Origin of the sequence: Desulfofustis glycolicus DSM 9705, assembly GCF_900130015.1 — a bacterium.
GTDB lineage: Bacteria > Desulfobacterota > Desulfobulbia > Desulfobulbales > Desulfocapsaceae > Desulfofustis > Desulfofustis glycolicus.
In genome coordinates this window covers 115,344-173,014 of record NZ_FQXS01000009.1, presented here as the reverse complement: position 1 = coordinate 173,014, position 57,671 = coordinate 115,344, and the positions used below count along the sequence as shown (strand labels likewise).

Annotated in this window: 48 protein-coding genes and 1 tRNA gene (2 of these 49 cut by a window edge); 29 read left to right on the top strand and 20 right to left on the bottom strand. The window is 59.1% G+C overall.

Annotated elements, in window-relative coordinates:
* The 3 genes from aceE to lpdA all read left to right on the top strand — a co-directional run.
* Positions 1-1,326: the end of a pyruvate dehydrogenase (acetyl-transferring), homodimeric type gene (gene aceE, locus BUC26_RS09680; protein ID WP_073375576.1), read on the top strand. The gene continues 1,335 nt to the left of window position 1, outside the view; only the last 1,326 of its 2,661 coding nucleotides appear in the window; the start codon falls outside the window, past its left edge; it ends in the stop codon at positions 1,324-1,326.
* 14 nt (positions 1,327-1,340) lie between these two features.
* A complete protein-coding gene (locus BUC26_RS09675; protein ID WP_073375574.1) occupies positions 1,341-2,657 on the top strand; it encodes a 2-oxo acid dehydrogenase subunit E2 in 1,317 nt (438 codons plus the stop codon).
* Positions 2,658-3,050: 393 nt separating this feature from the next.
* The gene (gene lpdA, locus BUC26_RS09670; RefSeq protein WP_073375573.1) at positions 3,051-4,469 is read left to right on the top strand and encodes a dihydrolipoyl dehydrogenase; all 1,419 of its coding nucleotides are present in this window, start codon (positions 3,051-3,053) and stop codon (positions 4,467-4,469) included.
* Positions 4,470-4,484: 15 nt separating this feature from the next.
* On the opposite strand, the gene BUC26_RS09665 is transcribed toward lpdA, so the two are convergent.
* Positions 4,485-5,609, bottom strand: a complete 1,125-nt coding sequence (locus BUC26_RS09665) for a PQQ-dependent sugar dehydrogenase (protein ID WP_073375571.1) — start codon at positions 5,607-5,609, stop codon at positions 4,485-4,487.
* Between the two features lie 236 nt (positions 5,610-5,845).
* Between BUC26_RS09665 and BUC26_RS09660 the strand changes: the two genes are divergently transcribed.
* Both BUC26_RS09660 and BUC26_RS09655 read left to right on the top strand, forming a co-directional pair.
* A complete protein-coding gene (locus BUC26_RS09660) occupies positions 5,846-6,319 on the top strand; it encodes an Lrp/AsnC family transcriptional regulator (protein WP_084540577.1) in 474 nt (157 codons plus the stop codon).
* A gap of 4 nt (positions 6,320-6,323) precedes the next feature.
* Positions 6,324-7,583, top strand: a complete 1,260-nt coding sequence (locus tag BUC26_RS09655) for a diaminopimelate decarboxylase (protein WP_073375569.1) — start codon at positions 6,324-6,326, stop codon at positions 7,581-7,583.
* A gap of 61 nt (positions 7,584-7,644) precedes the next feature.
* On the opposite strand, the gene BUC26_RS09650 is transcribed toward BUC26_RS09655, so the two are convergent.
* Entirely contained in the window at positions 7,645-8,709 is a 1,065-nt protein-coding gene (locus BUC26_RS09650; RefSeq protein ID WP_073375567.1) for an iron-containing alcohol dehydrogenase family protein, read from the bottom strand.
* A gap of 214 nt (positions 8,710-8,923) precedes the next feature.
* Between BUC26_RS09650 and BUC26_RS09645 the strand changes: the two genes are divergently transcribed.
* Together BUC26_RS09645 and BUC26_RS09640 are read left to right on the top strand one after the other, a co-directional pair.
* On the top strand, positions 8,924-10,240 hold the full coding sequence (locus BUC26_RS09645) for a hypothetical protein (RefSeq protein ID WP_073375565.1): 1,317 nt from the start codon (positions 8,924-8,926) through the stop codon (positions 10,238-10,240).
* A gap of 200 nt (positions 10,241-10,440) precedes the next feature.
* Positions 10,441-12,489 carry a hybrid sensor histidine kinase/response regulator gene (locus BUC26_RS09640; protein ID WP_161949831.1) on the top strand — a complete coding sequence of 683 codons (2,049 nt, stop codon included), beginning with the start codon at positions 10,441-10,443 and terminating at the stop codon, positions 12,487-12,489.
* On the opposite strand, the gene BUC26_RS09635 is transcribed toward BUC26_RS09640, so the two are convergent.
* The 5 genes from BUC26_RS09635 to BUC26_RS09615 form a co-directional block, all read right to left on the bottom strand.
* Positions 12,474-13,253 carry an inositol monophosphatase family protein gene (locus BUC26_RS09635; protein WP_073375561.1) on the bottom strand — a complete coding sequence of 260 codons (780 nt, stop codon included), beginning with the start codon at positions 13,251-13,253 and terminating at the stop codon, positions 12,474-12,476. The two genes, BUC26_RS09640 and BUC26_RS09635, sit on opposite strands and share 16 nt — an antisense overlap.
* A 351-nt stretch (positions 13,254-13,604) precedes the next feature.
* Positions 13,605-15,236 carry an exodeoxyribonuclease V subunit alpha gene (gene recD, locus BUC26_RS09630; RefSeq protein WP_073375559.1) on the bottom strand — a complete coding sequence of 544 codons (1,632 nt, stop codon included), beginning with the start codon at positions 15,234-15,236 and terminating at the stop codon, positions 13,605-13,607.
* Positions 15,233-18,781, bottom strand: a complete 3,549-nt coding sequence (gene recB, locus BUC26_RS09625; protein ID WP_073375557.1) for an exodeoxyribonuclease V subunit beta — start codon at positions 18,779-18,781, stop codon at positions 15,233-15,235. Before recB ends, recD begins: the two co-directional genes overlap by 4 nt.
* A complete protein-coding gene (recC, locus tag BUC26_RS09620; protein ID WP_073375555.1) occupies positions 18,778-21,981 on the bottom strand; it encodes an exodeoxyribonuclease V subunit gamma in 3,204 nt (1,067 codons plus the stop codon). The genes recB and recC overlap by 4 nt, the downstream gene beginning before the upstream one ends.
* An 18-nt stretch (positions 21,982-21,999) precedes the next feature.
* Positions 22,000-22,299, bottom strand: a complete 300-nt coding sequence (locus BUC26_RS09615) for a hypothetical protein (protein ID WP_073375553.1) — start codon at positions 22,297-22,299, stop codon at positions 22,000-22,002.
* Between BUC26_RS09615 and BUC26_RS09610 the strand changes: the two genes are divergently transcribed.
* Complete coding sequence (locus tag BUC26_RS09610) at positions 22,300-23,421, top strand: hypothetical protein (RefSeq protein WP_073375551.1); 1,122 nt, start codon at positions 22,300-22,302, stop codon at positions 23,419-23,421.
* A 65-nt stretch (positions 23,422-23,486) separates the two neighbouring features.
* On the opposite strand, the gene BUC26_RS09605 is transcribed toward BUC26_RS09610, so the two are convergent.
* From BUC26_RS09605 to hisB, 8 genes are all read right to left on the bottom strand, one after another.
* Positions 23,487-24,374 carry a universal stress protein gene (locus BUC26_RS09605; RefSeq protein WP_073375549.1) on the bottom strand — a complete coding sequence of 296 codons (888 nt, stop codon included), beginning with the start codon at positions 24,372-24,374 and terminating at the stop codon, positions 23,487-23,489.
* A gap of 25 nt (positions 24,375-24,399) precedes the next feature.
* Complete coding sequence (locus tag BUC26_RS09600) at positions 24,400-24,948, bottom strand: ferritin (protein ID WP_073375547.1); 549 nt, start codon at positions 24,946-24,948, stop codon at positions 24,400-24,402.
* 384 nt (positions 24,949-25,332) lie between these two features.
* Entirely contained in the window at positions 25,333-25,821 is a 489-nt protein-coding gene (locus BUC26_RS09595) for a universal stress protein (RefSeq protein ID WP_084540576.1), read from the bottom strand.
* Positions 25,822-25,954: 133 nt separating this feature from the next.
* A complete protein-coding gene (gene ubiE / locus BUC26_RS09590) occupies positions 25,955-26,656 on the bottom strand; it encodes a bifunctional demethylmenaquinone methyltransferase/2-methoxy-6-polyprenyl-1,4-benzoquinol methylase UbiE (RefSeq protein ID WP_073375545.1) in 702 nt (233 codons plus the stop codon).
* A gap of 434 nt (positions 26,657-27,090) precedes the next feature.
* Positions 27,091-28,473 (bottom strand): asparagine--tRNA ligase, encoded by a 1,383-nt coding sequence (gene asnS, locus BUC26_RS09585; RefSeq protein ID WP_073375543.1) that lies wholly within the window; start codon positions 28,471-28,473, stop codon positions 27,091-27,093.
* Positions 28,470-29,324: a tRNA lysidine(34) synthetase gene (locus BUC26_RS09580; RefSeq protein ID WP_073375542.1), complete on the bottom strand. Its 855-nt coding sequence runs from the start codon at positions 29,322-29,324 to the stop codon at positions 28,470-28,472. Before BUC26_RS09580 ends, asnS begins: the two co-directional genes overlap by 4 nt.
* A 94-nt stretch (positions 29,325-29,418) precedes the next feature.
* Positions 29,419-30,060: a hypothetical protein gene (locus tag BUC26_RS09575; protein WP_143165969.1), complete on the bottom strand. Its 642-nt coding sequence runs from the start codon at positions 30,058-30,060 to the stop codon at positions 29,419-29,421.
* A gap of 39 nt (positions 30,061-30,099) precedes the next feature.
* Complete coding sequence (gene hisB, locus BUC26_RS09570; RefSeq protein ID WP_073375538.1) at positions 30,100-30,702, bottom strand: imidazoleglycerol-phosphate dehydratase HisB; 603 nt, start codon at positions 30,700-30,702, stop codon at positions 30,100-30,102.
* A 237-nt stretch (positions 30,703-30,939) separates the two neighbouring features.
* Between hisB and BUC26_RS09565 the strand changes: the two genes are divergently transcribed.
* The 5 genes from BUC26_RS09565 to truA all read left to right on the top strand — a co-directional run bounded on the left by BUC26_RS09565 (position 30,940) and on the right by truA (position 33,913).
* Positions 30,940-31,014, top strand: a tRNA-Gly gene (locus tag BUC26_RS09565).
* Positions 31,015-31,093: 79 nt separating this feature from the next.
* Positions 31,094-31,522, top strand: coding sequence for a 50S ribosomal protein L13 (gene rplM / locus BUC26_RS09560; RefSeq protein ID WP_073375536.1), 429 nt, complete (start codon positions 31,094-31,096; stop codon positions 31,520-31,522).
* Positions 31,523-31,541: 19 nt separating this feature from the next.
* On the top strand, positions 31,542-31,931 hold the full coding sequence (gene rpsI, locus BUC26_RS09555) for a 30S ribosomal protein S9 (RefSeq protein WP_073375534.1): 390 nt from the start codon (positions 31,542-31,544) through the stop codon (positions 31,929-31,931).
* Positions 31,932-32,075: 144 nt separating this feature from the next.
* On the top strand, positions 32,076-33,116 hold the full coding sequence (argC, locus tag BUC26_RS09550) for an N-acetyl-gamma-glutamyl-phosphate reductase (protein WP_073375597.1): 1,041 nt from the start codon (positions 32,076-32,078) through the stop codon (positions 33,114-33,116).
* A gap of 29 nt (positions 33,117-33,145) precedes the next feature.
* Positions 33,146-33,913 (top strand): tRNA pseudouridine(38-40) synthase TruA, encoded by a 768-nt coding sequence (gene truA, locus BUC26_RS09545; protein WP_073375532.1) that lies wholly within the window; start codon positions 33,146-33,148, stop codon positions 33,911-33,913.
* Between the two features lie 81 nt (positions 33,914-33,994).
* On the opposite strand, the gene BUC26_RS09540 is transcribed toward truA, so the two are convergent.
* Complete coding sequence (locus BUC26_RS09540) at positions 33,995-34,969, bottom strand: LysR substrate-binding domain-containing protein (protein WP_073375530.1); 975 nt, start codon at positions 34,967-34,969, stop codon at positions 33,995-33,997.
* 636 nt (positions 34,970-35,605) lie between these two features.
* Here BUC26_RS09540 and BUC26_RS09535 point away from each other — a divergent pair.
* From BUC26_RS09535 to BUC26_RS09465, 15 genes are all read left to right on the top strand, one after another.
* The gene (locus BUC26_RS09535) at positions 35,606-36,019 is read left to right on the top strand and encodes an NADH-quinone oxidoreductase subunit A (RefSeq protein WP_073375528.1); all 414 of its coding nucleotides are present in this window, start codon (positions 35,606-35,608) and stop codon (positions 36,017-36,019) included.
* Entirely contained in the window at positions 35,989-36,519 is a 531-nt protein-coding gene (locus BUC26_RS09530; protein WP_073375526.1) for an NADH-quinone oxidoreductase subunit B, read from the top strand. The genes BUC26_RS09535 and BUC26_RS09530 overlap by 31 nt, the downstream gene beginning before the upstream one ends.
* A 34-nt stretch (positions 36,520-36,553) precedes the next feature.
* Positions 36,554-37,072 carry an NADH-quinone oxidoreductase subunit C gene (locus BUC26_RS09525; protein WP_073375524.1) on the top strand — a complete coding sequence of 173 codons (519 nt, stop codon included), beginning with the start codon at positions 36,554-36,556 and terminating at the stop codon, positions 37,070-37,072.
* On the top strand, positions 37,069-38,187 hold the full coding sequence (locus BUC26_RS09520) for an NADH-quinone oxidoreductase subunit D (RefSeq protein ID WP_073375522.1): 1,119 nt from the start codon (positions 37,069-37,071) through the stop codon (positions 38,185-38,187). Before BUC26_RS09525 ends, BUC26_RS09520 begins: the two co-directional genes overlap by 4 nt.
* A 12-nt stretch (positions 38,188-38,199) precedes the next feature.
* Positions 38,200-39,216: a complex I subunit 1/NuoH family protein gene (locus BUC26_RS09515; RefSeq protein ID WP_073375595.1), complete on the top strand. Its 1,017-nt coding sequence runs from the start codon at positions 38,200-38,202 to the stop codon at positions 39,214-39,216.
* Positions 39,217-39,218: 2 nt separating this feature from the next.
* Positions 39,219-39,659 (top strand): NuoI/complex I 23 kDa subunit family protein, encoded by a 441-nt coding sequence (locus tag BUC26_RS09510; RefSeq protein ID WP_073375520.1) that lies wholly within the window; start codon positions 39,219-39,221, stop codon positions 39,657-39,659.
* Entirely contained in the window at positions 39,656-40,207 is a 552-nt protein-coding gene (locus BUC26_RS09505) for an NADH-quinone oxidoreductase subunit J family protein (RefSeq protein ID WP_073375518.1), read from the top strand. Before BUC26_RS09510 ends, BUC26_RS09505 begins: the two co-directional genes overlap by 4 nt.
* Entirely contained in the window at positions 40,204-40,530 is a 327-nt protein-coding gene (gene nuoK, locus BUC26_RS09500; RefSeq protein ID WP_073375516.1) for an NADH-quinone oxidoreductase subunit NuoK, read from the top strand. Before BUC26_RS09505 ends, nuoK begins: the two co-directional genes overlap by 4 nt.
* Before the next feature lie 7 nt (positions 40,531-40,537).
* On the top strand, positions 40,538-42,019 hold the full coding sequence (locus BUC26_RS09495; RefSeq protein WP_073375514.1) for a monovalent cation/H+ antiporter subunit D family protein: 1,482 nt from the start codon (positions 40,538-40,540) through the stop codon (positions 42,017-42,019).
* Positions 42,016-42,264: a hypothetical protein gene (locus BUC26_RS09490; RefSeq protein WP_073375512.1), complete on the top strand. Its 249-nt coding sequence runs from the start codon at positions 42,016-42,018 to the stop codon at positions 42,262-42,264. Before BUC26_RS09495 ends, BUC26_RS09490 begins: the two co-directional genes overlap by 4 nt.
* Positions 42,254-44,053 (top strand): Na(+)/H(+) antiporter subunit D, encoded by a 1,800-nt coding sequence (locus BUC26_RS09485; protein WP_073375510.1) that lies wholly within the window; start codon positions 42,254-42,256, stop codon positions 44,051-44,053. Before BUC26_RS09490 ends, BUC26_RS09485 begins: the two co-directional genes overlap by 11 nt.
* A 60-nt stretch (positions 44,054-44,113) precedes the next feature.
* A complete protein-coding gene (locus BUC26_RS09480; protein ID WP_073375508.1) occupies positions 44,114-45,637 on the top strand; it encodes an NADH-quinone oxidoreductase subunit M in 1,524 nt (507 codons plus the stop codon).
* Between the two features lie 41 nt (positions 45,638-45,678).
* Positions 45,679-47,094 carry an NADH-quinone oxidoreductase subunit N gene (locus BUC26_RS09475; RefSeq protein ID WP_073375506.1) on the top strand — a complete coding sequence of 472 codons (1,416 nt, stop codon included), beginning with the start codon at positions 45,679-45,681 and terminating at the stop codon, positions 47,092-47,094.
* Positions 47,095-47,177: 83 nt separating this feature from the next.
* Positions 47,178-48,434, top strand: coding sequence for a M48 family metallopeptidase (locus BUC26_RS09470; protein ID WP_073375504.1), 1,257 nt, complete (start codon positions 47,178-47,180; stop codon positions 48,432-48,434).
* A gap of 230 nt (positions 48,435-48,664) precedes the next feature.
* Positions 48,665-49,570: a hypothetical protein gene (locus tag BUC26_RS09465; protein WP_073375502.1), complete on the top strand. Its 906-nt coding sequence runs from the start codon at positions 48,665-48,667 to the stop codon at positions 49,568-49,570.
* 23 nt (positions 49,571-49,593) lie between these two features.
* Here the strand turns inward: BUC26_RS09465 and BUC26_RS09460 are convergent, their stop codons facing one another.
* The 4 genes from BUC26_RS09460 to leuA form a co-directional block, all read right to left on the bottom strand.
* The gene (locus tag BUC26_RS09460; RefSeq protein WP_073375500.1) at positions 49,594-51,297 is read right to left on the bottom strand and encodes a bifunctional sulfate adenylyltransferase/adenylylsulfate kinase; all 1,704 of its coding nucleotides are present in this window, start codon (positions 51,295-51,297) and stop codon (positions 49,594-49,596) included.
* A 57-nt stretch (positions 51,298-51,354) separates the two neighbouring features.
* A complete protein-coding gene (locus tag BUC26_RS09455; protein WP_073375499.1) occupies positions 51,355-52,476 on the bottom strand; it encodes a GDP-L-fucose synthase family protein in 1,122 nt (373 codons plus the stop codon).
* A 49-nt stretch (positions 52,477-52,525) separates the two neighbouring features.
* Positions 52,526-53,647 (bottom strand): GDP-mannose 4,6-dehydratase, encoded by a 1,122-nt coding sequence (gmd, locus tag BUC26_RS09450; protein ID WP_073375497.1) that lies wholly within the window; start codon positions 53,645-53,647, stop codon positions 52,526-52,528.
* A gap of 165 nt (positions 53,648-53,812) precedes the next feature.
* The gene (leuA, locus tag BUC26_RS09445; protein WP_073375495.1) at positions 53,813-55,522 is read right to left on the bottom strand and encodes a 2-isopropylmalate synthase; all 1,710 of its coding nucleotides are present in this window, start codon (positions 55,520-55,522) and stop codon (positions 53,813-53,815) included.
* Between the two features lie 555 nt (positions 55,523-56,077).
* On the opposite strand from leuA, the gene ilvB reads away from it, so the two are divergent.
* A protein-coding gene (gene ilvB / locus BUC26_RS09440; protein ID WP_073375492.1) for a biosynthetic-type acetolactate synthase large subunit crosses the window boundary here: on the top strand, positions 56,078-57,671 show its 5' portion. The gene runs 113 nt beyond the window's last position; 1,594 of the gene's 1,707 nt are visible here — the first part of the coding sequence; the start codon lies at positions 56,078-56,080; the stop codon falls past the right edge of the window.

Sequence of the window (57,671 nt, the reverse complement as noted above, 5' to 3'; positions counted from 1 at the left end):
CCAGAAGCCCGTTTTCTGCAAAAACAGCGGGACGCCCTCGGCGGGCCGGTGCCGCTGCGCCGCACCGAGTACGAAAAACTGACCACCCCGTCGCTCAACGCTTTTTCCGGCCTGCTCGAATCATCGAAACAGCGTGAGATTTCGACAACGATGGCCTTTGTCCGAATGCTCAGCACCCTGGTCAAGGACAAGGAAATCGGCAAGCGGATCGTCCCGATCATCCCCGACGAGGCCCGGACGTTCGGCATGGAGGGGTTGTTCCGCCAACTCGGTATCTATGCACCGACCGGGCAGCTCTACGAACCGCAGGACTCGGAAACCATCGCCTGGTATCGTGAAGACCCGACCGGCCAGATCCTCGAAGAGGGCATCACCGAGGCCGGTTCCATCTCATCCTGGACCGCAGCCGGCACAGCCCATGTCAATTACAACCTGGCGATGATCCCGTTCTATATCTTCTACTCGATCTTCGGCTTCCAGCGTATCGGCGACCAGCTGTGGGCGGCCGGCGATGCGAGAACGCGCGGTTTTCTGCTCGGCGCCACATCGGGTCGCACCACGTTGAACGGGGAAGGGCTCCAGCACCAGGACGGCCATGCCCTGCTCTTTGCCTCCACCTATCCGTCCTGTCGGGCCTACGACCCGACCTTCGGATACGAGGTGGCGGTCCTCATCCAGAAGGGCATCGAGCGTATGTACCGCGACGGGGAGGATGTCTTCTACTACATCACCCTGCTCAACGAAAATTACCCGCATCCCGAGATGCCCGAGGGGGTCGAAGAAGGGATCGAGCGCGGCATCTATCTGTTTCAAAAAGCGCCCTCAGGAAAAGCTGCCGTGCAACTGATGGGCAGCGGCTCGATTCTGAGGGAAGTTATCGCCGCCGCCGAACTGTTGCGCGAGGATTTTTCCATCGACAGCACTATCTGGAGCGTGCTCGGCATCAATCAGCTGCACCGAGACGGGCTGCTCGTCGAAAACTGGAATCGACTCCATCCCGACCAGTCGCAAAAACGGAGTCATCTGGAAGAGGCGCTCGCCGATCACCAGGGACCGGCGATCATCGCCACCGATTACGTTACCGCCTACGCCGAACAGATCAGGCGACTGATCCCGAATCCGTTGACCATCCTCGGTACCGACGGCTATGGCCGCAGCGATACACGAGAACGGCTGCGCCGATTTTTCCGGGTCGATCGGTACCATATCGTCATCGCCGCCCTGGCCGCCCTGGCCCGGCAGGGTGAGGTGGACGAGGCGACGGTACAGCAAACCATTACGCGCTACTCCATAGACCCGGAAACCGACCATCCCATTACCCGATAACAGGAGAGACAGGCATGGCAATCGAGAAAATCACCGTCCCGGACTTCGGCGATGTTCAGGAAATCACCGTTCTCGAGATCTACGTCGCCGCCGGCGACCGGATCGATGTGGAAGACCCGCTCGTTGCGCTGGAGAGCGAAAAAGCGGTGATGGATATCCCCAGTCCGCTGGCCGGCGTAATCAACGAAATCAAGATCAAGGCCGGCGACACGGTGGCCAGCGGCGACCTGATTGCCCTGCTGGAGACAGCGGATCAGAACGGACAGGAAGACACAGACGAAAAATCGGCTGAACAAGCGGATGATTCAGCGGACAACACGGAAGAGGAGACGAAAAGACAACCCGCACAATCGACTGATTCACCGGACAAAACAAAGGGTGACGCGGAAAAACCGGCGGCGCGGCCGGAAAAAATCGGCGGGCAGGATCAAGAAGCGAAGGCCGCCGGGACCGTTCATGCCTCTCCCTCGGTGCGTGCCCATGCCCGGGAGGCCGGAGTCGATCTGGCCGATGTTACCGGTAGCGGGCCGAAGGGCCGCATTCTAAAAGAAGATATCGATAGAGTCGCCGGCGGCGATAAGCCGGCAGCCGCCCGGCCGGACAAGACTGCACAAACGGAAGACTTCAGCAAATTCGGTGCCATCGAACAGCAGCAGCTCGGACGCATTCAGCGCATCTCCGGTCCACATCTGCAGCAGAGCTGGCAAACCATTCCACACGTCACTCAGTTCGACGAAGCGGACATCACCGATCTGGAGGCTTTTCGTAAAGAGCTCAACGAGGGAGCCGAGACCGGGGCGGTCAAGCTCAGCCCGCTGGTGTTTATCATCAAGGCCGTGGTGGCGGCCCTGAAGAATTATCCGCAGTTCAACGCCTCGCTCGGCGCCGACGGCGACACGTTGATTGTCAAACACTATTACCACGTGGGCATTGCCGTCGATACCCCGGGCGGTCTGGTCGTACCGGTGGTCAAGGACGCCGATCACCTCGGGATCCGTGCTATCGCCGAAGAACTGGCCCGTCTCAGTTCCCAGGCCCGCGACGGCAAACTGGCCATCCCCGACATCCAGGGGGCCTCGTTTACCATCTCCAGCCTCGGCGGCATCGGCGGTACCGGCTTCACGCCGATCGTCAACGCGCCGCAGGTCGCCATTCTCGGCCTGTCGCGCAGCTATATGAAGCCGGTCTGGAATGGAGAGAGCTTTGTGCCGCGGCTGACCCTGCCGTTCTCGCTCTCCTACGACCATCGGGTCATCGACGGTGCGGCGGCGGCTCGTTTCTGCCGCTCCCTGGCCACGATCATCGAGGACTTGCGTCAGGCCTTGCTCTAATCATCATTTCGGGAACTTAGAAGCAGACAGAGAATCTACAGCAACGGTTGGTAAATTTGGTTTTCCGATAGTTATCTGGAAATCAGTCCCCCGGGCTGGCCGGTTCTGCCGGAGGCTGCATCGCGAAGGCCCGGCAGGCCGGAGAATCAGGCCCGAAGGGCGGTGGACAGGACGTCCGCCGCCGGCGGCAAGGCCATGAATGGACTGTCTGCCGGCCTCGGAGGCAAGCCGATCAGGCCGCAGCGCAGCAGCCGGAGGCAGGGCCGGCCAGCCCTTCCGACCACGACGCCGATTTTCACTGTTCGTTGTGACTTCCAATCGAGGAGGTGGCAAGGGGCAACCGGCCAATTCGGCAAAACATAGTCTCAAAGAAAACGACAAGGAGCAGCGATTATGGCAAATACACTATCCGTTGACGTGGCGGTCCTCGGAGCGGGACCGGGCGGTTATACCGCGGCGTTTCGGGCCGCCGACCTCGGCCTGTCCGTCTGTCTGATCGAGCGGCAGCAGCTGCTCGGCGGCGTCTGCCTCAATGTCGGCTGCATCCCGTCCAAAACCCTGCTCCACGCCGCTTCGATCATCGAGGAGGCACGGGAAATCAAGGATTTCGGCATCACCTTTGCTGAGCCGCAGGTCGACCTGGCCGCGCTGCGCGCCAAGAAAGAATCGGTAATCGGCCAGCTGACAAAAGGCCTGGACGGTCTCTGCACGGCCCGGGGTGTCACCCGGCTAACCGGCAACGGCCATTTTGTCGACAGTTCATCGCTGTCGGTCGTCTCCGGTGAGGATGAAACAACGGTCAGCTTCGGTCAGGCGATCATCGCCACCGGTTCGCAGCCGGTCCGGCTGCCGTTTGCCCCCGACGATCCAAGGATCTGGGACTCGACTGCGGCCCTTGCGCTGGACGCAGTGCCGAACCGGCTACTGATCATCGGCGGCGGCATCATCGGGCTGGAAATGGCCCAGATATACCACGCCCTCGGTACCGAAATCACCATTATCGAGATGCTCGACCAGCTGATCCCACCGGCCGATAAAGACCTGGTACAGCCGCTCTTCCTCAAGTTGAAAAAGCGCTACCGCATCCACACCAAAACGAGCGTCACCGCTATCGAGGCGAACAAGGGCGAGATTAGCGTTCGCTGGAACGGCGAAGACGAAAAGGAGCAGAGCACTGCCTGCGACGCGGTACTGGTCGCCGTCGGGCGCCGGCCCAACAGCGGTGATCTTGGCCTGGAGCAGATCGGTGTCACACTGAGCGAACGCGGCTTTATCACCGTCAACGAGCAGATGCAGACCAGCGTGCCGACCATCTATGCTATCGGTGATGTGGTCGGTGAGCCGATGCTCGCCCACAAGGCCACCCACCAGGCCAAGGTCGCCGCCGAGGTGATCGCCGGACGCAACGTCGCTTTTTCGCCGCTGACCATCCCGTCGGTCGCCTACACCAGCCCGGAGGTGGCCTGGATGGGCGTTACCGAAAAGCAGGCCAAAGAAGAGGGACTCGACTATGACAAAGGCAAGTTCTCCTGGGGGGCCAGCGGACGGGCATTGAGTGCCGGCGCCGCCACCGGGGCGAGCAAGGTCCTCTTCGAAACGGGCGGCGGTAGAATCATCGGCGCCGGTATCTGCGGGGCCAACGCCGGCGAGCTGATCCACGAAGCGGTGCTCGCCCTGGAGATGGGCGCCGATGCCGAGGATATCAGTAAGACCGTGCATGCCCACCCGACCTTGGCCGAGACCTTTGCCTTTGCCGCGGAAATGGTGGATGGCTCGATTACCGACGCACTACCGCCGAAGAAAAAGGGTTGAACCGGACTATCCTGCTCAGTCGGCCGGCACCAGCCGCAGCACCGAACCGCTGTCCGTTGCCAGGTAGACGAAACCCTCCGGACTCTGAGCCAACGCCCTGATGCGTTCATCGAGGTCGGTCAACAACCGTTCTTCGCCGATCGCCTCGCCGCTCTCATCCAGCACGATCCGATTCAGGTGGCGCAGGACCAGCGACCCGGCCAGCAGATTGCCCCGCCAGGCAGGAATCGCCTCACCGGTATAGAGCAGTAGACTGCCCGGAGCGATGGACGGAATATAGACCTTAACCGGCGACTCGACCCCTTCCCGCTCGCGGGCCTCACCGACCCGGATCGGCCCCCAATACTCCATGCCATGCGACACCTCCGGCCAGCCGTAATTACGGCCCGGACGAATCAGATTCAATTCGTCACCGCCGCGAGGTCCATGCTCGATGGCCCAGAGCCGGTCGGCCTGCTGGTCATAGGCGATTCCCTGGATGTTGCGATGGCCCCAGCTCCAGATCTCCGGCAAGGCCCCGTCGACACCGACCAGCGGATTGTCCGGCGGCACACTGCCGTCGAGGCGGAGCCGCAGCACGCTGCCGTTATGGGAGGAACGGTCCTGAGCCGTCTCGCGCACGCCGCGATCACCGACGGAAAAAAAGAGGTGGCCGGCACCATCAAAGGCAATCCGACTGCCGAAATGACGCGTCGTCGCGGTCCGTGATCGGGTCTCCAGCAGATCTTGCCAGTCCTGCAGTCTCTCGCCGGCCAGTCTGGCCCGCGCCAGCGTCGTTGCACCCTGGCCGTCGGGCCCCGGCTTGACATAGGTCAGGTAGAGATAATCGCCGGCCCGGTAATCCGGCGGGACCGCAACGTCAAGCAGCCCGCCCTGCCCTGCGGCAAGAATCTCCGGCAGGCCTCCAAGCGGGCGATGGCTGCCGTCGGCAACAGCGATCAGGCCGATCCGTCCCTGACGCTCGGTAACAAGCATGGTGTCGGCGTCGACAAAGGCCATGCCCCAGACCACGCCGAGCCCCCGGGTCACCGTTTCCAACTGCAGGTTCCGGCCATCCGGCAATTGGTAAAGCTGCCGAGCGACGACCTCGGTCGCCGGGACCAACGCCATCAACAACATCGTCACAACAAAGGTTTTCATAGTTTCTCCCGGAAAAACATCACCCACTCTCTCACCGATCCGCTCTTCGCTTTTGGTGAAAATCTTCTTTACTTTATAGGCACGACAGGGCGAGAAGACAAACGGCAAGCGGATCGGTACCGGTGGCAAGACCGACGAGAACTCAGAAAATTCGATGATAACCAGAATTATATTCTTGACATGTTACGTTATGGAGAATATCGTTCGCTACAGAAAACATTTAAAAGAACAGAAAAATGCAGACCATCGACCAAACCAATATTGAAATACTGAAGATTCTTCAGGAAAAAGCACGGATTCCAAATGTCGAAGTGTCCCGCTTGATTAATCTGGCACCATCGGCAGTCCTGGAGCGCATTCGCAAAATGGAGAACCAGGGGATCATCGACGGCTATGAGGTGCGGCTCAATGCCGAACAATTCAATTGCGCCCTGATCTCCTTTGTCCAACTTTTTCTCTCAGCCCAGGCCGACCTGTCGGCCATCGAAACCGCACTCGGCCGTCTCGAACAGGTCCAGGAGGTACACCGCATCTCCGGTGACGACTGCTACCTGATAAAGGTGCGCTGCAGTGACATGGCGGCGCTCGATCGGATGCTGCGCGAGTCTATTCTGACCATCGCCGGGATTCGCTCAACCAGGACCCTGCCGGTCCTGGCCACCAGCAAAGAGACCGCCCGCATCCCCATCTCCTCACACGAACAAGGATAGTGATATGCCGTTGTCAGACAGTTTCAAGGAACGACTATACCCACTTGCGCCGGCGCTTGCCGATCACTTCGGGACGCCGTTTCATATCTACGACGAGGCCGGCATCAGTCAGACCTGCCGGGAAATTAACGAGGCCTTTGCCGGCATCGACGGTTTTCGCGAATATTACGCCGTCAAGGCCCTGCCCAATCCGGCCATCCTGGCAATCACCCGGGACGCCGGTTTCGGTTTCGACTGCAGTTCCATCCCGGAGCTGCTGCTGGCTCGGCAGGTCGGTGGTCGGGGTGACGACCTGATGTTCACCTCTAACAACACGAGCCCCGAGGAATTCGAGATGGCCGCCGCCGACGGCGGCAGTATCCTCAACCTCGACGATATCACCCTGCTCGACAAAGTGGTGAATCTGCCTGAAACGATTTGCTTCCGCTACAATCCCGGTCCGGAACGGGCCGGCAATGCGATTATCGGCAACCCGGTAGAAGCCAAGTACGGAGTCAGCCGCGAGCAGATCGTCGACGCCTATCGCCTGGCCCGGCAACGCGGCGCCAAACGCTTCGGCCTGCACACGATGCTCGCCTCCAACGAACTGGATTATCGCTACATGGTGGCCACCGCCGACATGCTGCTGGCGCTGGCCGAGACGATCCAGCGGCAGCTCGGCATCACCTTCGCTTTCATCAATATCGGCGGCGGCCTCGGCATTCCGTACCGACCGGACCAGAACGCCCTCGACCTGCCCGTCATGGCACGGGAGATCACGGCTCTGTTTCAGGGATTTCGCGACCGGACCGGATTCATGCCGGCCCTCTATATGGAGAGCGGCCGCTACGTGACCGGACCGCACGGCGCCCTGGTCACCAGGGCCATCAACCGCAAGGAGATCTATCGCACCTACGTCGGCGTCGACGCCTCCATGTCGGCACTGATGCGTCCGGGCATGTACGACGCCTATCATCACATCGAGGTGATTGGCAAGACGGGCACCGGCCCGACCGAAACAGTGGACGTAGTCGGTTCATTGTGCGAGAACAATGATAAGTTCGCGGTCCAGCGGCAGCTGCCGCAGATCGCCGACGGCGATCTGCTGGTCATCCACGACACCGGGGCGCACGGGCATGCGATGGGTTTCAACTACAACGGCAAGCTGCGACCGCAGGAACTGCTGCTCGGCAGCGACAAGACAACCCGGCTGATCCGCCGGGCCGAAACGGTGGACGACTATTTCGCCACCCTGCGCTTTGCCGAGAACGTCTTCCGCCCCTAAAGGCGCAGGGCACCGGTAGAGGTGGCTACCACCGCCTCACGGCAGCGGTAGCCACCGCCTGCTACATCCGCTGCAGCAGTCCGCGGGCCCGCTCACGGGTCATCAACCGCTGCCAGTCAGGGCCCAGGCAATTCTCCCAGAGCGGGGCGAGGCCGAGAGCCACCGTGACCATACGCTCCATCTCGTCATCGCTGAGGCCGACGGTAACCTGGCGGGGCAGCGCGATATCGTGACGAGCCATCATCTGTCGAAATTCGGCAACGCCGTCGGGGTAGAATTCGTCGAGCTGATCAAAAGCGATGCAGCAGCCGATGCCGTGATGGATACCGAGAATGAAGGAGAGCCCATAGGACAGGGCGTGACAAGCGCCGACCTGGGAATAGGCGATGCTCATGCCGCCGAAATAGGAGGCCATCATCAACTTGTCGTCTTTGTCGGGATGATCCTCGAGAAATACCTGCCGACACAGATCGATGGACTTTTCCCCGTAGGACTTGCTGAACTCGTTGATATAGGTACCCTGCAGCGATTCGACATCATGGATATAGCAATCCATACCGGTATAGAACCACTGGTCCTTCGGCACCCCGGCGAGCAGCTCCGGGTCGAGGACGATCTGGTCGAAGAGGGTGAAGTCGGAATTGATGCCGAGTTTCTTCTGCGGACCGGTGAGCACGGTGGTCCTCGATATCTCCGCCCCGGTACCCGACAAAGTCGGAATGCCGACCTTGTAGACGGCTGGCGTCTTGATCAAATCCCACCCCTGGTAGTCGGCCGCCGAGCCCGGGTTGGTCAGCAGCAAGGCCACCGCCTTGGCGATATCGAGCGTGGCTCCGCCACCGATGCCGACAATACCGTCCGGCAATCGGGGAAGCATCTCCCTGATTTGCGCGACCAGGGCGTCGATGTATGACGTTTTCGGTTCGTCGTTAACGTTGACGTGCAGGATGGCGTCATCGCCGCGTAGCGGGATGCGCCCTTCCAGCGGGCGGCCACGATGCACGTCATCGAGGATGAAAACCATCGAACCGCCGTCCGAGCGGCGCTCGGCCAGGATATCATCGACTTGAGCAAAACACCCCCGGCCGAAAATTATCCGGGGAACAATGGCAAAATTACGATACATATGATTACGACTCCGGTTGAATTCAGCGGTGTAGGAGTACCGTGTGCCAGTGGCACCGGTCACTCCTTCTGCTCAGTCTGCTTAGCAGATGGCCGGAGAAATCTCAAGGTATTTGCCCAACACGTTGCGCTTTGCAGGATCACAAACGGGCAACGACAGTCACCGGCAATCGATATTCAACCGGCCGGCAAATAGTAGCAGGAGCTATACGACCATGTCGCTTCTTGATGAACATTCCGTTTTTACCTCGCTCAACCAGCAGGGACCGCTCGCCGTCAGTGACGCTATCGATATCAGCCGTCCGTTTCGCCGGGAAAACCGCGCCTGGGTAAGCCGTATCTCCGCCCATGAAATTACCGTCACCAAATACCGGGCGCTGCGCAGCCAGATCTTCGAGTTTCTCAACGTCCACTCCTTCAGGCAGATCGACGCCCTGCTCGACGACCAGTCGGCCCGCAGCGAGTGCAGCAACCGGGCCTGTCTGCTGCTCAGCAATATGTTCGGTATCCGCGGGACACCGGAAGAGATCCGGACACGAGTCAGCGAGTACGCCCGAACCGCCGACGCGGTCATCAATTCCTTGAAGAGCAAGATCTTCGCCCCGTATGCGTCACACGTCGCCATCACCAACGAGGTAGAGATCACCGCCGACCCGGTTGATCTGCTGCTGATGGCCTTCGATGACCGTTACCACAAGAAGGCCCGTTTCGAGGCGCAGCGCAAGCTGTCGCTGATGAGCCTGGCCGGCAGCATCGACCAGCGCGAGCGCGAAACCGACATTGAAGAGAATTTCTCACTTTTTCTCGATTTTCTCAACAGATACGTCTGGAGCACCTCGCTCAAGATCGGCGAGCACGACATCGTCTATCTGCTCTCCCACCACCGCGACCCGGATTTTTCTTGTGACGAGGTCAGCGTCATCCGCCGGGAAGACGTTGCCGCCGTGATGCCGGAAGCGGGACGCAAGCTCACCCTGCTGAAGCGGCGCCGTTTTACCGCAGCCGGCCGGGACATACCGATCTATGTGTCGATTCGCAAAAAGCCGCCGGAGGCAAAAGTACTCAAATTGCTTCGGAAAAACGAGAAGAATCCGGCCGTCGCCGTCGACGACGAACTCGGCCTGATGGCCGTGCTCGACTCCGCCGCCGACGTCAAGATCTTCCAGAAACATCTGACCCGTAGCGCCACCCGGGCTGATTCCTTCATGATCCTCGAGGACATCACCGATTCCCTGACCGGCGGCCGGCACAAGGCGACCGCCAAAGGCTCGAGCAGCAAGACCCCGATGCTCAAGTTTTTTGCCCGTCTCGGCGGCATGCGGGTCGAATTTATCATTCATACCAATCGCTCATGGGTCAATTATCTCTACCAGCGTGACGTCGCCCACGACGAATATGAAGTCAAGCGAATCTTCGACTCCGGGGTAGCCGACCTGCTCTTCCCACCGGCCATCTATTTTCTCGACCACCATCGGGTTCGCGCGGCGATGATTAGTTTCTTTCGCCGACACATCGAAGAAACCTGGCGCTGAAGCAACACGACAGCGGTGGCTGAGGAATCGAACGCCTGACCATTTTTTGCTGGCGCTTGCTCTTTTTTACCAGTATTGTTGGCCAATTGTCGACAACCGCGAAGTTCGTAACCGCGTTTCTTCAACCGTGAGCTATTATGGTGCCATGCTCTCGCCGCCATTGCCGACCCCTGAACTGGCCGGTCCTCATCGGAGCGTTGTTGCTCTCGCTATTTCCGATATTGCTCGAATCGCTCTCGGCAGCGGACCGTCACGACGGCGGTTATAACGCCGCCGTCAACCCGGCGAACGCCCTCTCCTTTATCGGGCCGGCATCGTCGAGCCGTGTCGAGAGACAGCCGGGCCTCAGCAAGCCTCACCCCCCGGGTCTTGTCGTGCTGGGCGTCCTGGGCGGCATCGCCGCTCTCGTTTTTTACCTGTTGCGACTCAACCGTAAACTCAAGCAGCAGATCAGCGAGCGCAACCGCACCGAAGAGGCCTTGCGGCAAAGCCAGCTCACCGTCTCCGCCAACAACCGGCAACTCGAACAATTGGCGCTGGCCGCCGCGGCTGCCCTGGCCATCAAGGACCTGGAAGTCATCGGCAAAACCGTCAGCCGCGCTATCGCTCAACATTCCGACTATCAGCGGGTCATTATCTCCCTGTTCAAAGATGACTACCCGTTTCGCGACATTATCGGTTTCGCCGGCATCGACGAGGAGATCATCGTTCGGCTGCGCCATGTGGAGTTGCCCAAATCCTGGTATGACCGGGTCTTCGAACACGGCATCAGATTCGGGCAGTTCAGCTATTACATCCCGCACACCATGAAGCACATCCTCAACCAGGAAGCCACCATTTACGGCAACGGGGACGCACCGCCGGGGCTCAACCGCTGGCACCCCGACGACAACCTCTTTGTCCGAATGAACGACGACCAGGGCAATTTTATCGGCGTCATCTCGGTGGACAACGCCAAATCGGGCCGGCGGCCGAGTGATGAAACGGTCCGGCCATTGGAGATATTCAGCAGCCTGATCGCCCAGCTCATTGTTCTCAGGCGGGAACAAAACCGGCGTACCCATCTCGAGGAGCAATTACGGCACGCCCAGAAGATGGAGGCCATCGGCAACCTGACCGGCGGTATCGCTCACGATTTCAATAACATCCTCGGCGTGATCATCGGCCATACCGAACTGGCTCTATTAAACCGGACCTGCAGCGACCACTGCCGCAGACACTTCGAGGAAATCACCACCGCCGCAATCCGGGCCAGAGACATCGTCCGGCAGCTGCTCAGCTTCAACCGGACATCGCTGCCGCAGGCAAAGCCGATCGTCCTGCAGCCGATCGTCGAAGATGCCCTGACCATTCTCCGCTCGACAATCCCGGCGACCGTCGACATCCGCTGCGATCTCGCCGCCGAAGATGCAATCATCTTCGCCGATGCGACCCAGATGTACCAGGTCGTCATCAATCTCTGCACCAACAGCGCCCAGGCCATGGCTGACGGCGGCGTGCTGAGCGTCACCGTGGATCATGTCGCCGCCGCGGAAACGATGGTTGGTACTGACCTTCACCCGTCTTCGGGACTCTTCGTCAGGCTCGTTGTCGACGATACCGGCAGCGGCATCGCCCAGGAGGTTCTCCCGCACATCTTCGATCCCTATTTCACCACCAAAGACATCGGCAAGGGAACCGGCATCGGACTGGCAGTTGTCCAGGGAATCGTCGCCAGTCATAACGGCCATTTGTTCGTCAGCAGCGAAGTGAAGGTCGGGACCCGCTTCACTATCCTGCTTCCCGCCTTCGATCAGGGGCAGCCGGAACAGATCGGCGACGAGGCGAGTCCCGACCAGGCAAGCGGTTCCGGCCGGATCCTCTTTGTCGACGACGAACCGTCGCTGCCGGCGGTGGCCAAGCAGATCCTCGAGCGATTCGGCTACCAGGTCGAAACCTGCACGGATTCGGTCCGGGCCCTGACCTCCTGCCAACAACAGCCGGGCTACTACGACCTGGTAATCACCGACTTTACGATGCCGGGTATGACCGGTGACGTGCTGGCCGGCAAGTTACTGGCCAACGCCCCCGATCTGCCGATCATTCTCTGCAGCGGCTTCACCGAACGGATCGACGAGCACCAGGCGCGAGCCATTGGCATCAGGGCCTTTCTGAAAAAACCGATCGCGATGCGCACCCTGCTCGGTACGGTGCGCGAGGTGCTCGGCGACGCTCGACACCCGGCCGACACCGATCACGGCTCACCATAACGGCCGGTATAGTCGAGCAGTTGCCTGTCGATGAGGCCGTTGGTCGCGACGATTCCCCGCGCCGGAAAAGCATTGCCGCCATAAAAGTCGGTGACGGTGCCGCCGGCCTCGGTAACGAGCAATATGCCGGCGGCGATATCGTAAAGATTGAGATTGAGTTCCCAGAACCCATCGAGTTTGCCGGCCGCCACATAGGCGAGATCGAGCGCCGCCGAACCGCAGCGGCGGATATCGCGAATGGCGGGCAGCAGTTCGACCAGGTAGACCAGGTTGTTGTGCTGCAGACCGGAGCGCAGACAGGCAAAGCCGGTGGCCAGCACGGCCTCGTCGAACCGGGCACAGGACGTAACCTTGAGCCGCTCATCATTTAGGAAGGCGCCACCGCCGCGCTCTGCAAGAAAGAGCTGCTCCAGGGCCGGGGCATAGATGCCGGCGGCGACCATCTCGGTGCCCCGGCGCAGCCCGATGCTGACGGCATAGAAGGGTTGCTTGTAGCAAAAAGACGTGGTCCCGTCGATCGGGTCGATGATCCAGCAATACTCGCTGCCGGAGAGACGTTCACCCTCTTCCTCGCCGATGATATCGTGGTCCGGAAACCGCTCGCCGATTCGCTCGACCAGATAGCGCTCGACCGCCTGGTCAAACCGGGTGACCAGATCCTTCCGACTCTCTTTAAAATCGACTTCGTCGATCGACAGACTGCGCTGGCCGCGGCGACAGATATCGCCGGCGACGCGGATATGCTCCCTGATGAAATCAAGCATCTGTGCTCCTCTCTTATCTGCTGATTATTATATACAAAACCGAACAATTTCATGGGTCGTTGTGACTCCCAGTCATGGGGGGATATGAAAATCAATTCCCCGGGGCTGGCCGGTTCTACCGGAGGCGGCATCGTGAAGGCCCGGCGGGCTGGAGAATCAGGCCCGTAGGGCTGCGGACAGGACGTCCGCAGCCGGCGGTCAGGCCATGGATGGCCTGTCTGCCGGCCTCGGAAGCCAGCCGATCAGGCCGCAGCGCAGCCGCCGAAGGTAGGACCGGTCAGCCCTTCCGACCACGCCGCCGATTTTCTTTATAGTTCGCGGAGGACTGGTTGAAACCTGTCGCGCCCTGAGTCATTGGGCCAACAAGCGCTCCGCCAGCCCGCTGCAACGAACGGTCGGCCGGTCGATCGCCGCCGTCAGCGCCTCGTCGTCGGCCAGTAGAATCACCCGCTTTCTGGCCCTGGTGACCGCCGTATAAAGCAGCTCCCGACTGAGAATCCGGTTGGGCGCCTCAGGCAGGACGATGACGACCTGATCGAATTCCGAGCCCTGGCTCTTATGGACGGTCATTGCCCAGGCCGTCTCCAAGGCAGGCAATTGCACCGGCAGCAATGAGCGCGGCAGCTCCCCGCGCCGCTCGAACCAGACCGCCGCCTCCCCGCCGCGCTGCGGGTCGGGCAGGCACAGGCCGATATCTCCGTTGTAAAGCCCCAGCGCATAATCGTTGCGGGTGATGATCACCGGCCGCCCGGGGTACCACCCGTGCCCTGCCGGGATCATGCCGCTGCCGGCCAGAAGGCGCTCGATCCGCTCGTTGAAACCGGCCGCGCCGCGTGGACCGTGGCGCAGGGCGCACAAAACGCGAAAACGGGCAAACAGGGCAAACAACTCCGGGTAGGCGGCAATGGACGTGGCTGTGGCAACGGCGGTCAGGTAACGGCCATACGCCGTTTCCAGCAACAGCTGCCAGTTTTCGTCACCGCGGCTCACCGGCGATTCGGGCCGATCGATCAATTCCACGGCCTGCGCCGCCGCCCCGTCGTTGACGGCCGCGGCAAAATCGGCAAGCCGTCGCTGAAAACGGTAGCTCCGCTGCAGCGCCACCACCCGTTGCGGCAGCGAGCGGACACAATCGCCGAGCACCGCGCCCGACTCGACGGAGCTCAGCTGGTCCTTGTCACCGAGCAGGATCAGCCGCGACCCGTCACGGAGCGCTTCGACCAATTTACACATCAGGGCCAGATCGACCATCGACGCCTCGTCGACAATCACCACGTCCCAGGGTAACGGGTTATCCCCGGTATGAACGAAGCGTGTCGCGTGGCGGCGCACGCCGAGCAGCCGGTGCACGGTCTGGGCCCGGTCGGGAAAGGCCTCTTTCAGTTCCTTGGATAGCGGCAGTCCGGGGAGATGCTGCTGCAGGGACTCTTGCAGGCGAACCGCCGCCTTGCCGGTCGGGGCGGCCAGCGTGATCTTCAGCGAGGCGCCGCAGCAGACGAGCAGCAGACCGACGATTCGGGCCACCGTTGTCGTCTTGCCGGTGCCCGGCCCCCCGGTAATGATGGTCAGTCGGCCGGACAGCGCCATTCTGGCCGCCTCTCGCTGCAGATCCGGTTGTGCGTCCGTTGCCGGAAACCACTCGTCAAGCAGGAGCGCCGGTTGCTCGGCGGCTGCGGATCGCTCGGCGAGGATCTGGAGGATGTCGGCCAGCCGCTTCTCGTAGTGATAAAACCGATGCAGGTAGAGACGGGCACCCGAGAGGACCAGCGGGGCCGGTGCGCCGCTGGAGACGATGCGAGAGGCGGCCAGCACGGCGCGATCCTCCTCAGCCACCGCAATACAGCTGTGCCCGCCGCGCACCGCAGTGAGCAGTGTCGCAACAAGAGCAGCAAAACGCACCCGCTGCGGCTGCGCAAGACCGCAACGCTCGGTCAGAAAAGTCGTCAGAACCGGTTCCAGCAGTGATTGCTCCGTGTCTCTCATCGGTTTCCCCCGGCAAAACAACGCTCCAATCGTACGACCCGGTCACCGTCGGGAACCGTAAAATAGACCGAGTCCCCCGGGCTGTCCGGATGCATGCCCCTCAAGAACGGATAGAAAACCCCGCCGAAATGTCTCTCATAGCGGTAATCGGGCAGCCAGCGGCGCAGTGAGCGATGCAGGACGACGGTGTAGAGCCAGTATTGCAGGCCGTAATGGTGAGACCGCATGGCCGCCAGCAACGATTCGGGACCATAGGCGTCATCGCCGCCGAGTTGGTTGGTCTTGTAGTCAATCAGGTAATAGCGGCCGTCATGACGGCAGAGCAAATCGATAAAGCCGGTCAGATAGCCGCCGATATCGCGGTGCGACAGTGGTGAACAGGCGGGATCGACGGTCAGCAGCTCGTTGATCTGTTGAGTTGAGCCGGACGCCAGCGACAGCGTAAAGGCCATCTCCTTGACCAGCCACCGGCCATCGAGATCGGCCAGTGAAAAGTTCGGGGCTCGCTCCCGGCCCGGCAGCAACGGGGTGGTCACGCAACGACGCAGCAACTCCCGAAGTGCCGGAATCGCGACGGCAAGACCGAAACTGCGGCACCGATCGGCCAGCAGCCGCTCATCGATGTCATCCCCGGCCAGTTCACCAAAATCGTACTCCTCGAGAATCTCGTGGACCACGCTGCCGAACCTGGCCCCGCTCGGCAGCGGGGTCTCCGCCTCGTCGCCGGATGTGGCGGTGCCCTCGTCGAAAGCGGCCACTGCCCGCTCCGCAGTATGTCGGCCGCCGAGCATGGCCAGGGCGGAAAAACTGGTCCTGGTGCGGACCGGTTGCAGCGAACGCACCCCTCTGGGCCGCGGACCGGCCAGCGACCCACCGATGGCGTGCGGTCGATACGATACCGGCGGCAGCGCCTCGATCAGTCGATAGCCGCACGACTCCCGGCTGCCGAGATTTTGCAATCGTGCGACCTGATCGGCATAATCGGCGGCCATGCCGGCAAACAAAAGCTGTCCGAGCGGCGAGGTAAAGGAGGACGGACGCTGTCCATGCCCGGCGATATCGGCCCAGAGCAGGTAGCAGCGCAGCGTCGCCCGGGTGATTGCCACATAGGCGAGGCGCAGGTTTTCTTCACGCTCTTCGTCAAGCTCGCGCTCACGGTGGGCGGCGAAGTGCTCCGAGCCAAGGTCACAGACCCGGCGGCCCGTCTCGTCATGGGCGAAGACCACCGACAAATCGCGATGCTGGTAACTCGGCGTCAGCAGAGACGGACAGAACACCACAGCAAATTCAAGACCTTTGGCACTGTGCATGGTGACAACCTGCAGTGCTCGACCGTCATCGGCCAAGCGCACCAGGGCATCCTCGACGACCTCGTTGCCTTCAGCCGCCCGCTGCAGCCAGGAGACGGTCTGATCACAGCTGAGATGACCGCGCCGCTGGTGCTGCTGAATCAACTCGGCCAGATGCTGGATATTGGTCAAGCGTCGCCTGGCGTCGGGCCGATGCGCAAGGGCGAGGTGGATCTGTTCATCGCGCAGCAGGCCCGTAAACATTGGCAGAAAGCCCTGCTCCCGCCACCTGGTGAGATAGAGGTGGAACCGCTGCTGGATTACCGACAGCGCCGCATCATCAGCACCGATTCGGTAGTGCTGGGCGCCGTCGAGACCAAACCAGTCGCAGCTCAGGGCGGTTTTCAACAGGTCGCGGTCGGTCGGACGGACGATGGCCGGCAACACCTGCAGCAACGACTCGCATTCGGACGTCTGGAAAACCGAGTGGCGGCCGGTTACCACCGCCGGGATCCCGAGACGTCGAAAGCGTTGCTGGTAGACAGCGGCCTCACCATTGCTCCTGACCAGCACGGCAATATCTTCCGGGTGCAGCGTTCGTCCCTTGCCACCGTCGCCGGCGACCTCGGCCAGGCACCGGGGACCGCCGTCGCCGAGCAGTCGAGCAACCTCACCAACCACCCAGGCGCCGATCGCCTCGCCGGCGGTCTCGCTCGACCAGTGCTTGTCGTTTAGTGCCGGACCAAGTTGACAATAGATCAGGCCCGCCTCGTCTCCTCCCGATTCGACCAGCCGGCCCTGGTCGGCGGTCTTCGCCGGCTGCACGGGCCGGTACAGCTGTCCGGCTATCGGCACATCGTGTAACAGCCGATTGACCGCCGTCATCAGGCCGGGGTGGGCACGGTAATTGTATTGCAGGGTCAGGCGTCGATCGGCCTGTTGCCTGGCCCGAAAATATGAGTAGATATCGGCGCCGCGAAACCGGTAAATGGCCTGTTTCGGATCGCCGATCAGGTACAGGTAGTGCTTTCCGGTACCGAACAACCGGGAAAAGATCGACCATTGGCCGCTGTCGGTGTCCTGGAATTCATCGATCAAGGCCATCCGATACCGGGCACCGACTTGGTTACAGAGCGATGCGCCGGAAGGTTTGGACACGGCCTCGGCCAGACCGGTGATCAGATCATCGAAGCCGATCAAGCCGCGGTGGCGAACTCCCACACTCAGCCCGGAGCGCAGGAAGTGGGCCAGTTCGACTCGCAGCGCGCAGAGCAGCCCCGCCACCGCGGCCAGATAGGTATCGACGATACCGCCGGACAGCGGCGCCGTTGCGAGAATTTCGTTTTTCCGCTCCTGGCTGCGCAGTCGTTTACCGCTCAGTGATGCCAGCAGAGCGGCCTCGGTCATCCAGGCAACCGTCTCGGCCGTCGGCGCCAGGTCCTGCTCCAGACTGCCAACCAGCTCATCAGCCAGCCGGGGCAGGTCATCTGCGGCAGCAGCCAGCAGATAACCCCCGCGCCGCATCTCGACCAGCCAGTCGAGCAGCCCCCGGCCGCCGGCCGACCACCAGGTGCGCAGCGATGCCAGGCTCAGATCAATCTCGGAGCAGGCGTCATGAATCGATAACGGGGGCGGTAACACGTCGCAGAGCAGGTTTTCGGCACCGGCGATGCTTCGATAGAGCTGAGCCGGGCCGGCAAACGACGAACAGACCAACCGGGCGTAACGGGGTGCGAGGGGATACAGCCGGGTCCGCCAGAAGTCCTCAACCAGCCGGTCCCGAATCGCCGTTACGTCGGCGGTGACCTCGAGGTCGAACAACTGGCCGCTCTCCAAGGCCTGCTCCTGCAAAACAGTCTGGCAAAAGGCATGAATGGTCTGGATCGGCGCCCGATCGATGTCGAGCAGGGCCAGGTCCAACCGCTGCCGAACCCGGCCGTCCGGGCCGGCAGCCGCCAGCCAGTCAGCCAGCCGATCGTCCCCGCCGGCGTGTTTCCGCTGCTTAGTCGCATCCTCGGCCACCTGCTGCCGCGCCTCGAGCAGGCGCGCCCGGACCCGCTCCCGCAACTCGTCGGTGGCAGCGCTGGTATAGGTCACCACCTGGATCTCGTCGATCTTCAGTCCCAACTCGACGACGGCTCGCAGCACGAGCATCACGATGGAAAAGGTCTTACCGGTACCGGCACTGGCCTCGATCAGATTGATTCCCGGGAGGATTGGAGACCAAAAGGGATCGAAGTTATCTGGTCCACTCATCGCACGTGCTCCTCGCTGTCTGCCAGGATTGCATCCCAGAGCGGCACCATGAGATTCTCGCAGCAGGCAACGAAGTCGTCGCCAAGCACGTCTTCACTCGGCGTATCCCGAAAAAAGAAGCGATAGGCCGGCTCAAAACCCTGGCGCATGTCCTGTCGGAAGGTCTCGCGGGCCTTCTCGAGTGGGTCTTTGCGACCGCGACCACGGTTACTGACGACCTGACGGGCGTAGGCCAAGGCGGGCTCAAGCAGTAGACTGGATGGCACGCGACAGCCGCTGACATACAACTCGAGCAGGCCGGCAAGATCGTCCGGCCCGCCGCGCCACGCTCCGATCGTCAGCCGCGCATTGCGGCAGAGGATTCTGGTGGTCACCGGCTCCGCCAGCACCTGCGCGGCGACCAGGTGATAGAGCCAGGCGCCGAGAATGTCCCGGCCCCGCAGGTTGGCGTACCGGTAAAACAGCAGACCGTCGCCGCAGCGATTGGTCAGCTCGCCGGCCAGAACGCGCGCCCCTATCGTCAATTCTACCGGCACTGACGGCTGGGCTACAGCGCCCCCGGCAGCCGCGATCTCGTCGGCGAAGGGGCGAATCTCGTCGAGCCGCCGGGTAAACGCCAGCTCGCCCGGCGTCCCAAGCGGCCAGGCCTGCCGGTCTTGCAAGATGCGAAGGACGATCTCCGGCGGCTGCTTGCGCAGCAGCGCGTCGACGACGACGTGATCGGCCTGGTAACGATCCAGCCCGGTCAACTCGAACGGCTCGTGTTCGTCCGGCAGGGTCTGCAGCGCATCGAACCTGATGCCGAGCACGGAGCGGGCCAAATATCGTTGTGGTGCCCTGAAAAACCGGGCCAGTTCAGCCAGTTCGAGTCGCTGCGGCAATTCGACCGGTAACGGCTCGGTCAGCCATGGCGAACCTGCCCGATCGCCGCTTTCCTCCAGCGTTGCCGCCAGCCGGTACTGTTCGTCGTCATAACTGAACAGATCGCATTCGTCGGTGAAATAGCTCCGGTCGTAGGCGTGCAGCGGGTGGGCTCGGACCAGATCGGCGACGCCATAGCTGTGCTGCAGGACGTCGAGCAGTTCGGCCAGCACCACCGACGGCGGAACTGGCTTGTTGGTCCGGACTGACTGGCCGACATAGCTCAGGTAGAGAACCTCTCGGGCGGCCAGGATCGCCTCGAGAAACTGGTAACGATCATCTTCCCGGCGCACACGGTCGCCCTTTCGATAATCGTTTGTCATCAGATCAAACGAAATACGCTGGTCGGTTCGAGGGAAATCACCGTCGTTGAGACCGATCAGACAGATGATTTTAAAGGGCACCGACCGCATCGGCAACATCGAGCAGAAGGTCAGTCGGCCACTGATGAAACCGGCTGACGACCGACCGTCGGCCATGGCCTCCAGCCACTGCCGGACCACCGTCCCGACCACCGGCTGGTCGTGATGCGGCGCATATCGCTGCTCAAGCGCATCGATCAGCTGAAGCAGTTCAAGCAGGTCCGGCTGATCGGTGTCGACAAACAACTCGTCGCACCAGCCGCGCAAACGTTGTGCCCAACTCGCCAACGGCAACTCGGATTGAAAAACGTGCCGTCCTCTTTCGACCAGATCGACAAAACGGCAGAGGCCGCCAAGCAGCTCGGCCTGGCTCCCCTCGATATCACTATAGGGCAGGATACCGTCCACCGGCTCCTCGCCGGCGACGGTGACCCCCATCAGCAATCGTTCAAGTCCGGTCCGCCAGGCTGCCGGGGTAAACGGGTAAAGTCCGTCGTCCCGTCGCTGCTCGGCGGACAGCCCCCAGCGAATACCGCAGTCGACGACCCAGAAACGCAGCAGGTCGAGATCGCCGGCCGTCAGAAAAAAACGCGGATACACCTCGGGCCGCTCCAGCACGCCGAGCAACTCGCTCCAGCCGTAGTGCCCTCCAAACAACTGCAGGAACTGCAGAAATCCGTCGATAACGCGGTTTTCCCGGCGGATCCGACCGTCGCTGACATCATGGGCTAGATCGCCATAGACCGCCGGGATCAAATGGGCGTAGTCATCAATATCAGGAGCCATGACGACGATATCGTGCAGCTGCAGGTCGGGATCCCCATAGAGCCGGGACAACAGGAAATCTTTGAGAACGACGATCTCGCGCCAGCGCGAATGACAGGAGACGACCTGCAGTGAACCATCTTCAGCCACTTTGGGACAGTCGCCGGAAAGCGGCGCCTCGCGGCCATCGAGCAGGTCCGACTGGAGCCGGTGCAGCACTCCCCCACCGGCCGCCGGATCGACAAAATCATCGTCGTGATCCTGGTATCCTTCGACCATATCGAGCAGCAGTTCCTGGAAATGGGCACCCTGTCGGCCGAAACCGGCGAGCAGTGGATGATAGGTGGCGCCGCCAAACCCGCCGTCTCCCTCCGTCCCGATAAACTCCCCACCCCCATGCAGCACCCTGCTTCGCCGCGACTCGATATCACCCCAATACTGCCGGCACGGCGACAGCAGGAAAAAATGGACGTCTATCCGCCCGGCCAAGGCCTCGAGGACGCCGAGAAAAAGCGGCGGCAACGTATGCATACCGAAGACGAAGACCCGAGTCGGGCCGGCACCGTTCAGTTCACCGTCTCGGACTGTTTGCGCCAGGTTCAGCATGGTCTCGCCGCGGTGTTGTGCTGCCGGGTCGTCGCGGCGCAACACAGTCCAGAGCCGGCGCTGCCAGGCCTCCACGCTGCCGCCGAAGACCGACTCGCCGCGCTCCCAGGCGGCGAGCAGATCGGGGCGCATGATCTGATACTGATCGAACACGGCGGCTAGCCGGACCGCGAGCTGATACCGCTTCAACGGTACTCCGTCATCGTCGAGATAAACCCGAAGCGGGATCAGCGACTCGTCGTCGAGATCCCGGAGCAGCCGCTCCAGTCGCCAGACCAGCAAATCCCGGTCAAAACTCTGGTGCTCGGCCGGGCAGTCCCAGCGTCTGCACAGCTCATCGAAAAACTGGACCGGCAGCAGGAAACGACCATGGCACCAAACGCCGAAGGAGTCGGCCAGGGCATGGCAGAGCAGTCGTTCCATGCCTCGGTTCTGGACGAGGAACAACTCAGGCTGAAATAGTGACGGCGGGTCATGCTCGGCAATCACCGCAGCGAGGCGGTCGGCAAGACGCTCGGTTCGGTTGGACGTATAGAGATAGAACATGCCTCGCCGCCTCCGGTCTCACCCCTGCTGCAGATCGACTCCGGCGTATTCCCAGATGGCCAGGACCAGGCCGGCGATGATACCGATCGCAAAAAAGAGGCGAAATTTACGATCCCATGGTACCTTGCCACCATCTCCCATATACTGCAGTACGGAAACAATCAGATAGGTCAGCCCGGCAACGAAGGGGGCGGTCTGCAGGATCTGCCAGCCTGTCGCGGTCAGCGTCGTGGCAAAGCTCTCGCCGATGCGCAGATTGAACAACAGATAGAGCAGGGCTGACAGGGTAAAACGAACCTTTTCTTTAATATTGCGCATATGAACTCTCTAAAGACCTTTATTTTCCCGGATACCGATCCTTTCCGCGAAACCCGTTACCCGCTGCTGCTGCTCTGCGCGCCGCTGGTCTACCTGCAGCCGGTCGAAGCTAATCCCGACCGTCCGGGCGATGCAAACGAGCCTGATCTTTTCACGGAACGCGGACTCTGTCAAGCACATACTCCCGCCCCGCTCGGCGCGGACCGAGACCGCTTTCAACGCCTGATCAACGACATCAGAGAGCGCCGCGACGATTATGCGGCTCAACTCTCGGCCCTGACCGTGGCCTCCCTGTCGGCGCCGCCGGCCGAACGCAGCGAAGAAGCTCGTCATCAGATCGTATCCTCGCTGCTCGGCCAACACGGGCTGGCGGACGACATCGCCGCCAAAACCGCCACGCTGGAGCGTTGGCAGGCAAGGCTCGTGCTGGCCATTGCCGAAATGCTGGAAAAAGAGGAAGAAGCTCTGCGCGCCGATCTGGAACTGCTCAGCGAGCGGGAGATGGACATGTTGCGCTCCCTGCAGGGAGAAGACGGACCGGAGGAAGACAACCCGCTGGCCGAACTGGAAAAAATCAGAACCCGGCTGGCGACGCCGCGGCCCGGATCGTTCACCGCCCGGTTCAAGGCTTGGCTGAAACTGATGCGGGCCGCAGAACCGCCGCAGACCGAACTGTGGCTCGCCTCGTCGATGGATGCGGCCGACCAGGTTTTCGAAGCGCTTGACGAGGACCGATCGCCAGGCGCCGTCCCGGTTCTGACGCTGTCACTGCCGCAAGCGATAGCCGCCAGTCCCCGTTATGTCATAGAACAGATCGAGCAGTTCCACCACCAGGCAGCCGAGGTGCTTGCCGCAATAGCCACTGATCTGGCCTCGATCAGAGAGCGTGATTATCCGGCCGTGGCGCAACCGGAAGATCTGCTGCCCACCACGGGCGGCTCGGTCGAACGCTGGTCGGCTCTGCTTGATCAGCATTTCCCGGCCTCCTCGCATGGCAGATCGTCACTGACCTTCTACCTGCTTCCCGGCCACTCGATTCCGTCCCTGTTGTCGCTGGCCGGTGCATCGCCGGATGAGGAGCGCCACCCGCACCACGGCCTGCTGGCCGTACTGCACGACTGAGGGCAGGCCAAACAGACACCGGGCCGTGAAGCCGATAACCGGGCCGAAGTCTTCGTCACTCCGGTTTATGGGCAACACCAGAGAGAGGTGGACTCGTTTTTACAGATAAGGCGCGACGTCGTCCCGCCGAGCAACCGGAACGACGATGTCTCGCCGCCGGCGGCCCCGCTACCGCCGAAACCGACGGCGACGGCGGCATAGCCGCCTTTTTCCGCTTCACTGAGAATCGTGCCGGCCACGCTGAGCCCCCAGACCGCTCGCCGTTCGATCCGCTCGTTCTCGATACCGTGACGGTGCAGGATGCCGACCGCCCGATCGAACACCGCCTCGTCGCCACTGCCGAGTACAGAGGTCACCTGCAATAACGTAACCGGCTGATGAACCTGGCCGGCCAGGATATAGCCGACATGGTCGACGGCACGATAGGCGTGCTCGGAGCCGTCCAGGCAAACGAGCACACCGCGCCGCTGCGGGTCGATCCGGGGACAGATCCAGAGCGGCAGCGTGCAGGTATTATCCCTGATGAGCGCCTGGGCGATCTCATCGGCCGGCCGCTCGACCAGCCACTGCAGTGTATAGGAGGCACGGTGGCCAAGAACGATGGCGTCGTAGAGTCCGCGACTCCCCTCGGCGAGAATATCGCGCACTTTGCCACCGCGCTCGGCCACCGTCTTGGTGATCATCTGATCAACGTGCATCCTCCTGTCCTGCAAGAGCCGAGTTGCCTGGTCGAGTGAATTCCTGGCGCCGATGCTGACGTACCCCTCGATCCCATCACTCGGCCCATCCCACATCTTGAGCAGCTCCGCCTTCATATCCGGTGCGTCAAGGCGGCAGATGTGGAACAGGGTTACCTGGCACTGAGCCATTGCCTGGAAAAAAAGGCAGAGAAACTGGACTCCGAACAGGTTGTCGACATCGTTACTGATGGTGACCAGAAAATGTTTGGCCATGATGAACTGATACCTCCGCTCTCTATCAGGCCCCGGCGGACTGAGCCGCGTCTTCGATGCCTTTGCTGAAATCGGTAACGACAGTAGTTGCCCTGGTCGCCAATTCCCGGTCGAGCATCAACAGGGCATGGGGATTATCGCCTATCAGCTGCAACTGAGCGATGATATCGTTGTCGTTCTCTTCCTCTTCGACCTGCTCGATAATGTACCACTCGAGAAAAATCTGCGTGGCATGATCTTTCTTGCTGATGGCAAGCTCCATCAACTCGTTGATCGATTTGGTGATGTATTGCTCGTGGGCCAGCGTCTTGGTAAACATTTCCAGGGGCGACTCGAATTCGGCCGGCGGCTGAGAAACAGCCTGCAACACGACATCCTCGCCCTGGCGTTGCACGTATTCGTAGAGTTTCATCGCGTGATACATCTCTTCGTGATACTGCACCATAAACCAGTTGGCAAAGCCCTTCAGACCGACCTTCGCAGAGTGCGCGGACATGGCCATGTAGAGATAGGCTGAGTACATTTCGCGGTTGATCTGCTCGTTGAGGGCCTGGGTCATTTTCTTATGTAACATGGGGCGAACTCCTCTCGGTTGATAATTGAACATCATGCTGCCGGGTTGATGGCTTCTCTCGTTGACGGGATCGCAAAGATCTGAAAGCGAGCGGAAAATAGAAATCAGCGGGGCCGACATGAGCGGAGGACAGACATGAGTGGAGGACAGATATTAGCGGGGACAGATATTAGCGGAGGACAGGTTGAAACCTGTCCCGCCGTTGGTTGAGTTCTGTCCCGCCGTCGATTGAGCCCCGTGCCGCTCTTGGTTGAGATCTATTCCACCGGTTATCGAGATTTATTGCGATACCAGGAAATAAGGTAGGAAGCTCGGAGGGAAAGTCAAGCCGAGCGCCGCAGGCACCGCTCCGGTTGGAACGACGCCTGCGGTCCGCACAGCCCGTTACGGTTCGACGTTGCAGCAGGTATAGGGATTGATTGTGGTTACCGGACAAAAAGCCGCCCGAACCACCTTGTCGGCGACACTGCCGAACATGATTTTTTCCAAACCCTTGTAGCCATGGGTACCCATAATGATCAGATCGGCTTTGACCTCGGTGGCGTAATCAACGATCTGCTCGGCAACATCACCGAGCAGGACTTCGTGGTGCAACTCTTTGACCCCAAGATCCTCGGCATTGGGTCGCATTTCCTCAACGAAGCCGGCCATTCGTTCCTTGGCCCCAGTCATCAGTTCGTCCTCCAGGTTCGGCACGTGCATCTGCGGCACGAAAAATCCTGAATAATCTTCAAAATTCTGCACAATGAAGACAAGATAGAGGGCCGCTCCGAACTTGCCGGCCATGAACGCTGCCGAATCGGCAATGAGCCGGGAGTTATCGGAAAAATCGATGGGCGTGACAATTTTCTCAATTGAGCGAATCTGTTTCATGGTTGGTATCCCTCTTTGTAGTGCTTATCCGACATGTTACGGTTAGGTCCTGCTTCTCTTCCCTGCTGTAAATAATGTTCTCATATCGACCGGGTTGTTGCAAGTGATAACAGCAAGATCTGCAGTGGCAGAATCACAATCCGACAACCGGGTCTTTCTCACCCCAGTGAACACCGATCGTACCGAACATGAAACGGCGATAGCCGACGTTGGCGAAACCCGCCTGGCGAAACAGCGCCGCCAACACTTCCGCCTCGTAAAAGTCCATGGTCGAACCGGTCAGATAGGCATACGCCGCCTTGTCCCGAGCAATGCAGCGGCCGAGAGCGGGAACGACGACCTGCAGATAGAAACGAATAAACGGCCAGAGCGGCCCTTTGCGCGGTGGCGTCGTATCGAGACAGACGACCCTGCCGCCGGCCACCAGCACCCGCCGCACCTCTCTCAGCACGTGCAGCGCGTCATCGACATTGCGCAGCAGATAACCAAAGGTGACCGCCTCAAAGCTCTGCTCGCGAAACGGCAGCTGATTCGCGTCGCATGCCTGCCAGCAGATTGGCAGCTCCTGAAAGCGGTGCCGTGCCCGGGCCAGCATGTTCAGGGAAAAGTCGGCGGCCAGCACCCGGGCCTGCGGCGCGACCCGGCAAAACAGCGCGGCGATATCACCGGTGCCGCAGGCCAGATCGAGAACCGCTCCGCGACCGGGATCTCCGGCCCGCTGGACGACAAAACGCCGCCACCGCTGGTCCTGACCAAGCGTCATCAACCGGTTCATCAGGTCGTAACGGCCGGCAATGGCATCGAACATCGCCTGCACGCCTTCTGCTTTACCCATCAATTCTCCCTTTCTCCAGATACTGCAGTTGTATTTTTAGGGAACCTTGAAAATTGTCAATTCGCCCAATCTCATCGTTGCGCAATCAAATTTTATCCTCGGAATATCATTTATATGCCTGCGGAAAAATTTTCTTGCGCGCCTCGATCTTGAACTGAATTCCGAATTTTTCAATCTCCCATTTAGATGCAACTGCAAAGTTTCATGCTTCGTTGTAGCTTTCTGTCGTGGGGGCCATATGAAAATCAGTTCCCCGGGCTGGCCGGTTCTGCCGGAGGCTACATGATAGTGAGCGGAAGACAGGTTAAAACCTGTCCCGCCGTTGGTCGAGATTCAGCCGATCAGGCCGCAGCGCAGCAGCTGGAGGCAGGACCGGTCAGCCCTGCCGACCAATCCGCCGATTTTCATTATTCGTTGTGCCGCCCAGCCATGGGTCAGCATGGTGCATAGCCGGGGGTCCGGGGAAAGGGAATGACCTCGCGGATATTGGGCATACCGGTAACCAACTGGACAAGGCGCTCGAAGCCAAGGCCGAAACCGGAATGAGGCACCGTGCCATAGCGCCGCAGGTCGAGGTACCACTGGTAGTCTACATCATCGATACCCAGGTGCTGCATCCGGGCCAGCAAGACATCGTAACGTTCTTCCCGCTGACTGCCGCCGACGATCTCGCCAATGCCGGCGACGAGGATGTCCATCGCCGCCACCGTCGTTCCATCATCGCCGACCCGCATGTAGAACGGTTTGATTGCCGCCGGATAATCGGTAACGATCAGTGGCAGTCCATACACCTCTTCAGTCAGGAACCGCTCATGTTCCGACTGCAGGTCAACGCCCCAGCTGACCGGAAAATCGAAGGACTTCCCCGATGACAACAGACGGTCGACGGCCTCGGTATAGGTGATACGTATAAAATCGTTGTCGACGATGTGCTGCAACCGTTTGATCACTCCTTGGGCGACAAAGCGATCGAACAGCGCCATGTCTTCGGCACACTCCGCAAGCACGTCTGCCAGCAAAAACCTGAGCAGCGTTTCGGCAAGATCCATATTGCAGCTCAGATCGCAGAACGCCATCTCCGGTTCAAGCATCCAGAACTCGGCGAGATGCCGACTGGTGTTGGAATTTTCGGCCCGGAACGTAGGACCGAAGGTATAGACGCGGCCAAGAGCTTGGGCATAGACCTCGGCCTGCAGCTGACCGCTGACGGTAAGCCCGGCCGGTTTACCGAAAAAACCCTTTCCCTGCTCCGGCAAAGCTCCTTTCCGGGCCGCTTCAGAAGCGGTCAGCACCTGGAACATCTCGCCGGCACCTTCGCAGTCGCTGGTGGTTATGACCGGGGTATGGATGTGAAAGAATCCCCGCTGCTGGAAGAACCGGTGTACGGCGTGCGTCAGGTGTGATCTGACCCGGGCCACCGCGCCGAGCGCATTGGTCCGCGGCCGCAAATGGGAAATTTCCCGCAGATACTCAAAAGAGTGCCGTTTTTTCTGGAGTGGATAACTTTCCGGGTCGGCCCAGCCGACCACGCTCACCACGTCGGCCAGCACCTCCACCGCCTGCCCCTTGGCCGGCGACTCCTTCAATTCTCCGGTAATGACGACGCTGCAGCCGGTGGTCAAGCGCTTGATCTCATCTTCGTAATTGGTCAGCGTCCGCTCGGCTATAACCTGTAGATTGGCCAGCGTCGATCCGTCGTTGACCTCGATGAACGAAAAGCTGCCGGCGTCACGTCTGGTTCGGACCCAGCCGGCCACCGTCACCTGTTTTCCAAGCAGTTGTCCGGCAAAGAGTCCTTTGATGCGCTCGATTATCATATCTGCTCCTGATCGGTTGGTCGTGCAGAAAGAGATGCTCCATAGTCGTCCATCCCATCGGTCCGGCGGCCATGGTCAGAGATCGGGGGACGGTTCAGCAAATAATCGTAACGGACGTTGCCCAACGCCGCAAATACCGACTCCTTGGCGCCCGGGACGACGGCGTAAAGACCAGCCAGCAACTCCCGCACCGTGTCGCGCCGGGTATCACCGGCGAGGGGGCACCGGTTGGCAACCGGCTCGATACCGGCCAGTTCGGCAAGCGCAAGCACATCTCGCTTTTCCAGGTAAGAGAGGATGCGGATCAGGCTGAGCCGGCCACCGAACAGGTCTTGCCGGGGCAGCATCGTCGACAAATTGCCGCTGTACAGGCTGTTAATGAAAAACGTTTCGATCAAATCGTCCTTGTGATGCCCCAGCGCCACTTTACCGCATCCCCGCTGCCGGGCGAAATCGAAGAGCTGGCTGCGCCGATTGCGAGCACAGATGAAACAGGTGCGGTCCTCTCCTTCGGGGACCGGCCGGCCGGCTACGGCCGAATAGGTCAGCCCCCAGCCCCTCACCTGGCGACCGATGCTCTCGGCCGACATGTCGCCCACCGGCGCCGCATCGACCGGGTCATTGACGATGTGAACCGCTTCGACTTCGTACTCGATCGGCGCCTTGGCCCGCCACTGGTGCAAGACCCAGGCGGCAACCAGGCTGTCGACACCTCCCGACACGGCAACCAGCACCCGATCACCGTGATCGAGCATCCGCCAGTCATGCATGGCCCGGCCGATCTTACGGTTGAGCGGTCCGGGCAGCCGGGTCGATCTCGCTGGCCTCTGCTTCTGTACCGTTGCGCTCATACCGTTCTGTCTGGTGTCGGTTGAACCGGGAAAACAACAGCCCGACGGTCCGGCCGGACCGTCGGGCTGTTGTCCTTCACTGCACCCGGCTTTCTCAGAGATACGGACATTCCCGAATCTTATCGATAATTCCCTGCTCAACCATCTCTTCGGCGGTAACCCACTTAAATCCACGCTTGACGGCCGTGCCGAAGGACATCAGGTTACTCAGCAGCGATTGCTGGGTCTCGGCAAACATGGTACTCCAGAGCACCGGGCCCTGACGGATGTCGTAGAGTTTCATCGCGAAAACTACCGATGCCGGCTGCTCGACCCCAAAGTCACCGCCGACCCTCGGTTGATACCGGCTCAGCGTGGTAACCAGAACCGCATTGCATTTCACTTCGCTGCCGATGCGCTCGATCAATGTCTGCCGATCACCGCCGTAATCCGGCATCAGCGCGGTCAGCTGCCGCGACGACAATATTCTGACATGGCCGCGCCCGTTGAGTTGTTCGGCCAATACCGTATCCATGTAAGCGGCGCCCTTCTCCAACCGGGCGGCTTGGTCATACTTGACTTCCTGAACTTCCTGCAGGTCTATTTCAACGGGCAGCACGACCAGACACGGGACCTGGCTGATGGCCGCCTGTCGTTGTTCCTCGGTTGGCACCGCACTTGTCCCGCCGCAGGAGGCGAGCACGATCAGCAGCAGGCAGGCCAGCATGGCCTGAACAAAAGACATTGATGATTTCACGAAGACCTCATTGTTGCGGCCGAAGAATCGGCAATCGGGTTATAGACAGCCCTTGGAAGATACGGCAGCTGATACGCCGGCCAATCGGCTCGTAGCCTCGTTGAGGGCCCGGCCGAGCGCCTTGAAAACAGCCTCGATGAGATGGTGCGCATTATCGCCGTGCATCATATCGACATGCAGGGTCAGGCCGCCATGCTGCGCTAGGGCCCGCAGAAACTCTTTAACCAAGCTGGTATCGAAGGTGCCGACTTTCTGGTCGATAATTGGTACCTGGTAATGCAGAAACGGTCGATTCGACACGTCGACGACGACCCGGACCAATGTCTCGTCCATCGGCACCAGACTCATGCCATAGCGCCTGATGCCGCCCTTGTCGCCAAGCGCTGCACCAAAGGCCTGGCCGAGGCAGATGCCGACATCTTCAACGCTGTGGTGATCGTCGACATTAATATCGCCACTGGCCGTCAGCGACAGATCGAAAAAGCCGTGCACAGCGAAAAGCGTCAACATGTGATCGAGAAACCCGACGCCGCTGACCACCGAGGCCTTTCCCGTCCCATCGAGATTGAGTTCGAGCTCGACATCGGTTTCGGTGGTACGGCGCGCTATGCTGCCGTATCGCCCGTTTTCTGTTTCCGACATAGCAGTCCCTGGAAAAGTTCAACGCACAATCCAGCTCTTCCGGCAGGAGGTCGCTGCATTGCGTTTTGTTTTTTTGCATGTCCTTTATATCTATCATATAATGTCAGGCGAAAACCATCTTTTTTTCCGCAGGTCGCGTTTTCGACAAAAACGGGCAAAGTCTTCAGCGCTATCTTTTTCTGTTGACATTTGACCTGTCGTTTATTAAATGTTGTCCTGTTTTGAGTATGAAACAGAGCGGGAATAACTCAGTGGTAGAGTGCAACCTTGCCAAGGTTGAAGTCGCGAGTTCGAATCTCGTTTCCCGCTCCACTTCGACACCTCAAGGTTCGACTCTGCTCGAACCTTTTTTTATTAACGATTCACCTTTGTAGAGACCGTTGAGGACCACATGAAAACCTACCTTGCTCCTGTCCGGGAGATAGAAAGAAAGTGGTATGTCGTTGATGCCAAGGACAAGGTTCTGGGTCGTCTTGCAACTGAAATTGCATCTCGTCTCCGCGGCAAACATAAACCGACCTTCTCACCGTTTATCGATAACGGAGATTTTATCGTCGTCACCAATGCCGAGAAGATTCACCTGACCGGCACCAAGTGGGACGACAAGATCTATTATCGACACACCGGCTACATGGGCGGCCTGAAAGAGACCACCGCCCGGGAAATGTTGGTAAAACATCCGACCGCCCTGATCATGGAAGCAGTGAAGGGGATGCTGCCCAAGAACAAGATCGGCCGAGCTCAGTTGAAAAAACTTAAAGTCTATGCCGGCACCGAGCATCCGCATACTGCCCAGCAGCCGGAAGAACTGACCCTTTAGCATAACGGAGTAATTGGCCATGGCCGATCGTTTTTACGCAACCGGTAAGAGGAAAAAAGCGGTAGCCCGAGTCTGGATCGTTCCGGGAACCGGCAAAGTGACCGTCAACCAGATGGACGCCGATCAATATTTTGGCGGCATGTTCCAGCATTCCCGTATCGCTAAACCGTTTCAAGTCACCGAAACCGCCGACCAGTACGATGTTGTCGCGACCCTTAAAGGCGGCGGCAAATCGGCACAGGTCGACGCCTTGGCCCACGGCATCTCCAAAGCATTGCTGGAAGTCGGCGGTGATTACCGCGGCTCTCTGAAGCGCTCCGGCCTGCTGACCCGTGATCCGCGCAACAAGGAACGAAAAAAATACGGCCAGAAAGGCGCCCGCGCCAAGTTCCAGTTTTCCAAACGATAACAGCCGCCGTGAATTTTGCTCCCCCTGCCGCAGGCACGGAGGGGCAACCGGCAGGTGCGACGGGGATGGCAGCAGGTCTGTTATCCCCGTTTTCTTTTGTACTATCCGCTTACCATCACCACCAACCAGCGAGGATCTTTTATCATGCTGCGCGTTGCCATTATTGGAGCTTCCGGCTATACCGGCGGCGAACTCGTCCGCCTGCTCAGTACCCACCCCGATGTCACCGTCACGGCCGCGACTTCCCGGCAACACGAAGGAAAGCCGCTGTCGTCCATCTATCCGCATCTACACCAGCGGACAGATCTTATCTGTACTAACCCGACAAGCGCACAACTTGCCGAACTGGCCGACTTTTTCTTCTGTGCCGTGCCGCACCAAGCGGCAATGGCGTTGGTGCCGGGACTGATCGAGGCCGGCAGGAAGGTCGTTGATCTATCCGCCGATTTCCGGTTCCGCGACATCGCCGTCTATGAACACTGGTACCAGACACACAGTGCCCCGGAGTTAGCTGCGACAGCGGTCTACGGTTTGCCCGAGCTGTATCGGGAGCGCATTCGGCCGGCCAATCTGGTCGGTAATCCCGGCTGCTATCCGACCGGCATCATCCTGACTCTGGCTCCGTTGCTCCACGCCGGTGTCATCGACACCAGATCGATCATTATCGACGCCAAATCGGGGACATCAGGTGCCGGTCGAAGCGCTAGCATAGCCACCCTTTTCTGCGAAATCAACGACGGTTTCCGCGCCTACAAAGTCGCCGGACAACACCGTCATACCCCCGAGATCGAGCAGCACCTCAGCGACTCTGCCGGTCATCCCGTCACCGTCACCTTTACGCCGCACCTGCTGCCGATTTCCCGGGGCATTCTCAGCACCATCTACGCCACACTGACGACCGACGCCGATGAGGACCAGCTCCGCGAACTCTTGCATCAGCGCTATCACAACGAACCGTTCGTGCGTGTCCTGGACCGCGGCGAACAGCCGGCTACCCAATACGTCCGCGGCTCCAACCACTGTGATATTGCGCTGACTATCGAAGAGAGGACCAATCGGGTCATTCTTACCGCGGCGATCGATAATCTGGTCAAAGGCGCCGCCGGTCAGGCCGTTCAGAACATGAACCTGATGTGTGGCTATGATGAGACGGCCGGGCTGACCCAGGTCCCCCTCTTCCCGTAACACCGGATACCGCCGCCGCGCGCTGCGCCATGCGCACCATCAAGCTTGTCATCGCCTACGACGGCACCGGCTATTGCGGCTGGCAGCGCCAGACAAACGGCCCCTCGATTCAACAGGAGCTCGAGCGAGCGGCAAGCATCATCTGCAACCGTCAGATTACCGTTCACGGGGCCGGACGCACCGATGCCGGTGTCCATGCCGTCGGCATGACCGCTCATTTTTCGATTGCCACCGCTCTTTCCTGCCGGGTGCTGCAAAAGGGACTCAACGCGTTGCTGCCCGAGGATATCCGTATTACCGCCGCCGAGGATGAAGCAACCGGTTTTCACGCCCGTTTTTCCGCTCTGGCCAAGACCTACCGCTACACCTTCTTCACCGGACCGGTACTCTGCCCGCTCCGACGGCTCACCACCTACCACCTGCCCTATCCGGTCTCACTCGAGGCGATAACTGCCTGTCTAGAAATCATCTGCGGCACCCATGATTTCTCGAGTTTTGAAACCGCCGGCTCCCGCGACAAAAGCAGGACATCCGGCCGGGGTGCGATTCGCACCATCTTCCGGGCAACAATCGAGGAGGCGGACCCCGGTTTCTTTCAGCTATTGATTACCGGTGACGGCTTCCTGCGTCACATGGTCAGGAATCTTGCCGGGACACTGCTTGAAGTCGGTCGCGGCAAACGGGACGTACCCGAATTCTCAGCTATCCTGCAGGCGCGGGATCGCAACCTGGCCGGAGCTACCGCACCTGCTCACGGTCTGACGCTGCTGAAGGTTCATTATCGCTACGACTGGTAAGCAGTCAACGGTGAGAGGGCGCCGAAACGAGCGCTTTTCGTTTATCGGAATGACGTGAAACGCGTACGGGTATGGAGCCGGTCACCGCTTTTTGCCGGCGGAGTGTCGCGCCAACAGGGACTGCAGCTTCCAGGGGGATGAAAGACAGACGTTTTCTTCCTCGCAAACCGACATCACATCGCAGAAGACCAGGAACTCGACGAGCGCATCGTTGACCGGCCGGTCCTTGCGACTGATGATATGTAATTGCCGCTTCATGTCGACGCCTTCCACCTTAAGAGCCTTGAGCCAGCCGTTTTCCACTTCGCGGCAAATAGTCAATGCCGACAGGCAGCCAATACCAACGCCGGACTCGACGGCCCGCTTGACCGATTCGGGATGGCCGGTCTCGAAAACGACGTTGACCTCGTCAAGATAGCCCTTCATCTTTTCGTGGAAAATGGCGGCGGTACCCGAACCCTTTTCGCGCATCACCCACTTGCAATCTTTCATATCCTTGGCAACATCGAACACGTCGTTATTGGCCAACGGATCTGACGGCGAAGTGAGCACGACCAGTTCGTCCTTGAACCAGGGCCTGATTTTCAGATTGGAATTATTGATCTCGCCCTCGACGAAACCGATATCGACCGTGCCGTCGACCACCATTCCCTCGACGATTTTGGTATTGTAAACGAGCATGGTCACCATCACCTTCGGATGGGATTTCTTGAACGCACCGATCAGATAGGGCAAAATATAGTTACCGAGCGATGAGCTAGCGGCAATATTGATGGAGCCGCCCAGCGTATCGTTGCGCTCCGACATGATGCTTTCGATATTGGCGACTTGGGCGACGATGTCCTTGGCCTGCGGCAACAGATAGCGGCCGCGGGCATTGAGAATCAGGCTCCGGCCATGACGGTCGAACAGAGACCCGCCGAGTTGATTCTCCAACTCGGCCAAGGCCATGCTGACAGCAGACTGGGTAACGAAGAGCTTCTTGCTCGCCTTCGTGACTTGCGCCGTCTCGGCAACTGCTATAAAAATCTCTAATTGTCTCAGAGTGATGGACATGTTCTATTCCATGTTCATTTTTTTTGATAGTTTACATCGTAATCGCTGACAATTCACCGGGAATCATATCATATTATCTGTTCTTTCATAAATAGTTTTCGGAACAATCGGCTTTTACCAGGAAAATCAATTTCTTACACAACCAATGACGGGAGTTCACAACGAACAACGGCAATCGACGTCATCGTGGAAGAGCTGGCAGGTCCTATCTCCGGCTACTGCGCTGTAGCCTTATCGGCTCCCCCCCGATCAACGCGGGACAGGTTTAACCTGCCTTCCGTTCGCTATCACGATGCAGTCTCCGGCAGAACAGGCCAGTCCGGGGAACGGGTTGAGGAACAAAGTTGTTTTAATCATCCGAAGATATTAAAATAAATTTGACAGAGCAATAAACATTTTTTATTATTCCTCCATTTCTTGCCATGGCTCATTACTGGTTTCGCTTGCTGCCCTCATGATGAACTGGTTGCCCGTGAGCTAAGGACGGGTTAAGGTTTTATACCGCCCTTGGTAAGTTTATGGAGAATAGGTTAAACTTGTCCCGCCGGTAGATAGTTTGCTGGGGGATAGTTAAAAACCTGTCCCGCCGATTATCAGACTTCGGTTGCTTTCATACACGATTAAGGAGGGATGTGCATGGATTATTCGGTTTTCCAATACCGGGACGACATCCTCTGGATCACCGCCTTTATCCTTGGCGGTCTGGCATTTGCCCTCGGACCGATCCTCATCGTCTACCTGTTCATGCCGCTCAAGACCAGACAGGTCAGCGGCTCCCGCGACCAGTACATCGAATGCGGCATGGATCCGATCGGCGACAGCTGGATCCGCTACGGCATCGTTTTCTACCTCTATGCTTTGATATTTCTTGCCTTCGATGTCGACGTCCTGTTCCTCTTTCCGGTCGCACTCGCCTACAATGACGAGATGTTCGTCCTTCGCGACTTGATTGAAATTATTCTCTTTGTCGGCATCCTATCGCTTGCCGTCGTTTATGCCTGGGTTAAAGGAGTATTCACGTGGGAACGCAAGACCTATCGCCGTCCTTAGACACGGTTCCGGCATCCTTTGTCCAGTTCGCGCTGGCCGATAAACTGATCGACCTGTGCCGAGCCAACTCGCTCTGGCCGCTGACCTTCGGCATCGCCTGCTGCGCTATCGAGATGATGGGTACCGGGGCCGCCCGCTTCGATCTCTCACGCTTTGGTGCCGAAGTGTTTCGCCCGTCACCGCGGCAAAGCGACTTGATGATCGTTGCCGGCACCGTCTCGAAGAAGATGGCCCCCGGCATCAAGGTCCTCTATGACCAGATGCCGGAACCGAAATGGGTCATCGCTCTCGGCAATTGCGCCATATCCGGCGGACCGTTCGTCTATCCGGGGCAATACGGTATCGTCGAAGGCGTCGACCAATTTCTGCCGGTTGATGTTTTTGTCCCCGGTTGTCCGCCGCGACCGGAAGCGCTGATCGAAGGCATCATCGAACTGGAGCACAAGATCACCGGCTGGCGCCGCTGGCCGAAAGTCAAACCGCATTGGCGCGACATATAAGAGCAGCCTCAGCCTGCAAGGAAATCACGTACCGATGAGCATTCAGGAAACCACCAAAGCGGCTCTGTGCCGACTCTTTCCCGATCAAGAGCCGGATAGCCCGCCGATAGAGCCAGCCGGCGAAGAGACGGAAGCAAATCAGGCTCCGCGACGCAACACCATTGTCGATCAGGATTACGCGACGCGCGGCTTTCATCTCGACGTTCAGCTGGCACCTGAGCAGTTGCCCGAAGCGGCCCGGATCATGTTCGATCTCGGTTATTTTCTCGAGGCGATTACCGGGGTCGACTGGCCGACCGACGACCAATTGGAAGCCGTTTACGATTTCAGCCGCTATGATTTCGAGCTCTGCCGGGTGGCGATCAAGACCAGAGTCGCCCGAAACCAGCCGCACCTGCCGACGATCACCTCGGTCTATACCGGTGCCAACTGGCACGAGCGGGAAGCCCACGATTTCTTCGGTATCGTCTTTGACGGCCATCCCCACCTGATTCCGCTACTGCTACCTGAAGATGCAGATTTTCACCCTCTCCTGAAGGATTTTCACGCATGAGCCAGCCGATCGAACTGCAGCAGGACGAAACCTTCGTCCTCAACGTCGGTCCCCAGCATCCGGCCACTCACGGCGTCCTGCGAGTCAAGATGACCATGGACGGGGAGTATATCTATAACGCCGAAACGGTACTCGGCTATATCCACCGGATGCACGAGAAGATGGCGGAAAACCGAACCTACGCGCAATACATGCCGAATATGGGCCGCCTCGACTACCTCTCGGCGATGGCTTTCAATCACGGGTATGCGCTGGTGGTCGAGCGGGCCTGCACTATCGAAGTACCGGAACGGGCCGAGTATGTCCGAGTGATTACCGTCGAGCTCAACCGCATTTCCTCACACCTGGTCTGGCTCGGCGCCTACGTGCTTGACCTCGGCGGTTTCACCCCGCTGATGTACTGCTTCGACGATCGCGAGCAGATTCTCGACCTGCTCGAGTCGGTCACCGGTTCCCGGCTCACCTATTGCTATTTTCGCTTCGGCGGTCTCTACAACGACATCGACGACGCCTTTATCAGCGGCACCCGCTCCTTTATCACCCGCATGCGCAAAGAGCTGAAGATGTACCAGAAGCTGGTCACCGGCAACATCATCCTGATGAAACGGCTCCAGGGTCACGGCCTGGTCGACCGGGATATGTGCCAACGCTACGGTGCAACCGGCCCGGTGGCACGTGGTTCAGGCATCAATTACGATGTGCGGCGCAACGAGCCGTACTCGATCTACGACCGCTTCGACTTCGATGTCCCGGTATTCCACGAAGGCGACTCCTACGCCCGTTACCTGGTGCGCATGGAGGAAATCGAGCAGTCGCTGCGCATCATCGAACAGGCCCTGGACCAGCTCCCCGACGGACCGGTCAACCCGGAGAAAAAGCCGAAAGTCATCAAGCCACCGGCCGGCGATTATTATGCCGCGGTGGAGACGGCCCGCGGCAATTTCGGCATCAGACTGGTCAGTGACGGCACCAAGAATGCCTATCGGCTCAAGCTCAGGTCGCCGACCTATTCGAACATGCACCTGTTCGACGAAGCCTGTCGCGGCATGCTGATCGCTGACGCCCTGGCGTTTATGGGCAGTCTCGACCTGGTAATTCCCGAAATCGATCGATAAATGGGGACCGCTATGAGTCTTACCCTGTTCAATGTCATCCTGGCCGTCGTTATCGCCATCTCCTTTGTCGGGCTCAACGCCGCCTATCTGGTCTGGGCCGAACGAAAAGGCGCCGGACTGTTCCAGCGCCGCCCCGGACCGATGGAAAACGGCCTGTGGGGACTGTTGCAACCACCGATCGACGGCGTCAAGCTGATGACCAAACAGCTGCTTATCCCCGGCGGAGTCGACAAGGCGGTGTTCATCACCGCTCCGGTACTGGCCATGTTCCCGGCCCTGGTCAGTTTCGTGACCATCCCGTTCAGTGACAATATCATCGCCCACCCGATCGATGTCGGTGTACTGCTAATCTTCGCCTTCGCCGCACTCGGCAGCATGTCGCTGCTGGTGGCCGGCTGGAGTTCGCGCAACAAGTATTCGATGATTTCCTCGATCCGCGCCGTCTCCCAGGCGGTCGCCTACGAGATCCCGCTGATGATTACCACCATCACCGTGGTCATGATCAGCGGTTCACTCAACCTGACCGATATTGCCGCCCGGCAACTTGACGGCATCTGGGCCTGGCATATCTGGCCGTTCCAGGACGATGTCGGTTTCAACCTGCTGATGCCGATCTCTTTTTTGGTGCTTTTCGTCTGCTCGGTGGCCGAGACCAACCGCGCCCCGTTCGACCTCGGTGAAGCCGAAAGCGAGCTGGTGGCCGGCTTCCACACTGAATATTCGAGCATGGGCTTCGGCCTGTTCTTCATGGGTGAGTACGCCAATATCGTTATCGGCGCGTCGCTGACCACCGTTTTGTTTCTCGGCGGCTGGTCATGTCCCTTCGGAGATCTCGGCTTTTTCCCGCTGACTCACAACGTCGGCTGGTTCCTGCTGAAGATCTACCTGATCATCTTCGTCTTTATCTGGATCCGCTGGACGTTTCCCCGGACCACCATCTACGGCCTGCTCAACCTGTCGTGGAAGTACCTGATCCCTATCTCCCTGTTCAACCTGCTGCTCACCGCAGCTCTGCTGAAGGTATTCTGATCATGAGCGGTTATTTTTCCGATCTGTTCCTGGGCGCCAAGAGTCTGCTGGACGGCATGTGGGTGACCCTGAAGGAGTTTCCCAAGCGGCCGGTCACCCTATCCTACCCGCACGAATCGGTGCCGATGTACCGGCGCTTCCGCGGACATATCGAACTGATCGGCAACGAGGAAGGAGCCCCGAACTGCGTCGTCTGCGGCATGTGCGAACGCGCCTGCCCGTCGAACTGCATCAGCATCACCAGCGTAAAACCGGAAGGCAGCAAGAAGAAGGTGCTGACCGGTTATACCCTCGACTTCACCACCTGCTCGCTCTGCGGATCCTGCGTCGAATCGTGTAACTTCAACGCAGTCCGTTTTTCCAACGAATACAATCTGGCCAGCACCCGCAAAGAGGACTTCATCTTCGACCTGCTGGCCCGGCTGAAGGAGCAGAACCAATGAACCCGGCTGCAACTGTAAACGCCGCGCCCGGCCTGCTGACCGCCGACGGTCTGCTCGGCCTGATTTTCCTGGTGATGATCGCCCTCACCCTGACCGGCGGCTTTATCGCCGCCACCGCCGACCGCCTCGTCCGTGCCCTGGCCGGAGTGGTCGTCTGTTTTACCGGGGTGGCCGGCTTCTATTATTTCCTCAATTCACCATTCATGGCGATGATGCAGATTCTCATCTACGTCGGGGCGATCTGCGTCACCATTTCGTTTGCCATCATGTTGGCCGCACCGGAGCAGAAAAAGAAATCCGGTCCGGTCAATATCCTCTCCGGCCCGCTCGGTTTCCTGGTCGCCGCACTGATCTTCGGCGCCATGGCCGGCTTGGCCCTGCGTACCGAATGGCTTCCTTTCGATAAGATCGCCGGTGGTTCGGTCAGGGATATCGGCATTCACCTGCTGACCTCCTATTCGATGGTCTTCGAACTCATCTCTCTGGTCCTGCTGATCGCCATCATCGGGGCCATCGTTATCGCCCGTGGCGGGAGGTCTCAGTCATGACGATCCTGGCTATTCACCAGTACCTGACCACCTACCTGGTCTTCGGCGCCATGCTTTTCGCTCTCGGGGTCTACGGCCTGGTTACCCGGCGAACCCTGATCGGCATGCTGATCGCGGCCGAGCTGATGCTGGCCGGCGTGTCGATCAACTTCATGGCCTTTAACCGCTTTCTTGCCCCCGACCCGTCAGTCGGCCAAATTTTTACCCTATTCATTATGGCCGTAGCCGCCGCCGAGGCCGCTATCGGTCTGAGCATCGCCATTGGTGTCTATCGGCACTACAAGACGGTCGATACCGAAGACCTGGTCAACCTGAAAGGATAACGCCGGTATGGATGCAACCACCATAGTCACCTCGAAACTGTTGCTGGCCCTGGTCATTCCGCTGATCGGCGCCATCGGCGTAATGTTCAAGGGCGCCGAAGAAAATGTCCGGGAAGCCATCTCGTCGGTCTCTTCGTTGCTCCTGCTCGCCGTGGTCGCCTCCATGGTGCCTTCGATTTTTGCCGGCAAGACCCTGTATTTCCAGCTCTTCGAGCTGCTGCCGAACCTGACCGTGACCCTGCGGGCCGACGCGATGTCAATGATCTTCGCCCTGGTCGCCTCGTCGCTGTGGACGATTGCCGTCTTCTATTCGCTCGGCTACATGCGCGGCCTCAAAGAGCATGCCCAGACCCGCTTCAACGCCTGCTTTGCGCTGGCCATCTTCGGGGCGATCGGCGTCGCCTTTGCCGACAACTTGTTCACCATGTACCTGTTCTACGAGATCGTCTCGATCTGCACCTACCCGCTGGTCGCCCATCACCAGGACCGGGAGGGGTATGAAGGCGGCCGCAAATACCTGGTCTACCTGACCGCCACCGCCAAGGCCTTCCTGCTGCCGGCGATGATCCTGATCTACGTGCTGACCGGCACCCTCGACTTTGCCACCGATATCCAGAGCGGTATCTTCGGACCTGAAGCGAGCAAACCACTGGTCATCATGCTCTACGTCTTCTGCCTGTTCGGCTTTGCCAAGAACGGCGTGATGCCCTTTCATCACTGGCTGCCCGGCGCTATGGTGGCCCCGACACCGGTCTCCGCGCTGCTCCATGCCGTGGCCGTGGTCAAGGTCGGTGTCTTCTGCACCACCCGGGTAATGCTCTACGTCTTCGGGGTTGACCTGATGGCGGCCCTCAACCTGGGCATCCCGACCGCCTATTTCGTCGGCTTCACCATCATCGTCGCCTCGATCATCGCGCTGTCCAAGGACAACCTCAAGGCACGACTGGCCTATTCGACGGTCAGCCAGCTCAGTTACATCATCCTTGGCGTTGCGCTGCTTACCCCGGCGGCGATCCAGGGTGGGTTGATCCACATCGTCAACCACGCCTTTGCCAAGATCACGCTGTTCTTCTGTGCCGGCGCCATCTACGTGGCCGCGCACCGCAAGGATATCTCCGACATGGAAGGGCTTGGCAAGGTCATGCCCTTTACCTTCGGCGCCTTTTTCGTCGCCTCGCTGTCGATGATCGGGGCGCCGCCGGTGGCCGGGTTCGTCTCCAAGTGGCAGCTGCTGGTCGGTTCCCTGCAAGCGCACCAGATCGGCATCCTGTTGCTGTTGCTCGCATCGACTCTGCTCAACGCCGCCTACTTTCTACCGGTAACGTATCGCGCCTTTTTCGGCAAACCGGCCACAGCCGGCGCCTATGCGGGCGTCAAAGAGGCGCCGCTGACCATGCTGATCCCGATCCTGATCGCCTGTTTCATCTCGGTGGTGATCGGTATTTTCCCCAACTTCATGATGTCCTTCGTCAAGGCGGTGACCGGATGATTTCCTTGATCGACTACCTGTTGGAGCGACGCACGCCGCTGCGTTATCTGTTCTATGTACTGGTGTTTGCCATCGTTGTCTGGAGCCTGACGGTGGACACCTCACATGCCCATACCTGGCTGGAACGTACGGTACCCGGTTTCTGGAGCCTGTTCGGCCTGGGCGCCTGCATCGTGCTGATCTTTGCGGCCCGCTGGCTGAGCGGCGCCGGCATCGCCAGAGAGGAAGACTACTATGACAACTAGCGGCTTTTTCCATCCGGCACTGATGCTGATCATCGGCGCCCTCGTGCTGCCGCTGATCAAAGAACCGTTCCGCCGGCCGTTTCTCGTGCTGATCCCGGTCCTGACCTTTATCAACGTGGTCTGGCTCGGATTTCATCAAGGAACGTACGGTATACTGCACTTCCTTGACTGGCAGCTGACCTTTGGTCGCATCGACAGTCTATCCAACGCCTTTGCCTTTATCATGGCCTTGATGGCTATAATCGGCACCATCTATGGTCTGCACGTCAGGGACGTCTGGCAGCAGGTCGCCGCCTGGTTCTACGTCGCCGGCTCGCTCGGCGCCATCTACAGCGGCGATTACCTGAGCCTGTTTCTCTTCTGGGAAATGATGGCCTTTGCCTCGACCTTTCTCATCTGGTCGAATCGTGAGGACCCCGATGCGCCGGCGGCCGGATTCCGCTACCTGCTCGTTCACACCTTCGGCGGCCTGCTGCTGCTGATGGGCTTTGTCCTCAACTACCAGGCCACCGGATCAATCGCGTTCGAGCTGCTCGATTACGACAACGCCCGACTCTCCACTTGGCTGATCATGGGCGGCCTGATGCTCAACGCCGCGGTCATTCCACTTCATTCCTGGCTTCCCGACGCCTACAGCAAGGCGAGCATCACCGGTTCGGTCTTCATGTGCGCCTTTACAACGAAGACGGCCATCTATACTCTGGCTCGGGCCTGTGCCGGCTTTGATATCCTGATCGTCCTCGGGGTGATCATGGCAATTGCCGGTATCATCTACGCGCTGCTGGAAAACGACATCCGCCGGCTGCTCGGCTGGGAGATCATCAGCCAGGTCGGCTACATGGTGGCCGGCGTCGGCATCGGCACCGCCCTGGCCATCAACGGCACCACCGCTCACGCATTCGCCCACATCCTCTACAAGGGTCTGCTGTTCATGGGCGCCGGTGCCGTTATCCAGGCAACCGGCCGACAGCGTTTCACAGAACTTGGCGGACTCTACAAAAAGATGCCGCTGACCCTGCTCTTCGTCATCATCGGCGGCGTCTCGGTCTCGGCCTTTCCGCTGTTTTCCGGGTTCGTCTCCAAATCGATGATCATTGCCGCCAGCTACGAGGAGCATCTGCTCTGGACCGGCTTCCTGCTGACCATGGTCTCGGCCGGCACGTTCCTCGTCGCCGGTCTGCGGCTACCCTGGCTGGTCTTTTTCGGCAACTATCGAGGAGATACCGCATCGTTTGCAAAAGCCGCCGATCCGCCGTGGAACATGCAGCTGGCCATGCTCGTCGCCGCGCTGCTCTGTTTTATCATCGGCGCCTGGTACCCGCTGCTCTACGGGCTGCTGCCCCACCAGGATATCATTGGCGACTATCATCCCTACAGCAGCTATCACCTCAGCGAGACTTTGCAGATCCTGGCCCTGACCGGTGTCGCCTTCCTGCTCTTGAAAGAGAGGATCGGCGCCCGGGCCGCCACCTATCTCGACCTGGACTGGTTCTACCGCCGTGGTGGGCAGCTCGTTCTCTGGTTGGCGAGAAACCCGATCCAGTGGTTCGATACCGCCTGGGGCGAAGCCTATCGCGCCGTCGGCCTGTTCTCGCTGATGACCACCGCCCGCTTCTGGTCCTGGTTTGATTGGCATGCTATCGACGGCCTGCTCGATGGCTCGGCCTGCGGCGTTCGCTCCTTCGGCCGGTTGCTGGCCCGCGTGCTGCAACGCGGTCAGATCCAGCAGACGCTCGGCTATACGGTATCCTTCGTCGCCCTGTTGCTGTTCGTCTATATCTGGCTTTAATATAAGGGGAACTTTAAATTCGTAATTCCAAGGTTCCCACAAGATCAAGGACTCAACGAGATGGATCAACTTCTGCTCAACCCGGGATTTCCGCTGCTCAGTGCTCTGATCTTTCTACCGCTGGCCGGCGCCTTGCTTTTGCTGCCGCTCAGGGGCGACGGTGCCTGTCGATCCGTCTCGCTCGCCGTAACAGCCCTGGTCGGTTTGCTCTCTCTGCTTCTTCTGGCCGGGTTTGATCGCAGTACCGCCGCCTTTCAATTCGGCGAGACCCATCCCTGGATTGCTGCCCTGAGCATCAATTACACCGTCGGCGTCGACGGCATCTCCATTCTGCTTGTGTTGATGACCGCGCTGATCATGCCGTTTTGCGTACTCGCTTCCTGGTCCTATATCAAGGTCCGGGTGAAAACCTTCATGATCTGCCTGCTGGTCATGGAGACGGCGATGATCGGTGTCTTCGTCGCCCTTGATTTCGTCCTCTTCTACGTACTCTGGGAAGCGATGCTGATCCCGATGTATCTGATCATCGGCATCTGGGGTGGCCCGCGGAAGATCTACGCCTCGATCAAGTTCTTCCTCTACACGCTGGCCGGCTCGATCCTGCTGCTGGTGGCCATCATCTGGTTGTACCGGCAAAATGGCTACTCCTTTTATATTCCGGATATGATGTGGCAGTCCTACGGCAGCACTGCACAGATCCTGGTCTTTCTCGCCTTTTTCCTGGCCTTTGCCATCAAGGTGCCGATGTTCCCGTTCCACACCTGGTTACCGGCCGCCCATGTCGAAGCGCCCACCGCCGGTTCGGTCATCCTGGCCTCAATTCTGCTGAAGATGGGAACCTACGGCTTTCTCCGCTTCGCTCTGCCGATCGTCCCCGACGCCACTTTCTTGATGATGCCCTACGTGCTCTGGCTGTCGATCGCCGGCATCATCTACGGCGGTTTTACCGCACTGGCCCAGCAGGACATGAAAAAACTGATCGCCTACTCATCGGTCGGTCACATGGGCTTCGTCACGCTCGGCATCTTTCTGCTCAACAAGCAGGGCATCGAAGGCGCCATCCTGCAGATGGTCAACCACGGCGTGACCACCGGCGCACTGTTTCTCTGTGTCGGCATGATTTATGAACGTACGCATAGCCGGGAATTGAGCAGCGCCGCCGGGATCGGTACCTACATGCCGGTCTTTGTCACCTTTCTTGCCTTCTTCTCGCTGGCCTCCTTCGGTTTCCCCGGCACCAACGGCTTTATCGGCGAGTTCATGATCCTGGCCGGAACCTTTCAATACGATATCGTGCTCGCTCTGGCGGCCATCCCCGGCGCCGTGCTGGCAGCCGCCTACATGCTGAGAATGCTACAGAAAATCATCTGGGGAGGAACGGACAACCCGGATCAATCCTGGATCAGCGATCTCAATCGTCGCGAAATCGTCACCCTGGCCCCGTTTTTGTTGTTTGTCCTGTGGATCGGTCTCGGCCCGGCCCCGTTTATTGCATTGATGGATGAAAGCGTTTCGGCCCTGTTGACCAACCTGCAGGCCCACCAGGCCGAGACGCTGTCCGCCGTTTCCTGGCTGCGGCCATAAGGCGTATGAAACAGGATATCGACTAAGGAAGGAATCTGACCATGCTCTTTCTCCCCGAACTGATCGTGCTGCTGTCCGCTCTCGTCATGTTTTTGGTTAGCCTCGGCAAACCGACCGCCCCAACGATACATCGCCTCGCCGTCGTTCTCGGCGCCGCGGTCCTGTTGGCCACGATTGCCGGTCTCGGACTGGATGGCAGCCTCTTTTACGAATCCTACCGGGTCGATCGTTTTTCGCAGGTCTTCAAACTTCTGATCGGTTCGGCAACCCTTATTGTACTGCTCTTCTCAGGCACCGCGCCCGGCGTCAAAAATGACGTCCAGGCCGAATATTACCTGTTCCTGCTGATCGGTGTACTCGGACTGATGATGCTCGTCTCCAGCGTCGAGTTGCTGGCCATTTTCGTCGCGCTGGAGCTATCAAGTTTTGCCGTCTATATCATGGTGCCGATGCGCAGCCGCAGCGGCAACGTGGTCTTCCAGATGGAATCGGGCATCAAATACCTGCTTTTCGGCGTGATGACCACCGGTTTCATGCTCTTTGGCATGAGCTACCTCTTCGGGCTGACCGGCTCGACCTATCTGACCGACATCATTGACGCGCTGGCGCTGATGACGAGTGAACCGGCAGCCATGGTGGCGATAATGATGGTTCTTGCCGGCTTTTTCTACAAGTTGGCTCTCTTTCCCTTCCACTTCTGGGTTCCCGACATCTACGAAGGAGCGGCCAACGAGACCACCGCTTTCATCGCCGCTGTACCGAAGATCGCGGCGACGGCCATGCTCATCAGGATCGTCTCCCTGGCCGCAGGCGATAGCGAAAACCTCGTTTCAATTCTGCTGTTCTGCTCAATCGGCTCGATGTTCTATGGCAACCTCTGCGCCTTGGTACAAACCGATCTCAAACGAATGCTCGGCTACTCGGCCATCTCCCATGCCGGGTTCGTGCTCTTCGGCCTGCTCACCTTCGGCGCCGACGGCTATGCGACCTCGCTCTATTACGTGACCGGCTATGCGGCGATGAACCTCGCCTGTTTCCTGGTTATCTGCACCGTTGCCACCAATGGAGAAAATCTAGCCATCGCCGATCTCGCCGGCCTCCATCAGCGCTCGCCGCTGCTTGCCCTGACTCTGGCCATCGGTTTGTTCGCCCTGGCCGGGATTCCACCGTTCGTCGGCTTTACCGGCAAGTTCATGCTGCTCGTCAACGCCTTCAAGCAGGGCCTGATCATTCCGGTCATCCTGGCCGCACTCAACACCGCCATTGCACTCTTTTACTATCTGTCGGCGGTGCGTATGGCCTATTGCACCGATCCTGAGAAAGCCGGGCAAACGCTTCAGCCAGGACCGCTCCGCGCCGGCGTTGCCGTCGTGCTCCTGCTCATTATCATCGCGATGGGCGTCGCACCGGGAGGCTTTCTGCAGATTGCCGCCACCGCCATCGCCGCGGTGTTGTAGTTAAAAGTTTGTGTTTTGTTTAATTCTTAAAGTTAGCGGCGGGACAGGTTAAAACCTGTCCCGCCGTTGGCTGAGTTTTTCTTATGAATTTCTGGTTATTCTTTGTCCTGGCGGTCATCGTCGCCCATTTCATCCTCGACGTCGTGGTGGCACGCCTCAACCTGAAGGCACTGTCTCCCCGGCTACCCGACGAATTCGCCGATATCTACGATCCGGAGGACTATCGCAGATCCCAGCACTACACCCGCGTCACGACCCGTTTCGGGCTGCTGCAAAACAGCATCAGCACCACGGTCACCGTGATCTTTCTGGTGGCCGGCGGCTTCAATTCGATCGATCACCTGGCCCGCTCCTGGGTGGACGGCCCGATCGTCACCGGTCTTGTCTTCACCGCTCTGCTGATACTGCTTTCCTTTCTCCTCGGACTCCCCTTTTCCATCTATTCGACCTTCGCCATAGAAGCAAGATTCGGCTTCAATCGAACCAGCCCGCTCACCTTCTTCACCGATATCTGCAAAGGCCTGCTGGTTGCGCTGATCATCGGCGGTCCACTGCTCGCCCTGCTTCTCTGGTTCTTCGAAACCGGCGGTGAGCTGGCCTGGCTCTATTGCTGGCTCGGCGTCGTTGTTTTCGGCATTGTCCTCCAATTCCTCGCGCCGGTTGTGATCATGCCGCTGTTCAACAAGTTCACCCCCCTTGCCGACGGACCGCTGAAAGAACGGATCCTCGCTTATGTCAGGCAGCAGCTCTTCAACATCGGCGGCATCTATACGATGGACGGCTCGAAGCGATCAACAAAGCTCAACGCCTTTTTCACCGGATTCGGTAGATTTCGCAAAATCGTCTTTTTCGATACCCTGCTGGACAAACTGGACGACAATGAAATCGTTGCAGTGCTGGCCCACGAAATGGGCCACTTCAAACAACGACACATCTGGAAAATGATGGCTCTCTCTGCATTACAGACCGGTTTGCTCTTCTTCCTGCTGAGCCTGATCCTGGAAAACCACGGTCTTTTCGCCGCCTTTCGCATGGACCACGTTTCAATCTATGCCAGTCTCGTCTTCTTTGCCTTTCTCTATGCCCCGCTCAACACTCTGCTCGGTATCGGCACCAATTATATCTCCCGGCGCCACGAATTTTCGGCAGACCGATTCGCTGCCAAATCGACCGGTCGAGCCGAGTCACTGGCACACGCCCTGAAGCGGTTGAGCCGCGAAAACCTGAGCAATCTCACCCCCCACCCCGTGGCGGTAGCAATCAGCTACAGCCATCCTCCGGTGGTCCAACGACTAGAGGCCCTCCGGAACCTTGCCATGACCGTACTGCCGCGTCGGTGAGCCCCTGGACGATCAACTCGTCGCAGGTTGCTTGCGCTCCCGGATAAAAATGAGCATAATGTTTCCATTTGCCGACAGCACACCTTGACACTGTCAGGTTTTGCGTGTTGATTGAAAATAGGAATCGATCGTTGCCGATCCGCTGCGGGCCAGCAACCGGCGCCGTCCCGGGACAAAGAGACGCTGCGGAGGAGCAAAATAAGCCGGACCATCACTGCGAGGAGCGCATTATGAACAAAAACGATTTGAAAAACCCACTCATCCAGTCGGGGGCCATTCTCCTGGTCGTCTTTCTCCTCATCTCCATCGTCGCCAACTCCGAGCCGGACGGGTTTCTCGGCAGTATCTCCGGACTTGCCTCCGGGCTTCTGTTTATCATCGGCCTGTTTCTGGCCATCATCATCTCCATTGCCATCATCATCGGCCTCTTTATCGCGGCGGTATCGATTCACTCCATCGATAAGGCTCGCGATCTGAGCCGGCAGCTCAAAGAAACACTCATCAATCTGTGGGAAAGACTTGGTGGCGGAAACGTCGCACGCCTTGTCGTGAAACGGGACGCGGCCGACGATAGTACCATCACCGGCGGTAGCGTCGCACCGGATGCGCAGTACGACCAGTTGGCCCGGCAGGTTGCAACCCTGCACAGCCGGATGCAGGAACAGCAATCACATCTGGCCACTGCGGCAACATCACTGGCAGCGCTGCAGCATGAGGTCAGCAACCTGCAGCAGTCGACGGATGAATCCCTCCCCGCACCAGCACATGACCATCAGGAAATGATGGAGCAATTTCAGACCGTCGCTGAAAAGCTGGACGGATTGACCGCCCGGCTCGACACCCTCGAACGGCGAATGGATGAACAACTCAGCCAGCTGACAAGCGATATCGACGAACTGCGAGAAAAAACAGCATTGCCCGATGTCGTTGCCGGGATCCTTTCCTATGTCGATCGTCCGGAAGATCGAGAGCTCATCACCAGTAAGGCAGAAGAAGCGGTCGCACGGGGAATGACCTACGCCCAGATCGACGAGTTTTTTAAAAACTCCCTCTCCCCGGAAGTATTCGAGGTACTCGAATCACATCCCCGACTGACCAAAGATTTTATCCGATCGGTGAAAAAGCGGTTTGAGTAGCTTGTGCGGGACAGATCGGCAGATCAGGAGACATAGCCCTGCTGCTGCAAGTAGAGCATGATCTCCTGGGCGGCTTCCAGCGGCGTCATCGTTGATGTGTCGATGCGCAGTTCCGGATTGACAGGCGGGTGATAGGGATCGGTGATTCCGGTCACCCCTTTGATCCGCCCTGATCGGGCCTTGGCATACAATCCCTTGCGGTCACGCTGTTCGCAAATTTCGAGCGGCGTTGAAACATGGACCTCAATATAGCCGCCATAGCGGGAGATCAGCGCCCGGTTTGCCTGTCGTGACTCCTCGTATGGCGCAATCGGCGCACAAATGGCGATACCGCCGTTCTTGGTGATCTCTGAGGCGACATAGCCGATACGGGTGACATTGAGATCCCGATGCTCCCGCGAAAAGTTCAGTTCCGATGACAGGTTCTTCCTGACAATATCGCCGTCAAGCAAGGTTACCGGTCGCTCGCGCAGTTCCATAAATTTGACCAGCAACACCTTGGCGATCGTCGATTTTCCCGACCCAGACAGGCCGGTCATGAAAATGGTGAATCCCTGCCTGGACTTCGGTGGAAAAGCCAGCTGCAACTCGTCAAGCATGTCCTGCCAGACGAACCAATCGGGCAGTTCATCGCCGCGAACGATCCGGCTCTGCAATTCCGTCGACGTAACGGCGCGCTTGCTGTCCGTCTCCTGTGCCGACAGTGGAGAGTAGGTGCCACTCTCTTCATCGTAACAATATTCCAGCTGCGGGACCATCTCGATCCCGGTCTTCGTTGCATATCGAGCAACCAACTCCTGGGCCGCACCTTTTTCGTAAAAAAGCATCGCTGAACCGTTTTGATTGGCAAACGGATCGGCATGATCATCGGCGACCATGAAATGCGTACAGCCGAAATTGCGGCGCATGATAGCCTGCTGCAAAGCTTCCCGGGGACCGGCCCGGCGTGAAGCAAATGGCGACAGGCCAAGCATGATCATATTGGGCGGAAACTTGCTGGTAAATACCTGGTAACAACGGATATGGGTAAAGAAATCGACATCTCCCGGATGATCAAGCCCTACCACCGGCTGCAGAAAAATCGCCGCCCCGATTTGACGGGCCGCATCGAGCACCATCTCCCGGTGAGCACAATGCAGATATTGCTCGGTATGAAAACCGAGTACCCGGCGCCAGCCGTTCATTGTAAAGCGTCGCACGGTTTCCGACGGGGTCAGCCGCAGTTGCAGAAAATCGTAATGGATCGGTAGACTGATCCCTTCGACGGTGCCACCGACATAAAACGGTTTGCTGCCCTCGAGCAGCTGCCTGACACCGGGATGGGCAGCCGGTTCCGAACTGCCGAAGACCTGCTCGGCCTCGGCCTGTCGATCGGGGCGCCACACGTCAGAGACGGTCAGGATCGCCAGCAAAAACCCTTCCTGGTCATTGAGTGCGACCTTTTGTCCCGGCGACAATTGCGCGGCCGTCCGTTCGTCAACATCGAGACAGACCGGCAGTGGCCAGACCGTCCCGTCCGGCAAAGTGAGCCCGTCAAGCACCGATTCGTACGCGGCCCGGTCCATGAAGCCGGTCAGTGGGTAAAAACCGCGGTTGAGCAGCAGCTCAAGATCGAACAGCTGCCGCTCGTTTGGATTGATAGCCGTCAAGTCCAGGGCTTGACGACGCAACTCCTCGGCACGGCGAAAGTGCACCACCAGGGATTCGGAATAATCTTCACCTTTCATCACGACATCCGCTTACTAGAAGAGTCGAAACTGGTCCAGACAACCTGACGGAGGGAGTCACCTCCCGTTCTCTGTTTGTGCCCGGTACCAGGTATAGACGTTACGCAGCCCATCGGCCAGAGAAAAAGAGGGCTGCCAGCCAAAGCGCTGCAACCGCCTCGTATCGAGTAGTTTTCGGGGCGTGCCCTCGGGTTGGGAGGTGTCGTAGCGGGTCTCCCCGTGAAAGCCAACCATCTCCCTGATCACCTCGGCAAGCTCCCGGATCGTACAATCCTTACCGACACCGATGTTGACGAAAGAAGGCACCGGACCTGACGAATCGCCCTCGGCGAGTGCCTGTTGCCAGTTCTGCCGATCGATTTCCATGATATGGAGGCAGGCCGACGCCATATCGTCCACGTGAAGGAATTCCCGGCGTGCCTGACCACTGCCCCAGAGTTCGACCTGCACCAAACCACCGGTCGGCGCTCGCTGCCCGGTCGCCTGGCCGATACCAAGCGCCATCCTGATGTCACGCGGAATCGGGCCGAAGGTCCGTTCATCGGCCTCGATCCCGTCCCAATCCTGCTGCCGGGCCAGTCGAGCTAGATGATATTTCCTGATGATCGCCGGAACCACGTGGGAGTTCTGCAGGTGATAATTGTCCCCGGGACCATAGAGATTGGTTGGCATGACCGCCCGGTAGTCGGTATCGTACTGGCGATTATAGGCCTCGCACATCTTGATACCGGCGATCTTGGCCACCGCGTACGGCTCGTTGGTAACTTCCAGTGGGCCGGTCAGCAGCGCCTCCTCGCGCATCGGCTGCGGACAGTCCCGCGGGTAAATGCAGGAGCTGCCGAGAAACAACAGTTGCTTGACCCCACTACGCCAGGCCTCGTGAATCACATTGCTCTGGATCATCAGGTTCTGATGAATGAACTCTGCAGGATAGGTGTTGTTGGCGTAAATTCCTCCGACCCGCGCTGCGGCCAACACGACGCGGTCGACTGATTCATCGGCGAAAAACTGCCGGACCGCCCGTTGATCGGTCAGATCAAGCTCGGATGAACGGCGGGTGATGAGGTTTTCGTATCCTTTCTTCCGCAGCAAGCGCAAAATGGCCGAACCGACCATGCCCCTATGGCCGGCGACGAAGATCCGACTGTGCAGCGAATATTCCGGTAGAGGTCCTGTCATCGACAACTCGTAGGGTGTCCCGGTCGAATGATCACTATCTACGCCCTCTTTATTCGTGGTGATTGAAGGTCTGGAACCCTTCTCCCTGGCAGAGTTCGTCACGCCGGGCCTCTTCCAGGTCCGCCCGCACCATTTCGGCGACCAGCTCGGAGAAACTGGTACGCGGCTGCCAGCCGAGCTCATTCTTGGCCTTGGTCGGATCACCCAACAGGGTTTCCACCTCTGTCGGCCGGAAGTAACGCGGATCAACCCGGACAATTACCTGCCCGGGCCGGCACCTGACATCACCCTTGGCCGGATCGACCTGCTCGACGGTGCCGACTTCATCGATACCCTGCCCGCTCCAAGACAGGGTGATGCCCAATTCGCCGGCGGCACGCTCGACGAAATCGCGCACCGAATGCTGCTCGCCGGTGGCGATCACATAATCCTCAGGTCGGTCCTGCTGCAGCATGAGCCACTGCATCTCAACGTAATCTCGGGCGTGGCCCCAGTCTCGCAGTGCATTGAGATTACCGAGATAGAGGCAATCATGCAGGCCGAGCACGATCCTGGCCAGCGCCCGGGTGATCTTACGGGTGACGAAGGTCTCGCCGCGTCGCGGCGATTCGTGGTTGAACAGAATCCCGTTGCAGGCGTACATCGAATAAGCTTCCCGGTAGTTGACCACGATCCAGTAGGAATAGAGTTTGGCCACCGCATAGGGAGATCGCGGGTAGAACGGTGTTCGCTCGCTCTGCGGGATCTCCTGAACCATTCCGTAAAGCTCGGAGGTGGAGGCCTGGTAAAATCTCGTTTTTCCGGTCAGGCCGAGAATCCTGATCGCCTCAAGCAGCCGCAGCGTCCCGAGCGCGTCGGAATTGGCTGTATATTCCGGCTCTTCGAAAGAAACGGCAACGTGAGACTGAGCGGCCAGGTTGTAGAGTTCGTCCGGTTTGACCTTTTCGATGATATGGATTAGACTCGACGAGTCGGTCAGGTCGCCATGATGCAGGATGAAACGACGATCAGTCTCATGGGGACCCTGGTAGATATGATCGATCCGGTCCGTATTGAACAGTGAAGTGCGACGTTTGATGCCGTGCACTTCGTACCCTTTCTCCAACAGAAACTCGACCAGGTACGAGCCATCCTGGCCCGTCACCCCGGTAATCAGCGCCTTTTTTTTCATGTCCTGACATAGTCTCGATTAGCTGCCCGAACGAGCCTACCCCGCCGTCGGCGCTGACAGCTAACCATAATCGCCCGGCCTTGGCAAACAGATTCTGTCGCGCGCCAGCAACCTGTTCAGGTGTCTGCACGAGGGAAGCGAGTGGGCCGGGCTAGGCCGCTTCGCTCAGCCAAGGGCGACCGTCGCCTTCTGGCCGTTGGCAGCGCGATTGAGACCGCTCAACAAGGCCTTGACAGAGGCGATAATGATATCGGTGTCGATGCCGGCACCCCAAAAACGTTTGCCATCCGAACGTTCAACCTGGATATAGGCCACCGCTTTGGCATGGGAGCCGGTATTGAGGGCATGCTCATGATAGCTGCACAGGGACCACTCACCGGTGACCAGGACTTTCAAAGCGTTGGAGAAAGCATCAAGCGGGCCGTTACCGGTCCCTTTGATCGACTGCTCGCGACCATCCACCTCCAGGGTCGCCTCCACTTCGGCAAAGGACCGTTTCTCCTTTTTATCGCTGTGTCGTTTCATCACCTGGAAGGAGATCAGGTCAAAAGGGTGATGCAGATCGAGATACGTCTCTTCAAAGGCATGATTGATTTCCCGGGCGTGCAACTCACGTCCTTCACGATCGGTCATCTCCTGCACGATCCGGCCAAACTCGGGATGCATCTCTTTGGGCATCTTGATGCCGAAGTCGTGATCCATGATATAGGCCACGCCGCCCTTTCCCGACTGACTGTTGATACGAATAATCGACTCATAGGTCCGACCAACGTCCGAGGGGTCGATCGGCAGATACGGTACTTCCCAGAATGCGGCGGACGCCGTCTCGTAACGACTCATGCCTTTGTTGATCGCATCCTGGTGGGAGCCGGAAAAGGCCGTGTAGACCAGTTCCCCGGCATAGGGGTGACGGAGGTGCACCGGAATGCGATTGACTCGCTCATAGACATCGATCAGGCGGTTGATATCATGGAGATCGAGCTGAGGGTCAACGCCGTGGGTGAACATGTTGAGGGCCAGCGTAACGATATCGACATTGCCCGTTCGCTCACCGTTGCCGAACAGGGTCCCCTCGACCCGCTCGGCACCGGCCATCAACGCCAGTTCGGTGGCGGCCACGGCACAACCTCGGTCATTGTGGGTGTGCACGCTGATGATGGCGGCATCGCGCTGTTTCATGTGCGCGCAAAACCATTCGATTTGGTCGGCAAAGATATTCGGGGTGGCCAGTTCCACGGTCGCCGGCAGGTTGATGATAATCCGGTTCTGCTCGTCAGCCTGCCATACAGCCATTACCGCTTCGCAGATCTCGACGGCGAAGTCGAGCTCGGTCCCGGTAAAGCTCTCCGGGGAATATTGATAGCGAAATCTGGTTTCGGGATAGTTTTTTGCTTCCTGCTGCACCAACTCGGCGCCGCGCACGGCGAGATCGATAATCTCCTTCCGGCTCATATTGAAGACCACATCACGCTGCAAGGTCGATGTGGAATTATAGAGATGGACGATTACATCCCGGGCGCCCCTGATTGATTCGAACGTTCGCTTGATCAGATGCTCGCGCGCCTGCGTCAACACCTGAATAGCGGTGCCCGGCGGGATCAGGCCGTCGTCGATGAGGGTCCGGGCAAATTCGAATTCGACCTGCGAGGCCGATGGAAATCCGACCTCGATCTCTCGAAAGCCGATATCGAGAAGCAACTCCCACATCTCCAGTTTTTTTGCCAGACTCATCGGCTGGATCAATGCCTGGTTGCCGTCACGCAGATCGACACTGCACCAGGTCGGCGCCGTCTCAATCCGCTTGTCCGGCCAGGTCCGCTGCGGAAACGGCAGGGTTGGATAGGGTCGATATTTCTTTACTGATTCCGGTTTCATGGATCTCTCCTGCGGGATTCTCGATAGCGACGACGAGTACACGGATAGACACCCGAGGCGATATCGTCTTGTATTCTCCTCAAACCAGCCGATGCACCAGACTCACCGTGTCTGAGCCTTCGTGGCCTGCCCTGCCGCGCTCAACGCGCCGCCGGACAAAAAAAAAGGCCGCGGTTTCTGCAACCGCGGCCGTGTCAACTGGATTCTCAACTATGCTACACGATCCCGTCCCGTACCGCGGCATGACCCGACAGGGTCAGTCGAAGAAGTGCGTGTAGAGCCAGGAGGAGCATATCTATCATCTTGTTATTTATTGTATGTACGCAGTGGTCACTTTGATTAGCACTGTAAACCCGGTTGCTTCCGGTTGTCAAGACAATTCTGCTGCCTGCCTCGGCGCCGGAACCTGCTCTCGGACCGCACCGGGAAGAGAACGTCGGTTCCATTGGTGTTGACATATTTCGGACGGATTTTTATACTTTAAAGTTCGTTCATCCATCGCCGGAACCAACCGGCATATCGTTTTTCCAGACGTCTACTCAGAGGTTCATAATCATGACTCAGATTACCGGCGCTCAGGCCGTCGTTCAATGCCTTGTGGAAGAGAAGGTTTCCACCATTTTCGGCTATCCCGGCGGCGCCGTTATCGATCTCTACGACGAATTGATACAAAGCAGCCGGATCAAACATATTCTTGTTCGGCATGAACAGGCGGCCGTTCATGCCGCCGACGGCTATGCCAGGGTTACCGGGCAGGTCGGTGTCGCCTTGCTTACCTCCGGTCCCGGCGCAACCAACGGTGTCACCGGTATCGCCACCGCCTATCTCGATTCGATTCCGTTGGTCATCCTGACCGGTCAGGTGCCAACCGCGATGATCGGGAACGACGCCTTTCAGGAAGTCGACATCGTCGGCATTACCCGGCCATGCACAAAGCACAACTACCTGGTCAAGCAGAAGGAAGACCTGATTCCGACACTGCGCGAGGCATTCCATATCGCCCGCACCGGTCGACCGGGGCCGGTTCTCGTCGACCTGCCCAAGGATATTATGAAGGCGCTGGTAACCTGCCGGGAAACCACTCCGATCAAGATGCACAACTATCAACCCACCCATGAACCGGAAATGGAGCAAATCACCCGGGCCTGCCGCCTGATCATGGAGGCGCACCGGCCGGTTCTCTATGTCGGCGGCGGCGTCGTCCTGGCCAATGCTGACCGGGAACTCTTCGAACTGGCCACCAAACTCGATATTCCGGTAACAACGACCCTGATGGCACTCGGCGCCTTCCCCGGCAGCCATCAATTGTCGATGGGCATGCTCGGTATGCACGGCACCTATACCGCCAACATGGCAGTCGCCGAAGCGGACCTGCTTATTTCCGTCGGGGCACGCTTCGACGACCGGGTCACCGGCAAACTCGACTCCTTTGCGCCGCGAGCCCGTATCATTCATGTCGATATCGACCCGACTTCGATCAGCAAAAACGTCAAGGTTGACGTACCGATCATCTCCGACTGCAAAAAGGCCCTGACGGCAATGAACACCTGGTTCAACAATGAACAGCAGATTTCGGTAACCGACGAAAAGGACAAGCACCAGACCTGGTTCGAGCAGATCAGGCAGTGGAACGAGCGACACCCCCTCGCCTATCGCGATGAAGGGGATGACATCATCAAACCGCAATACGTGGTGGAAATGCTCGACGAGCTAACCAACGGCGAGGCCATCATCGCCACCGAAGTCGGCCAGCACCAGATGTGGGCTGCGCAGTTCTATCGCTACAACACGCCGCGCCGCTTTCTTACCTCCGGCGGTCTCGGCACCATGGGGTACGGGCTGCCCGCCGCGATCGGCGCCAAACTGGCCCGGCCCGACGCAGTAGTGATCGACATTGCCGGGGACGCCTCGATTCAGATGAATATCCAGGAGTTGGCTACCGCGCGGCAATACGGCTGTCCGGTAAAGGTGGCGATCCTCAACAACCAATTCCTCGGCATGGTTCGTCAGTGGCAGGAACTTTTCTACGATAAGCGCTATGCGTCAACGGAGATGGACATCGCCCCTGATTTTGTCGCGCTGGCCGAAGCCTACGGCGCCGTCGGCCTTCGCGCGACGAAAAAGAGCGAAGTCGTCGAGGTGATCAAGC

Coding starts and splice junctions, on each gene's coding strand:
- BUC26_RS09540 (WP_073375530.1), bottom strand. CDS start 34,969: ATGTCCATCACTCTGAGACAATTAGAGATTTTTATAGCAGTTGCCGAG.
- gmd (WP_073375497.1), bottom strand. CDS start 53,647: ATGAAAAAAAAGGCGCTGATTACCGGGGTGACGGGCCAGGATGGCTCG.
- BUC26_RS09495 (WP_073375514.1), top strand. CDS start 40,538: ATGGATGCAACCACCATAGTCACCTCGAAACTGTTGCTGGCCCTGGTC.
- BUC26_RS09460 (WP_073375500.1), bottom strand. CDS start 51,297: ATGAAAGGTGAAGATTATTCCGAATCCCTGGTGGTGCACTTTCGCCGT.
- argC (WP_073375597.1), top strand. CDS start 32,076: ATGCTGCGCGTTGCCATTATTGGAGCTTCCGGCTATACCGGCGGCGAA.
- BUC26_RS09465 (WP_073375502.1), top strand. CDS start 48,665: ATGAACAAAAACGATTTGAAAAACCCACTCATCCAGTCGGGGGCCATT.
- recD (WP_073375559.1), bottom strand. CDS start 15,236: ATGAGAGACACGGAGCAATCACTGCTGGAACCGGTTCTGACGACTTTT.
- BUC26_RS09600 (WP_073375547.1), bottom strand. CDS start 24,948: ATGTTACATAAGAAAATGACCCAGGCCCTCAACGAGCAGATCAACCGC.
- recC (WP_073375555.1), bottom strand. CDS start 21,981: ATGTTCTATCTCTATACGTCCAACCGAACCGAGCGTCTTGCCGACCGC.
- leuA (WP_073375495.1), bottom strand. CDS start 55,522: ATGAAACCGGAATCAGTAAAGAAATATCGACCCTATCCAACCCTGCCG.
- nuoK (WP_073375516.1), top strand. CDS start 40,204: ATGACGATCCTGGCTATTCACCAGTACCTGACCACCTACCTGGTCTTC.
- truA (WP_073375532.1), top strand. CDS start 33,146: ATGCGCACCATCAAGCTTGTCATCGCCTACGACGGCACCGGCTATTGC.
- BUC26_RS09455 (WP_073375499.1), bottom strand. CDS start 52,476: ATGACAGGACCTCTACCGGAATATTCGCTGCACAGTCGGATCTTCGTC.
- BUC26_RS09615 (WP_073375553.1), bottom strand. CDS start 22,299: ATGCGCAATATTAAAGAAAAGGTTCGTTTTACCCTGTCAGCCCTGCTC.
- BUC26_RS09515 (WP_073375595.1), top strand. CDS start 38,200: ATGAGTCTTACCCTGTTCAATGTCATCCTGGCCGTCGTTATCGCCATC.
- BUC26_RS09490 (WP_073375512.1), top strand. CDS start 42,016: ATGATTTCCTTGATCGACTACCTGTTGGAGCGACGCACGCCGCTGCGT.
- BUC26_RS09655 (WP_073375569.1), top strand. CDS start 6,324: ATGCCGTTGTCAGACAGTTTCAAGGAACGACTATACCCACTTGCGCCG.
- BUC26_RS09605 (WP_073375549.1), bottom strand. CDS start 24,374: ATGGCCAAACATTTTCTGGTCACCATCAGTAACGATGTCGACAACCTG.
- BUC26_RS09595 (WP_084540576.1), bottom strand. CDS start 25,821: ATGAAACAGATTCGCTCAATTGAGAAAATTGTCACGCCCATCGATTTT.
- BUC26_RS09510 (WP_073375520.1), top strand. CDS start 39,219: ATGAGCGGTTATTTTTCCGATCTGTTCCTGGGCGCCAAGAGTCTGCTG.
- asnS (WP_073375543.1), bottom strand. CDS start 28,473: ATGATAATCGAGCGCATCAAAGGACTCTTTGCCGGACAACTGCTTGGA.
- rpsI (WP_073375534.1), top strand. CDS start 31,542: ATGGCCGATCGTTTTTACGCAACCGGTAAGAGGAAAAAAGCGGTAGCC.
- BUC26_RS09475 (WP_073375506.1), top strand. CDS start 45,679: ATGCTCTTTCTCCCCGAACTGATCGTGCTGCTGTCCGCTCTCGTCATG.
- BUC26_RS09675 (WP_073375574.1), top strand. CDS start 1,341: ATGGCAATCGAGAAAATCACCGTCCCGGACTTCGGCGATGTTCAGGAA.
- BUC26_RS09535 (WP_073375528.1), top strand. CDS start 35,606: ATGGATTATTCGGTTTTCCAATACCGGGACGACATCCTCTGGATCACC.
- BUC26_RS09470 (WP_073375504.1), top strand. CDS start 47,178: ATGAATTTCTGGTTATTCTTTGTCCTGGCGGTCATCGTCGCCCATTTC.
- BUC26_RS09485 (WP_073375510.1), top strand. CDS start 42,254: ATGACAACTAGCGGCTTTTTCCATCCGGCACTGATGCTGATCATCGGC.
- BUC26_RS09580 (WP_073375542.1), bottom strand. CDS start 29,324: ATGAGCGCAACGGTACAGAAGCAGAGGCCAGCGAGATCGACCCGGCTG.
- recB (WP_073375557.1), bottom strand. CDS start 18,781: ATGAGTGGACCAGATAACTTCGATCCCTTTTGGTCTCCAATCCTCCCG.
- lpdA (WP_073375573.1), top strand. CDS start 3,051: ATGGCAAATACACTATCCGTTGACGTGGCGGTCCTCGGAGCGGGACCG.
- BUC26_RS09525 (WP_073375524.1), top strand. CDS start 36,554: ATGAGCATTCAGGAAACCACCAAAGCGGCTCTGTGCCGACTCTTTCCC.
- hisB (WP_073375538.1), bottom strand. CDS start 30,702: ATGTCGGAAACAGAAAACGGGCGATACGGCAGCATAGCGCGCCGTACC.
- BUC26_RS09520 (WP_073375522.1), top strand. CDS start 37,069: ATGAGCCAGCCGATCGAACTGCAGCAGGACGAAACCTTCGTCCTCAAC.
- ubiE (WP_073375545.1), bottom strand. CDS start 26,656: ATGGGTAAAGCAGAAGGCGTGCAGGCGATGTTCGATGCCATTGCCGGC.
- BUC26_RS09660 (WP_084540577.1), top strand. CDS start 5,846: ATGCAGACCATCGACCAAACCAATATTGAAATACTGAAGATTCTTCAG.
- BUC26_RS09480 (WP_073375508.1), top strand. CDS start 44,114: ATGGATCAACTTCTGCTCAACCCGGGATTTCCGCTGCTCAGTGCTCTG.
- BUC26_RS09505 (WP_073375518.1), top strand. CDS start 39,656: ATGAACCCGGCTGCAACTGTAAACGCCGCGCCCGGCCTGCTGACCGCC.
- rplM (WP_073375536.1), top strand. CDS start 31,094: ATGAAAACCTACCTTGCTCCTGTCCGGGAGATAGAAAGAAAGTGGTAT.
- BUC26_RS09650 (WP_073375567.1), bottom strand. CDS start 8,709: ATGTATCGTAATTTTGCCATTGTTCCCCGGATAATTTTCGGCCGGGGG.
- BUC26_RS09645 (WP_073375565.1), top strand. CDS start 8,924: ATGTCGCTTCTTGATGAACATTCCGTTTTTACCTCGCTCAACCAGCAG.
- BUC26_RS09665 (WP_073375571.1), bottom strand. CDS start 5,609: ATGAAAACCTTTGTTGTGACGATGTTGTTGATGGCGTTGGTCCCGGCG.
- BUC26_RS09635 (WP_073375561.1), bottom strand. CDS start 13,253: ATGCTTGATTTCATCAGGGAGCATATCCGCGTCGCCGGCGATATCTGT.
- BUC26_RS09610 (WP_073375551.1), top strand. CDS start 22,300: ATGAACTCTCTAAAGACCTTTATTTTCCCGGATACCGATCCTTTCCGC.